The sequence below is a fragment of the Marinobacter santoriniensis NKSG1 genome, from assembly GCF_000347775.1.
GTDB classification, from domain to species: domain Bacteria; phylum Pseudomonadota; class Gammaproteobacteria; order Pseudomonadales; family Oleiphilaceae; genus Marinobacter; species Marinobacter santoriniensis.
Genome location: NZ_APAT01000022.1, coordinates 57,672 through 115,342, shown reverse-complemented (window position 1 = coordinate 115,342; position 57,671 = coordinate 57,672). Strand labels below are relative to the sequence as shown.

The 57,671-nt window shown below is 60.2% G+C and carries 40 protein-coding genes (2 of these 40 cut by a window edge); 28 read left to right on the top strand and 12 right to left on the bottom strand.

Annotation, left to right across the window (positions count from 1 at the left end; translation table 11 throughout):
- Positions 1–492: the final stretch of an NAD(P)/FAD-dependent oxidoreductase gene (locus tag MSNKSG1_RS14665; protein ID WP_008940071.1), read on the top strand. Its footprint begins 768 nt before the window's first position; the window shows 492 of its 1,260 coding nt (coding positions 769–1,260); its start codon lies off the left edge, out of view; its stop codon occupies positions 490–492.
- Between the two features lie 11 nt (positions 493–503).
- On the opposite strand, the gene MSNKSG1_RS14660 is transcribed toward MSNKSG1_RS14665, so the two are convergent.
- From MSNKSG1_RS14660 to MSNKSG1_RS14650, 3 genes are all read right to left on the bottom strand, one after another.
- Positions 504–2,765: an ATP-dependent DNA helicase gene (locus MSNKSG1_RS14660; protein WP_008940070.1), complete on the bottom strand. Its 2,262-nt coding sequence runs from the start codon at positions 2,763–2,765 to the stop codon at positions 504–506.
- The gene (locus MSNKSG1_RS14655) at positions 2,762–4,477 is read right to left on the bottom strand and encodes a VRR-NUC domain-containing protein (RefSeq protein ID WP_008940069.1); all 1,716 of its coding nucleotides are present in this window, start codon (positions 4,475–4,477) and stop codon (positions 2,762–2,764) included. The genes MSNKSG1_RS14660 and MSNKSG1_RS14655 overlap by 4 nt, the downstream gene beginning before the upstream one ends.
- Before the next feature lie 69 nt (positions 4,478–4,546).
- Positions 4,547–4,990 (bottom strand): DUF4864 domain-containing protein, encoded by a 444-nt coding sequence (locus tag MSNKSG1_RS14650; protein ID WP_008940068.1) that lies wholly within the window; start codon positions 4,988–4,990, stop codon positions 4,547–4,549.
- A gap of 139 nt (positions 4,991–5,129) precedes the next feature.
- Here MSNKSG1_RS14650 and recC point away from each other — a divergent pair, with 139 nt between their 5' ends.
- From recC to MSNKSG1_RS14630, 4 genes are read left to right on the top strand one after another with little or no spacing between them, the layout of a single operon-like run.
- Positions 5,130–8,717: an exodeoxyribonuclease V subunit gamma gene (gene recC / locus MSNKSG1_RS14645; RefSeq protein ID WP_008940067.1), complete on the top strand. Its 3,588-nt coding sequence runs from the start codon at positions 5,130–5,132 to the stop codon at positions 8,715–8,717.
- Positions 8,714–12,445 (top strand): exodeoxyribonuclease V subunit beta, encoded by a 3,732-nt coding sequence (gene recB / locus MSNKSG1_RS14640; protein ID WP_008940066.1) that lies wholly within the window; start codon positions 8,714–8,716, stop codon positions 12,443–12,445. The genes recC and recB overlap by 4 nt, the downstream gene beginning before the upstream one ends.
- Positions 12,442–14,694 carry an exodeoxyribonuclease V subunit alpha gene (recD, locus tag MSNKSG1_RS14635; protein WP_008940065.1) on the top strand — a complete coding sequence of 751 codons (2,253 nt, stop codon included), beginning with the start codon at positions 12,442–12,444 and terminating at the stop codon, positions 14,692–14,694. The genes recB and recD overlap by 4 nt, the downstream gene beginning before the upstream one ends.
- A 58-nt stretch (positions 14,695–14,752) precedes the next feature.
- Positions 14,753–16,117 carry a GGDEF domain-containing protein gene (locus tag MSNKSG1_RS14630; protein WP_008940064.1) on the top strand — a complete coding sequence of 455 codons (1,365 nt, stop codon included), beginning with the start codon at positions 14,753–14,755 and terminating at the stop codon, positions 16,115–16,117.
- On the opposite strand, the gene MSNKSG1_RS14625 is transcribed toward MSNKSG1_RS14630, so the two are convergent.
- Positions 16,118–17,914 carry an ABCB family ABC transporter ATP-binding protein/permease gene (locus MSNKSG1_RS14625; protein ID WP_008940063.1) on the bottom strand — a complete coding sequence of 599 codons (1,797 nt, stop codon included), beginning with the start codon at positions 17,912–17,914 and terminating at the stop codon, positions 16,118–16,120.
- A gap of 151 nt (positions 17,915–18,065) precedes the next feature.
- On the opposite strand from MSNKSG1_RS14625, the gene MSNKSG1_RS14620 reads away from it, so the two are divergent.
- From MSNKSG1_RS14620 to MSNKSG1_RS14610, 3 genes are all read left to right on the top strand, one after another.
- Positions 18,066–19,802, top strand: coding sequence for an ABC transporter transmembrane domain-containing protein (locus tag MSNKSG1_RS14620; protein ID WP_040886979.1), 1,737 nt, complete (start codon positions 18,066–18,068; stop codon positions 19,800–19,802).
- A gap of 84 nt (positions 19,803–19,886) precedes the next feature.
- Positions 19,887–21,164: a 4-aminobutyrate--2-oxoglutarate transaminase gene (gene gabT, locus MSNKSG1_RS14615; protein ID WP_008940061.1), complete on the top strand. Its 1,278-nt coding sequence runs from the start codon at positions 19,887–19,889 to the stop codon at positions 21,162–21,164.
- A gap of 159 nt (positions 21,165–21,323) precedes the next feature.
- Positions 21,324–22,097, top strand: coding sequence for a VC0807 family protein (locus MSNKSG1_RS14610; protein ID WP_008940060.1), 774 nt, complete (start codon positions 21,324–21,326; stop codon positions 22,095–22,097).
- Between the two features lie 67 nt (positions 22,098–22,164).
- On the opposite strand, the gene gyrB is transcribed toward MSNKSG1_RS14610, so the two are convergent.
- The 5 genes from gyrB to dnaA form a co-directional block, all read right to left on the bottom strand.
- On the bottom strand, positions 22,165–24,579 hold the full coding sequence (gyrB, locus tag MSNKSG1_RS14605) for a DNA topoisomerase (ATP-hydrolyzing) subunit B (protein ID WP_008940059.1): 2,415 nt from the start codon (positions 24,577–24,579) through the stop codon (positions 22,165–22,167).
- A 73-nt stretch (positions 24,580–24,652) separates the two neighbouring features.
- Positions 24,653–25,789: a DNA replication/repair protein RecF gene (recF, locus tag MSNKSG1_RS14600; RefSeq protein WP_008940058.1), complete on the bottom strand. Its 1,137-nt coding sequence runs from the start codon at positions 25,787–25,789 to the stop codon at positions 24,653–24,655.
- 116 nt (positions 25,790–25,905) lie between these two features.
- A complete protein-coding gene (locus MSNKSG1_RS14595; RefSeq protein WP_008940057.1) occupies positions 25,906–27,177 on the bottom strand; it encodes an ABC1 kinase family protein in 1,272 nt (423 codons plus the stop codon).
- 38 nt (positions 27,178–27,215) lie between these two features.
- On the bottom strand, positions 27,216–28,319 hold the full coding sequence (gene dnaN / locus MSNKSG1_RS14590) for a DNA polymerase III subunit beta (protein WP_008940056.1): 1,104 nt from the start codon (positions 28,317–28,319) through the stop codon (positions 27,216–27,218).
- Between the two features lie 61 nt (positions 28,320–28,380).
- Positions 28,381–29,835, bottom strand: a complete 1,455-nt coding sequence (gene dnaA, locus MSNKSG1_RS14585) for a chromosomal replication initiator protein DnaA (protein WP_008940055.1) — start codon at positions 29,833–29,835, stop codon at positions 28,381–28,383.
- A 646-nt stretch (positions 29,836–30,481) separates the two neighbouring features.
- Here dnaA and rpmH point away from each other — a divergent pair.
- The 8 genes from rpmH to MSNKSG1_RS14540 all read left to right on the top strand — a co-directional run bounded on the left by rpmH (position 30,482) and on the right by MSNKSG1_RS14540 (position 37,844).
- Entirely contained in the window at positions 30,482–30,616 is a 135-nt protein-coding gene (gene rpmH / locus MSNKSG1_RS14580) for a 50S ribosomal protein L34 (RefSeq protein WP_008940054.1), read from the top strand.
- Between the two features lie 14 nt (positions 30,617–30,630).
- Complete coding sequence (rnpA, locus tag MSNKSG1_RS14575) at positions 30,631–31,038, top strand: ribonuclease P protein component (RefSeq protein ID WP_008940053.1); 408 nt, start codon at positions 30,631–30,633, stop codon at positions 31,036–31,038.
- Positions 31,038–31,286, top strand: a complete 249-nt coding sequence (gene yidD / locus MSNKSG1_RS14570; RefSeq protein ID WP_008940052.1) for a membrane protein insertion efficiency factor YidD — start codon at positions 31,038–31,040, stop codon at positions 31,284–31,286. Before rnpA ends, yidD begins: the two co-directional genes overlap by 1 nt.
- A 4-nt stretch (positions 31,287–31,290) precedes the next feature.
- Positions 31,291–33,003 (top strand): membrane protein insertase YidC, encoded by a 1,713-nt coding sequence (yidC, locus tag MSNKSG1_RS14565; protein WP_008940051.1) that lies wholly within the window; start codon positions 31,291–31,293, stop codon positions 33,001–33,003.
- A gap of 77 nt (positions 33,004–33,080) precedes the next feature.
- On the top strand, positions 33,081–34,451 hold the full coding sequence (gene mnmE, locus MSNKSG1_RS14560) for a tRNA uridine-5-carboxymethylaminomethyl(34) synthesis GTPase MnmE (protein ID WP_008940050.1): 1,371 nt from the start codon (positions 33,081–33,083) through the stop codon (positions 34,449–34,451).
- 195 nt (positions 34,452–34,646) lie between these two features.
- Positions 34,647–35,393 carry a glycosyltransferase family 2 protein gene (locus tag MSNKSG1_RS14550; RefSeq protein WP_008940049.1) on the top strand — a complete coding sequence of 249 codons (747 nt, stop codon included), beginning with the start codon at positions 34,647–34,649 and terminating at the stop codon, positions 35,391–35,393.
- Position 35,394: 1 nt separating this feature from the next.
- Entirely contained in the window at positions 35,395–36,063 is a 669-nt protein-coding gene (locus tag MSNKSG1_RS14545; protein ID WP_008940048.1) for a TVP38/TMEM64 family protein, read from the top strand.
- A gap of 8 nt (positions 36,064–36,071) precedes the next feature.
- Positions 36,072–37,844, top strand: coding sequence for an ArnT family glycosyltransferase (locus tag MSNKSG1_RS14540; RefSeq protein ID WP_008940047.1), 1,773 nt, complete (start codon positions 36,072–36,074; stop codon positions 37,842–37,844).
- 62 nt (positions 37,845–37,906) lie between these two features.
- Here MSNKSG1_RS14540 and thpD read toward each other — a convergent pair whose 3' ends face one another.
- The gene (gene thpD / locus MSNKSG1_RS14535; RefSeq protein ID WP_008940046.1) at positions 37,907–38,851 is read right to left on the bottom strand and encodes an ectoine hydroxylase; all 945 of its coding nucleotides are present in this window, start codon (positions 38,849–38,851) and stop codon (positions 37,907–37,909) included.
- A 177-nt stretch (positions 38,852–39,028) separates the two neighbouring features.
- Positions 39,029–40,849, bottom strand: coding sequence for an acyl-CoA dehydrogenase C-terminal domain-containing protein (locus MSNKSG1_RS14530; protein ID WP_008940045.1), 1,821 nt, complete (start codon positions 40,847–40,849; stop codon positions 39,029–39,031).
- Positions 40,850–41,091: 242 nt separating this feature from the next.
- Here MSNKSG1_RS14530 and MSNKSG1_RS14525 point away from each other — a divergent pair, with 242 nt between their 5' ends.
- The 5 genes from MSNKSG1_RS14525 to MSNKSG1_RS14505 all read left to right on the top strand — a co-directional run bounded on the left by MSNKSG1_RS14525 (position 41,092) and on the right by MSNKSG1_RS14505 (position 49,555).
- Positions 41,092–41,661 carry a DUF3833 domain-containing protein gene (locus MSNKSG1_RS14525; RefSeq protein WP_008940044.1) on the top strand — a complete coding sequence of 190 codons (570 nt, stop codon included), beginning with the start codon at positions 41,092–41,094 and terminating at the stop codon, positions 41,659–41,661.
- Positions 41,662–41,780: 119 nt separating this feature from the next.
- The gene (locus MSNKSG1_RS18750; RefSeq protein WP_008940043.1) at positions 41,781–42,791 is read left to right on the top strand and encodes a tetratricopeptide repeat protein; all 1,011 of its coding nucleotides are present in this window, start codon (positions 41,781–41,783) and stop codon (positions 42,789–42,791) included.
- Between the two features lie 36 nt (positions 42,792–42,827).
- Positions 42,828–45,155, top strand: coding sequence for a bifunctional diguanylate cyclase/phosphodiesterase (locus tag MSNKSG1_RS14515; protein ID WP_008940042.1), 2,328 nt, complete (start codon positions 42,828–42,830; stop codon positions 45,153–45,155).
- 191 nt (positions 45,156–45,346) lie between these two features.
- Positions 45,347–46,441: an efflux RND transporter periplasmic adaptor subunit gene (locus tag MSNKSG1_RS14510; RefSeq protein ID WP_008940041.1), complete on the top strand. Its 1,095-nt coding sequence runs from the start codon at positions 45,347–45,349 to the stop codon at positions 46,439–46,441.
- Between the two features lie 3 nt (positions 46,442–46,444).
- Positions 46,445–49,555 (top strand): efflux RND transporter permease subunit, encoded by a 3,111-nt coding sequence (locus tag MSNKSG1_RS14505; protein WP_008940040.1) that lies wholly within the window; start codon positions 46,445–46,447, stop codon positions 49,553–49,555.
- Here the strand turns inward: MSNKSG1_RS14505 and MSNKSG1_RS14500 are convergent.
- Complete coding sequence (locus tag MSNKSG1_RS14500) at positions 49,533–50,810, bottom strand: EAL domain-containing protein (protein ID WP_040886962.1); 1,278 nt, start codon at positions 50,808–50,810, stop codon at positions 49,533–49,535. The two genes, MSNKSG1_RS14505 and MSNKSG1_RS14500, sit on opposite strands and share 23 nt — an antisense overlap.
- 222 nt (positions 50,811–51,032) lie before the next feature.
- Between MSNKSG1_RS14500 and MSNKSG1_RS14495 the strand changes: the two genes are divergently transcribed.
- The 7 genes from MSNKSG1_RS14495 to atpB all read left to right on the top strand — a co-directional run.
- On the top strand, positions 51,033–52,331 hold the full coding sequence (locus tag MSNKSG1_RS14495) for an MFS transporter (protein ID WP_008940038.1): 1,299 nt from the start codon (positions 51,033–51,035) through the stop codon (positions 52,329–52,331).
- Between the two features lie 339 nt (positions 52,332–52,670).
- Complete coding sequence (gene mnmG / locus MSNKSG1_RS14490; protein ID WP_008940037.1) at positions 52,671–54,557, top strand: tRNA uridine-5-carboxymethylaminomethyl(34) synthesis enzyme MnmG; 1,887 nt, start codon at positions 52,671–52,673, stop codon at positions 54,555–54,557.
- Positions 54,558–54,566: 9 nt separating this feature from the next.
- Positions 54,567–55,211 (top strand): 16S rRNA (guanine(527)-N(7))-methyltransferase RsmG, encoded by a 645-nt coding sequence (gene rsmG / locus MSNKSG1_RS14485; protein ID WP_008940036.1) that lies wholly within the window; start codon positions 54,567–54,569, stop codon positions 55,209–55,211.
- Between the two features lie 20 nt (positions 55,212–55,231).
- Positions 55,232–56,026 carry a ParA family protein gene (locus MSNKSG1_RS14480; protein WP_008940035.1) on the top strand — a complete coding sequence of 265 codons (795 nt, stop codon included), beginning with the start codon at positions 55,232–55,234 and terminating at the stop codon, positions 56,024–56,026.
- Between the two features lie 59 nt (positions 56,027–56,085).
- The gene (locus MSNKSG1_RS14475) at positions 56,086–56,961 is read left to right on the top strand and encodes a ParB/RepB/Spo0J family partition protein (protein WP_008940034.1); all 876 of its coding nucleotides are present in this window, start codon (positions 56,086–56,088) and stop codon (positions 56,959–56,961) included.
- A 123-nt stretch (positions 56,962–57,084) separates the two neighbouring features.
- Complete coding sequence (locus MSNKSG1_RS14470; protein ID WP_008940033.1) at positions 57,085–57,507, top strand: ATP synthase subunit I; 423 nt, start codon at positions 57,085–57,087, stop codon at positions 57,505–57,507.
- 9 nt (positions 57,508–57,516) lie between these two features.
- Positions 57,517–57,671, top strand: the 5' end (the start) of a protein-coding gene (atpB, locus tag MSNKSG1_RS14465; RefSeq protein ID WP_008940032.1) for a F0F1 ATP synthase subunit A. Its footprint extends 772 nt past the window's final position; only the first 155 of its 927 coding nucleotides appear in the window; its start codon is at positions 57,517–57,519; the stop codon falls past the right edge of the window.

Below are 57,671 nucleotides of genomic sequence, written 5' to 3'. Positions count from 1 at the left end.
CGTGAAGTCGACTTTGACATGCTCCACGCTGTGCCACCCCAGCGCGCCCCGGAATTTATCCGGGAATCATCGCTGGCCAATGAGGGTGGCTGGCTGGATGTGGCGGATGACACATTGCAGCACAAGCGTTTCGACAATGTATTCGGGGCGGGCGATGTGAACGGAACGGGCAATGCGAAGACCGCCGCCGCGGTGCGCAAGCAGGTGCCCGTCGTGGCCGAGAACCTGATCAGCGCGCTTCGCGGACAACCGCTGGAAGCCGCCTACCTTGGCTACGGCTCCTGTCCGCTGACAGTGGAAAACGGGCGCATTGTGCTGGCGGAGTTCGGTTACGGGGGACAGCTGCAACCCAGCTTCCCGAAATGGCTCAACGACGGCACCAAAGCAACCCGGGCCGCCTGGTGGCTGAAAGCCAAGCAATTGCCCGGGCTGTACTGGCACGGCATGCTCAAAGGCCACGAATGGCTGGCCAAGCCGGCGCCCAGGCAGTGATGGCACCGGGTTCACCCTGACCCGGAACCGGGCGGGGCGAACCACCAGCGGGGGAGCAGGTTCTGTATCTGCGCCCCCATGAATCGGTCGTCGATCAGCCAGATCACACCCCGGTCATCCGGGGTGCGAATCACCCGCCCCGCCGCCTGGGCTACCTTCTGGATGCCCGGAATCAGGTAAGTGTACTCATACCCCGCACCAAACCGTTGCTGCAGGCGCTGTTTCAGGATGTCGTGCCAGGCATCAAACGGTGGCAACCCCAGTGTCGCGACAAAGGCGCCAATCAACTGGTCCCCGGGCAGGTCGATGCCCTCACTGAACACACCCCCCAACACCGCAAACGCCACCGAAGGCTCCGGTTGCCGGAATTCCGCCAGGAACCCCTCGCGGGCCCCCTGACTCATACCGGGTGTCTGGCATCGTTGAGGGATATCCGGCGCCCGGCTGGCAAGCGCTTCGCTGAAAGCCTGCAGGTACTGGAAGCTGCTGAAAAACGCCAGATAGTGGCCGGGGCGCTCCCGGAACTGACGGGCGATGACCTCTGCAATCGGCACCAGGGATGCCTCCCGATGAACCTGGCGAGTGCTGATCCGGGGGGTGAAATGAACCTGCAGCTGATCGGCACTGAACGGACTGGGCAGCGAGGTGAAGGCGGCGGTCTCCGGCAGGCCGAGCAAGTCCCGGTAGTAGACGCCCGGGCTCAGGGTTGCGGAAAACAACAGGACCGACTCCGCCGCGGCAAACCGGTCTTTCAGGAAATCCGCCGGAATCAGGTTCTGGATGGTGAGCCTGGCCCGGCCGCGACCGGAGCGACGGAACTCACACAGGGAGTGATCGCCAAAGGTGTCGGCCAGCTTCATGAAACTCACACTCTCGAACAGCAGCTCCTGCAACGCCAGATCCGGAGGGTGATCCGCCAGATAATCGGTGAGCGCCGATACCAGCCCCTGCAGGCTGCCGATCAGCCCCGGGGGCAGGGCATCGAGGAACACGGGGCCATCCGGATCCTGTTCCCGGACCAAGCCCTGCCAGGCACGGGCCGTCCGGTCGAGGGCCTTCTTCAGCGGCGCCGGTGCCGTTTTTTTCACCCGTAACAACCGCTGCTGGTCCAGCTCAACGGAATACATCCCCCGGGCCCGGTCCACCAGGTTGTGGGCTTCATCCACCAGCACACTGGCCCGCCACTGATTCTGGCGGATCAGGCCGTGCAGCAGGGCGGACTGGTCGAACAACCGGTTCACATCCCCGACCACCACATCACTCCACCGGGCCATTTCCTGGGCCAGGAAATAGGGACACACCTCATGGCCGGCGGCAATGCGGGCGAGTTCCTCCCGGGTCAGGGTGCCGGCCCCCACGGCCTCGGCGCGGGCATCCGGCAGGCGATCGAAAAAGCCGCGGGCCAGGGGACAGGATTCGCCATGGCAGGCCTTGTCCGGATGTTCACAGGCATCGTCTTTCGCCACCAGTTCCAGCACCCGCAGTGGCCAGGACCCCGTTTTCGGCTGAGCTTTCTTCAGCCGGTCAACCGCATCGAGCGCCAGCTGCCGTGCGGTGTTACGGCAGGTCAGGTAGAACAGCCGGTCCTGGTCGGAACGGCCCACAGCCATCAGGGCCGGAAATAGGGTGCCCAGCGTTTTGCCCAGGCCTGTCGGCGCCTCCAGCAACAACGTCCCGGCGGTCATGGCATTCTTGTACACGGTTTCGGCCAGTTCCCGCTGTCGCGGCCGGAATCGGGGAAACGGGAAGGACAGGCTGGTCAGGCGCTCATTGCGTTGCTCCCGGTGGTGATCTTCCTGTTCGGCCCACAACCGGAATTGCTGGCACAAGCCTTCCAGTTCCTGCCAGAGTTCATCGGCCGTTGCAGACTCGGTCACCGGGGTCTCCCGATCCCGGCCAACGTCGTAATACACCAGCACCAGTTCGACCACCGGGAGGCTTTCCTGCCGGCACAACAGTGCCCCATAGGCGCGGAGCTGGGCCCGATGCAGGGCCCGCTGATGATCGCGGATGCGCGACAGATCACCCCGGTGGGTCTTGATCTCCTCCAGCCGGCGCCGGCCCGGATGGTAACCATCCACCCGCCCGGAAATCTTTATTCCCAGGCACTCTCCGGTCAGTAAATACTCGCTTCTGTAATCGCTCGTCCGCCGGGACTGGATCAGCTGGTGGCCGGCAATACCTTCGGCGGCCGAGGGCGCCGGGGTATACCGGAAATCCAGATCGCCGGTCCGGGCGGCGAATTCGCACAGGGTCCGAACCGCAACCTTCATGGCACCTCCTCCTGCCCGGACTCGTCCTGCCAGCGCACATAGAGTACACTGGCCGGAATCCCCTCACTGGCAAAGAACGCCAGCCATCGGCGCTGGTGATCCTGCAGCCGGTCGCCCGGGCCTTTGACCTCCACCATCTCGTAGCGGCGTGCCTCGTCGGCTTCCCCGGGGAAGAACCGGATCAGGTCCGGAAAACCGCTGCGATGCTCCCGGATGTTGTGAAGCAGGCGCCTGAACAGGGATTTCAGGTGCCGCGCGGGAATGCAGTCCAGGGCCAGTTCGATCAGCTCGACCGACAGAGCCGGCCAGATCACGAAGGGGTTGGCCAGGCCCTGTTTGGCCTGCCAGGTGTCCAGGATCCGCGCCCGGTAGCTGCCGTTGTCCAGACTCGCGAAACAGGCCTCAAAATCCGAACGACGACGCTCCGTGAAATCCTCCCGGGTCAGGTCTGCCGGACCCACATGAAAGGGATGGAAAAACGCACCCGGCACCGGTTTGAAGATCACCGGCCAGCACAGCAGACCGAACAGGCCGTTGATCAGGGTGTTCTCCACGTAAATCGCCGGTGCGTCGGACCGGTCCAGGTACGCAGCCGCAGCCCCTTCCACGGATCCCGACAAGGGGCGGGGCAGGAGCACCGACCGCTCGGCAATTTGCGGAGCGGGAATCGGCGTCGGCCGGGGCTCACCCACTTTCGGGGCCAATCGCTTCAGAATGCGCTCCAGCCCCTGTTGTTCGGCATCCCCCAGGTCTGTTTCCTGCCAACGTCGGGCGATTTCCCAGGCCTCCCGGAACCGCTTCATCCGCTCCAGCAGCCGTAACTGTTTCAGTCGTGCCTCGCGATGGCCGCTCTGTGCCCACACCGCCAGTGCCAGTTCCCGATCACCCTGCCGGTCGGCTTGGCGGCCCAGTTCCAGCAGCAGCCTGTCCCGCCGGCTGGCCAGCCAGGGATTGTCCACCGGACCCGGAACCCTGGGCCAAACCTCCGCGGCAGGCCAACCCTCTTCCAGCGCGTCACGACAGGCCTGCATCAGGAGATAGCAATCGACCTGGTCACGCCGGGAAAAGGCCCGGGATTCGGCGCTGAAAGGCACCTGTTCGTACTGTTGATAGCCCAACTCCACCAGAACGAAATCGGACCAGGTTTGCCGGAGATTGCCGAAGAACATCAGCCGAACCCGGTCAAACAGCGCCATATAGCGCAAACGCACCACCCCGGCGCTAGTGTCAGGCAGCCAGTCCGACACCGGCCTCGGTTCGTCATGCACGTCCGCGAGTGCCAGTCGCATCGCCGCCTTGGACAGTGTGCGGGGCACGCCAAGCCGTTCCAGGGTGGGGGCGAAAACCGGCCGCAGTTCGGCGAGGGTAAACAGACGGAAAAGGTCGTCGAGATCCAGCTCGGGCGCCGGATCCAGCCAGTCGTCTGCGTTCAGCCGGGCCAGGGCGTCGGGCACCGGCGCCCCAAGCTCGGGGTAGGCCAGCTTGTCAGCACGGAAGAGCTCGCCGGTACGCATGATCAGCCGGGTCAGCAGGGCCCGCTCCGGTATGGCGAGGTCCATAAAGGCCTCCAACCGCCGTGTCTCGACCTTGTCCAGCAGATCCCGGTGGTGGCTGAGTACCCAGCGCACGACGGTTTCCATGTTTTCAAGGTAATACAATGGGTTGGAGAGATCCGCACTGGACGGTTGCTCAGGAAACTGCGCTCGGGCCATCTGAGATAGGTACTACCTGAAGGCGTTTGGATGAGGAAACCCTCACTTTACGATGAAGCCCTCTGTCACTCAAATGCCCATATCGGCCGGCTGCATGACCACGCCGGAGACCTTCCACTCACCATCGATCCGGACCATGCGATAGTAGGCGTCCCAGCGTTTGCCTTCCGGGCCGGACAGGTGCACCACCTGGATGTCGAAATCACCATGAGGCACCCGTTCGGCAAACTCGATACTGCTGGCGCGATACACCGCCGGATAGGTCTGGCGGACCATGTCGACGAACAGGTCCGGTGAACCGAACCGTCGCCGGACACCGTCGGAGGCATATTGCCAGGCGGCGGCCTCATCGTCGTTTGCAAACGCCTCAATCTGTCCGAGAATGGTGTTGTGTATGGCCCGGTCGTTATCTTCAGACTCCGCACCGGGCACCGGCGACACCATCAGAAGCAGCGTGATGCCCAGGACCAGCAACATCAGCCCGAGCCGGACTTCAGTTCGTTTTATACGCATTCCTCGACCCTCCGTTTCGGGGCGATATGGTCAATGTACGGACAAAGCCCGCGCGCGGACTCCCGGGTCCGGTCATTTGCGGTCTTGATTGCAGGCCCCTGTCGGGTCAGGATTGGAACGATCAGCAACAAGGAGCCCCATGGCCAACGCCATCCAACCCGGTTTTCACGCCATCCACGCCAACCACCTGGAAGATCTTCGGCGCGCAGTGGTTTTCCTGTGCCGGGAAAACCCGCTGCCACCGCTGGAGAGCGAAACTTTCCTGGTACAGAGCAACGGCATCGCCCAGTGGCTGAAGCTGGCCCTGGCAGAAAAACGCTCAGACGACGGAACCGGGGGTGGCCTGGGGATTGCCGCTGGCATGGACTTCCTGTTTCCGGCACGGTTTATCTGGCAGGCCTACCGGGCCGTGCTGCCGGACGGCGAGGTGCCTGAACAGTCTCCGTTCGACAAACGCCGGCTGGTCTGGCGGTTGTACCGGCTGTTGCCCGACCTGGTGGGCCAGGACGACGCCTTCGCCCCGCTTGCCCGGTTTCTCGAGGGCCCCGATACCGATCTGCGCAATTTCCAGTTGGCCGAGAAAGTGGCCGACCTGTTCGACCAGTACCAGGTATTCCGGGCGGACTGGCTGAGCGCCTGGGAGCAGGGCAGCGATGTGCTGATCACCGCCCGTGGTGAGGAAAAGCCCGTCAGCGCGGAAACCCTCTGGCAGCCGCTGCTCTGGCGCAGACTGGTGGCGGATGTCGGCTCCGGGGCCCACACCAGCCGGTCGCGGATCCACACCCGGTTCAAGGAGGAGGGCCAGCGCCTGGCCGCCCCTTCAAACCCGGCCCGGTTACCCCGGCGCATCGTGGTGTTTGGCGTCTCATCACTGCCCCGCCAGGCTCTGGAAGCCCTGTATGTACTCAGCCGGTTCAGCCAGGTGGTACTCTGCGTCCACAACCCCTGCCAGTACTACTGGGCCGACATCGTCAGTGACCGCGACCTGTTGCGGGCCGAACGCAAGCGGGGTGTGGCCCATCCGGCGCTGTCGAAGATCGCCGATCCGGACCAGCTTCACCAGCACGCCAATCCCTTGCTGGCGGCCTGGGGAAAACAGGGCCGCGACTACATTCGCCTGCTCGATGAGTTCGACAATCCGGAGCAATACCGGGGCCACTTCGACACACCCGACCAGAAGATCGACATCTTTGCCCCACACGGTGACCCCGGGGCACCGGCCCTGCTCCACCAGCTGCAGAACGACATCTACAACCTGACCCCACTGCAGGAAATCCGTGGGGAAAACCGGCAGCTGGATCTGGCCCGTGATCGTTCCATTGCCTTCCACGACGCCCACAGTCCGCAACGGGAAGTAGAGATCCTGCACGACCAGTTACTGGCCGCCTTCAATGCCGATCCGGACCTGCGTCCGCGGGACGTCATGGTGATGGTGCCGGACATCAACGTCTACGCACCCCATATTCAGGCGGTCTTCGGACGCTACCAGCCCGGGCGCAAACGCCACATTCCGTTCACCATCTCCGATCAGGGCCAGCGTCATCATGAACCGGTGGTCATAGCCCTGGAAACGCTGATGTCCCTGCCCAGGAGCCGGTTCGGTGTCAGTGAGATCCTGAGCCTGCTGGAGGTCCCGGGTATCCGGGACCGGTTCGGTATTCAGGAAGCGGAAATTCCCCTGGCACGGCGCTGGGTAGAAGGCGCCAACATCCGCTGGGGTCTGCACGGGCAGCACCGGGAAAGCCTGGCCCTGCCGGCTGACCTCGAGCGCAATACCTGGCAAGCCGGGCTTCGGGCCATGCTCCTCGGCTACGGTATGGGGGAGGATGATCCCTGGGCCGGTGTCGAACCCTACGGAGAGATTGGAGGCCTGCAGGCGAGCCTGGCCGGTCGCCTGGCCGACTTCATCCAACGCCTGGAAGCGCTTTGGCACGACCTGCGCACACCCCGGACGCCGGCGGACTGGGAAGCCCTGTTTTCCGACATGCTGTCCCGGTTTTTTCACAACGTCGAAGGCCACGACCTTTTGTTGCTCAACCGGTTCCGGCGCCAGCTCGAGCAGTGGCTCGACGATGCCCTGGCCGCCGGCCTGGAGACCCGACCTCTGCCCCTGAACATTGTCCGGGACGTGTTGCTGGCCGGGTTGGACGAAGGAGGATTGAATCAGCGCTTCCTGGCGGGCAAGGTCAATTTCGCCACCCTCATGCCCATGCGCGCCATCCCCTTTCGAATGGTCTGCCTGCTGGGCATGAACGATGGCGATTACCCCCGATCCCGCCCCCCGGTGGATTTCGACCTGATGGCCAACGACTACCGGCCGGGGGACCGTTCCCGCCGGGAGGACGATCGTTACCTGTTCCTCGAGGCACTGCTGTCAGCAAGGGAGCAGCTCTACATCAGCTGGGTCGGCCGGAGCATACGGGACGATTCGGAACGGCCGGCCTCGGTTCTGGTGGCGCAACTACAGGATCACCTCAACAGCTTCTGGTCGCTGCCGGGCACCCCGGATTATCCGGTCACCCACGCACTGACCACCCGCCACCCCCTGCAACCGTTCAGCCGCGATTACTTCCCTGCAGGCAACGCCCGGGACACCGGCGAGGACAGCCCGCCAAAATTGGTGTCGGAGGTTCTGCAGGCACGCGGCCTGTTCACCTACGAACGGGAGTGGCGCAGTGCCCACAACACTGACATGGAAGCCCGTGAGCGGGAATCCCTGCCGTACCAGACACCGGAGGAACCCATCAGCCTCAACGATCTGGCCAACTTCCTGAAACGGCCCATCGACACCTTTTTCCAGCGCCGTCTGCAGGTGTATTTCGAGGCTGTGGAGGACGAAGACACAGACAACGAGAACTTCGACCTGGACGGCCTGGATCGCTGGCGACTGGACAATGAGCTGATCCGGGAAGCCGTGGTGAAAGCCGGGTCCGAGGCGGAACTGCACGAACGGATGGCAATCACCCTCGACCGGATGGCCCGTCGGGGTGATCTGGGCATGGGCGTCACCGAACATCGCCTGCGGGATGAGCTGGCCGGTCGTTTACCGGACCTGTTCGAACGCTACCGGAGCGCGCTCGCGGACTGGCCCGAACCCCTCGCCGAGCCAGTGGCCTTCGAGTACCGGTTCGGAAACAGAACGGGATCCGTGGAGGTTGCGGATCTCATCGACCAGCTGCGGGTCAATGCCGACGGCCGCCGCTGTCGGCTGGTCGTGGCCAGTTCGGGCCTGCTGAGCGGTGGCGGTTCCGGCCGGAAAGTGCGCTACGCCAACCTGATGCGCGACTGGGTGATTCACCTCGCCGGCCAGCTCACGGATCAGCCCTTCGAGACCCTGATTCTTGCCAAGGAGGAGAAGCGCACGTTTACCTTCTCAGGGATACCAGCGGATCAGGCCCGACACCACCTGGAGGCCATCCTGGCTGCCTGGATGAATGCTACCACCCGGGCACTTCCGATCCACTGCGAGGCGGGATTTGCCTGGCTTACCAGTTACTACCAGAGCAAGAAATACCATGGCGATCAGGCGCGGGCACTCAGCGAAGCGGAACAGGCCTACACCACCGCTCTGGAGCGCGACACCGGCTATCTGCGAGGTGCCTTCGACAGCCCCGAAGCTCTGCTGGCCAGCGATGAATTCGAATCCTTACTGCATAAATTGTATGTGCCGCTCTGGGAAGCCGAGCAGGATAAATGCGCCGCAGAACAGATTGAGGGAGAGGCATGAATACAGGCAATCCCCACCGTACGCCCAACCTTGATCCTTTGACCCTGCCACTGAACGGCAGCACCCTGATCGAGGCCAGCGCCGGCACCGGCAAAACCTTCACCATCGCCATTCTCTACGTGCGTCTGGTTCTCGGCCACGGGCAGCCCGAGGGCTGCCCACTAGCCCAGGGGCTCCTGCCGCCGAACCTGCTGGTGGTGACCTTTACCGACGCCGCTACCAAGGAACTCCGGGACCGGATTCGCACCCGGCTGACCCAGGCCGCCGAGGTGTTCTCCGAGGACGAGGACGATCCACAACCTCCGGCGGAAACCCGGCTGCTGTATGAACTCCGTGACGCCCACTATCCGGATCCCGCGACCTGGCCGGAGTGCCGGAAAAAACTGCTGCTGGCCGCCGAGTGGATGGATGAGGCCGCGGTATCGACCATCCACGGCTGGTGCAACCGGATGCTCAGCGAGCACGCCTTCGACAGCGGCAGTCTGTTCCGGCTTACTCTGGAGACCGACCAGAGTGACTTGCTGGATAACGTGGTCCGGGATTACTGGCGCACCTTTATCTATCCGCTCCCACCGGCACTGATGGACGAGGCCCTGAGCCACTGGAACACCCCGGATGCCCTGCGCCAGGCCATCCGGAACCTGCTGCCGGATGCCGGCCGCCTGGGCGCATCCGACGGGGACGTGTACCAGGCCATAAACCAGGTCGTCAGTCAGCGCCTGGCCCGCTCCCGCGAACTGAAGGCCAACCCCTGGCGCGACTGGCAAGGGGAAGTGACCGACCTGCTCAACAGCCTGAACAAAAGCAAACGCCTGCATGGCGCCAGCAAGAACGCCATGGTCAAGGTCTGGGACGATCTGGTCGCCTGGGCAGACTCCGACCAACTGCTGCCGGAGAACCTCGATAAGGCCGGCTTCCGGAACCAGACACCCGATGGCCTCGCTGCCATCCTGAAAGGCGAGGGCGATCCGCCGGATCATCCCGCCTTCGACGCCATCGGGGCACTGATGGCGTTCAGCCAGAATCAGCCCGGCGCCCGCGCCGACATTCTGCGACACGCCAGCCGGTGGGTGGCAGAACGCCTGGAAGCCGAAAAGCAGCAACGCTCGGAAATGGGCTTTGATGACCTGCTCACCCGTCTGGACGAAGCCCTCGATGGGCCTCGGGGTGATCAGCTGGCGTCGACTATCCGGCGCCAGTTCCCGGCAGCGCTGATCGACGAGTTCCAGGATACCGACCCGGTCCAGTACCGGATCTTCAACCGGATCTACCGGGTCGCGGACAACGACCCTGCGACCTGTCTGCTGATGATCGGCGATCCGAAACAGGCTATCTACGGCTTTCGCGGGGCGGACATTCATACCTACCTGGAAGCCCGCCAGGACGTCCACGACCGAACCTGGACCCTGGGCCGGAATTTCCGCTCATCAGCCACCATGGTCGACGCCGTGAACCGGGTGTTCGAGCACGCCGACCGGAACAGCCGGGAGGGCGCCTTCCTGTTTGGCAAGGGCGACTCGACGCCGCTGCCGTTCCAGGGGGTCGCCGCCAACGGCACCAGGCGCGAATGGCGGATCAACGGCACCCCGCAACCCAGCCTTTGCTTCTGGACCCTGGACAACCAGCAACCCGACGCAGCCGAGAAGACTGCCGCCCTGGCCAAGGGCGCGGCGACGACCCAGGTCGCCGAAACCTGTGCCAGTGAGGTTGCCCGGTTGCTGGCGCTGGGGCAGGCCGGCCAAGCCGGCTTTGTGCTGCCGGACGAACCGAAGGACATGGAGACGGTCAGCCCCGGGGACATTGCCATCCTCGTCAACAACCGTAACGAGGCCGCCGCTGTCCGTGAAGCTCTCGGCCGCCGGCGTATCAAGAGTGTGTATCTTTCCGATCGGGACTCGGTCCTTACGTCGACCGAAGCGATGGAGATCCTGACCTGGCTGCGCGCCTTCGCCGAGCCGCGGCAGCTGGCCCTGATCCGGGCCGCCCTGGCCACGCCTACCCTGGGCCAGTCCTGGCAGAGCCTTGATCGTCTGCTCACCGATGAAATGGCCCTGGAACGGGAAATCGACCGGTTCATGGACTATCACAACCGGTGGCGGACCCAGGGTGTACTGCCCATGCTGCGCGCCTTCCTGATGGACTTTGAGGTGCCGGCACGCCTGCTACAGAGAGCCGATGGCGAACGCCGGCTCACGGACATCCTGCACATCGCCGAACTGCTGCAACAGGACAGCCTGCAGCTGGACGGCGAGCACGCCCTGGTGCATCACTTCACGCAGATCCTGCGGTCGGCGGATGAGGAAGACGAACACCGGACCCTGCGCCTGGAAAGCGACGCCGGCCTGGTCAAGGTGATCACCGTGCATAAATCCAAGGGTCTGGAATACCCGCTGGTGTTCCTGCCGTTTGGAACCGCCTTCCGGGCCCAGAGCGACAAACAGGCCTATGTCCGTTACCACGATGAGAGCGGGACGCTCAAAACCGTGTTCGACCCGGAGCCGGAGGATGTGGCCCGGGCCGATCAGGAACGGTTGGGGGAAGACATCCGCAAGTTGTACGTCGCCCTGACCCGGGCACGCTATGCCACCTGGGTGGGTGTTGCCGCCATCACTGACTGGCACCGCAGCGGCCTTGGCTACCTGCTGGGCGGCGAAGAGCTTGACGGGATGTCCGCCGTCGACAGTCTCCGGCCCCTGTTGGAAGGAACCGGGGCCATCACGGCGTCGGCACTGCCGGAGCCAGACGATACCCTGTATAGCGAACCGTCTCCCGAAGCCCTGGGGCCGGCACTGGAAGCCCGGCGCGAGGCTCGGGAAGACTGGTGGATTGCCAGTTATTCCTCCATCGAATACACCGGGCTGGCGGGCACCGGCATCGTCTTTTCAGGGGAAGTCGAAGACGCAGAGATCCAGAACCTTCTGGAGGAATCCGCCCAGGCTGCCGATGCGGATGAGGCAAAGTCCGGACCGGGTCACTCCCTGCACGACTTTCCGAAGGGGGCCAGCCCCGGGACCTTCCTTCACGAACTGCTTGAATGGTGTACCCGGGAGGGTTTCAGCCGCATCGCCGAGCACCCGGAGCTTCTGCGGGAACACCTTACCCGCCGTTGCACCGTACGGGGCTGGACGGAGTGGGCGGATACCCTGGAACACTGGCTGCTGGCGCTGATCAGCACGCCCCTGACACTGGACCGCAAGGGCGAGTTTCGGGCACCCCTGATGGCGCTGAACACCGTTCGCCCGGAACTGGAGTTCTGGTTCGAAAGCTGCAATGTCTCCACCCGTAGCCTGGACGCCCTGGTACAGGAGCATACCCTCGAGGGCGCCGACCGGAGCCAGGTGGACGACCGACGGTTCAACGGCATGCTCAAGGGCTTTATCGACCTGGTGTTCGAGCACGAAGGTCGTTACTACGTTCTGGACTACAAATCCAACAGCCTTGGTGACGACGACAGCGCCTACACCGACCAGGCCATGGGTCAGGCGATTCTCGACAAACGGTACGACCTTCAATACATCCTGTACCTGCTGGCGCTGCACCGGCTGCTGAAAGCCCGGCTCCCCGGGTACGATTACGACCGACACATCGGTGGCGCCGTCTATCTCTTTTTGCGCGGTATCCACGCCCCGGGGGCCGGAGCCTTTACCGACAAACCACCCCGTCAGCTCATTGAACAGCTCGACGCCCTGTTCGACGGCCACCGGATGACAGGGGAGGATGCCGCATGAGCCGGACCCGCCATTCCGACAACCAGTTTGATCTCGACCTCGGGGAAGACCCTGGAAATCCCGGGCAACCGTCATCGGCGCCGGAAATGGCCGCGGTAATGACCGACGGCGACCGCATGGAGAGGTTGCTCGAACGATGGCAGGACGCCGGCTGGATCCGCGCCCTGGACGTTGCGTTTGCCCGGCTGATCCGCGATCTGTGCCTGGAGCAAGGGGAATCCCCCGCACCACTGTTGCTGCTGCTCGCTGCAATGACTTCCCACCAGGTCGGTCGGGGGCACGTCTGTATCGACCTGGTGTCGCTGCTGGACAATGCCGGCCAGACCCTGGCATTGCCTCCGGAGGAGGCACCGATGCCCGGATACCCGGAGCAGAGGGACTCCCTCCCAACGCCGTCCGATATTCTGTCTCAGGTCACATTGTCAGAGTGCACAACGGCCCTTGGCAAGACTTCAGCCGTAAGTCATGGCTCACATACAACACCGCTTGTGCAGGTCGATACCCGGCTTTACCTGCGCCGGCTCTGGCGATACGAACGGCGGATTGCCGAGGGTATCCGGAGCCGCCTTTCGCCATCGCCGGTTCTGGCGGATGCCACCTCACCATCGGCGACGACACTCCGGCGGGCCCTGGATGCCCTGTTCCCTGACCGGGACGATGTGGACTACCAGAAGCTCGCCTGTGCCCTGGCAGCCCGCAATCGCTTTGCGATCATCACCGGCGGCCCCGGCACTGGCAAGACCACAACCGTGGTCAATCTCCTCGCCGCGCTGCAGGCGACGGCCGGTTGCGATTCCGGGCGGGATGGACGCAAGTTCCGGATCCGTCTGGCTGCGCCCACCGGCAAGGCGGCGGCCCGCCTGAACGAATCCATCGGCAACGCCGTCAATCGTCTACCGCTTGATCAGTTACCCGGCAACGTGGACCTCGCGGATATTCCCACCCGGGTAACCACCCTGCATCGGCTGCTGGGTAGCCGTCCGGACAGCCGAAAATTCCGGCATCACCGGGACAATCCCCTGCTGGTGGATATCCTGGTAATCGATGAGGCCTCCATGGTGGACGTGGACCTGATGGCCTCGGTGTTCGATGCCCTGCCGGACCATGCGCAGCTGATCCTGCTGGGCGACAAGGACCAGCTGGCCTCGGTGGACGCGGGCGCGGTGCTCGGTGAACTCTGCCAGCGTGCCAGCGAGAGCCACTACCGGCCTGCAACGGCCACCTGGCTGGCGGCGGTCTCCGGTGAACAGGTCCCGCAGACGCTGGTGGACGATAACGGCGAACCGCTGGATCAGGCCGTTGCCATGCTTCGCAAGAGTTACCGCTTTACCGAAGACAGCGGCATCCGCCAGCTCGCCGAAGCCGTCAATACCAACCAGCTGGACCGGCTCACGCTGGAGCGTTGCCGTGACGCCGCGTTCGACGATGTCATCTGGCTGAATGGCGGCGATCGATCCCCGGATCCCGACGCCACGCTGGAGGGCATCTGCCGTCATGCCATCTCCGGCTCTCCGGAGGCGTTCCGGAACCGGGGCGTGGGCCGACACACCCACCACGGTGAGCTGGCGCCGCCGGTGGGATACCAACACTACCTCACACTCATGAACCATCATGGCCTCGATGCGGACAGTCCGCCCGAGGCCTGGGACGATCTGGCACGGCAGGTGCTGGAGGCCTTCGGGGATTTCCAGGTCCTGTGTGCCCTGCGCAAGGGCCCCTGGGGCGTGGAGGGCCTGAATGACCGTATTGCCCGACGTCTGCTGGAAGCCAGGCTGATTCCCCGCGCCGAGGGCTGGTATGCCGGTCGGCCGATTCTGATCACCGGTAACGATTACAATCTGGGCCTGATGAATGGCGATATCGGCATCACCTTCAGCCTGCCCGGGAACCGGACGGACGACGGCGAGCCTGGCACCACGCTGCGGGTCGCCTTCCCCAGCGGCGATGGGACGGATGGCATCCGCTGGATTTCCCCCAGCCGGCTGCAGCAGCTGGAAACGGTGTATGCCATGACGGTCCACAAATCCCAGGGATCCGAATTCAATCATACCTGTCTGGTCTTACCGGATCGGATGAGCCCGGTGCTCACCCGTGAGCTGATCTACACAGGGATTACGCGTGCCCGAAACTGGTTCAGCCTGGTCACCGGACATCCGGATGTACTGACGGCGGGCAGCCGACTGCGTATCCAGCGCGCCTCGGGCCTGGCGGAGGCACTGAGGTCATCTGTCCCGGTGAACGAATCGTAAATGAACGGTAGTTCAACTATAGTCAGAAAAGACCCCGTCACTCAGAGTACGCGACTGAATGAACGACGCATCCGGGCCAGCAGACAACGCCTATCTCGGTCAGGGCGAAGCCGCCCGACTGAGGACCATTCTGGAGGGCACCCGGGCAGGCACCTGGGAATGGAATGTCCAGACCGGCGATGCCCTGTTCAATGAACGCTGGGCGGGGATCATCGGTTATACCCTGGACGAACTCCAACCCCTCTCCTTCGAGACCTGGCTGACCCACACCCATCCCGACGACCTGGTGGTCTCGGAAAAGCTCCTGCAATCGCATTTCCGGGGAGACACAGACTATTACGAATGCGAAGCCCGCATGCGGCACAAGGACGGGCACTGGGTGTGGGTTCGGGCCTATGGCCGACTGGTGAGCCGGACCCCCGATGGCAAGCCGGAATGGGTGAGCGGCACCCACATCGATATATCGGCCAGCAAGGCCTACCAGGAAAAACTCGAGGCACTCCAGACAGAACAGCAGCGGACCATTGAGCGGCTGGAAAAAATGGCGTCACGAATTCCGGGCCTGGTGTATCAGTTCGAGATGGGTCCGGACGGCACCATCCGCTTTCCCTATGCCAGTGCCGGTATCGAGCGCATCTACAATGTCACCCCCGATCAGGTGCGGGAGGACGCCACCCGGATTTTCGACGCCATTCACCCGGACGACCATGCCCCGGTCCGTGAAGCAGTGGAGGCCTCCCGGGTCAGCGGCGAGGACTGGATCTGCGAATACCGGGTGATTGTGGATGGCGAGATTCGCTGGGTATTCGGCCGGGCCCGGCCGGATTATCGAAAGGATGGAAGAACCGTCTGGTACGGCAGTATTCTCGATATCACCGCCCAGAAGGAACTGGAAGAAAAGCTACGCCGGATCGCGGTGACCGACGAACTGACCGGCTCGGCCAACCGGCGCCAGTTCATGAAGCTCCTGTCCCGGGAATTTCTGCGTTACCAGCGCAATGGCCCCGACTATGCCGTGATCCTGTTCGATTTCGACTGGTTCAAGCGGGTCAACGACCGGTTCGGACACAACGCCGGCGACCTGGTACTCAAGGAAACCACAAGGATTCTCCAGGGCGAGCTGCGGGCCAGTGATACGCTTGGACGAGTGGGGGGAGAGGAGTTTGCCATTCTCCTTCCGGACAGCGATCTGGACAGTGCCCGACAACTGGCCGAACGACTGCGCCAGACCATTGCCCAGCACCGGTTCAAGGGTATGGAAGAAACCCTGCACGGCACCATCACCTGCGGGGTGGCCGTATCCGATCCGGAGGACGACCAGTCCAACACCATTATGCTCCGAGCCGACAAGGCACTGTATCGCGGCAAATCCGCGGGCAGGAACCGGGTCGAGACCTTTCACTCCGGCGATAACGCCCGGTAATCACTCCGCAGGCCGGCTCTGGTGTTGTTGCTGCCAGAGGCGGGCATAGTGACCATCGCGGGCCAGCAGGTCGTCATGATGTCCGCTTTCAACAATCACTCCGCCATCCATAACCAGGATGGTGTCGGCGTCCCGGATGGTAGACAACCGGTGAGCGATCACCAGGGTGGTTCGCTGGCGACTGATCTCCTTCAGGGCACTCAGGATCGATTGCTCGGACAGCGAGTCCAGCGACGACGTGGCTTCATCGAGGATCAGCAGAGGCGGGTTCTTGAGGATGACGCGGGCAATGGCGACCCGTTGCTTTTCCCCTCCGGACAGCTTGAGCCCCCGTTCACCGACCCGGGTGTCGTAACCATCGGGGAGGCTGTGGATGAAATCTTCCAGATGGGCCATCCGGGCCGCCCGGTGCACCTCTTCCTCGGTGGCGTCCGGCCGGCCATAGGCCAGGTTCCGGTACAGGGTGTCGTTGAACAGCACCGTATCCTGGGGCACGACGCCAATGGCCGATCGCAGGCTGTCCTGGGTGACCTCGCGAATGTCCTGGCCGTCGATACAGATCCGTCCCTCGTCCACATCGAAGAAACGGAACAGCAACCGGGCCAGGGTGGATTTTCCGGCCCCGCTGGCGCCGACCACGGCCATGGTCTGTCCGGCCGGAATGGTAAAGTTGACGTCCCGGAGGATGGGCCGGTCCGGACGATAGGCGAAGCGGACCTGCTCAAAGCGGATTTCACCCCGCTGCACGGACAGGGCGGGCGCATCCGGTTTGTCCACAATCGCCGGTTTGTCCCCGAGCAGTTTGAACAGCCGCTCGACATTGACCAGAGCCTGCCGGATTTCCCGGTACACGAACCCCAGGGCATTGAGTGGGATGAACAGCTGGATCAGGTAGGCATTGATCATGGTGAAATCCCCCAGGGTAATCTCGCCACTCGCCACCTCACGCACCGCCATGGCCATGATTACAATCAGCGCCACGCCAATGATCAGGGCCTGTCCGGCGTTCAGGGTGGCCAGGGACAGACGGTTCCTGAGCCGGGCCTGTTCCCAGTCCTCCAGGTCCCGGTCATAACACTCGGCTTCGTAGCGTTCATTGTTGAAATATTTGACCGTCTCGTAATTCAGCAGACTGTCCACAGCCCGGGAATTCGACTGATTGTCGCGGGCGTTGGCCTCGCGCACGAACCGGGTCCGCCATTCGGTCACCCGGATGGAAAAAACCACATAGACCACGACCGCCACAGCAATGGCCAGCACATAGGTGATGTTGAAGATCACCAGGAGAATGCCCGATACCATCAGGATTTCCAGTGCCGTCGGCACGATATTGAACAGGGTGAACCGCAGCAGGAAACTGATGCCGTTGGTCCCGCGCTCGATATCCCGGGCCAGGCCACCGGTTTTGCGGTCCAGGTGGAATGCCAGTTCCCGCTGGTGCAGGTGACGGAATACCCTCAGGGAGACCCGGCGCATGGCCCGCTCCGCCACCCGGGCGAACACGGCGTCGCGCAATTCGTTGAAAAGGGTGCTGCCGAACCGGAGCGTTCCGTAGGCCACCACCAGCCAGACCGGAATCCACAACACAATGTCCGCGCCCCGGTTCTGGTCGAGGTAATCCACGATGTATTTCAGGGCAATGGGAGTAGCCACCGTCGCCAGCTTTGCCAGGACCAGCAGGGAAAGGGCGAAGATCACCCGCCCGCGGAACTCGGTCAGGTAGGGCCAAAGCCCGGCAATCACCTTCCAGTCCGGTTTGTGGTCAGCGGGGTAGTCGTTATCGGCGTAGGCTCTCAATGGCGTTTCCTTGACGATCGGAGATGACGGGGCACGGATTCCGGCAAGCGGTTATGATAGGTCTTGCTGGCAAAACTCGACGTATAGCTGCCAGAGTCTACCGTACCGCGTACCCAGGAGGCACACCATCCAACCCCGTCACCGCAAGGCCCTGAAACTCGTTGTCGAATTCATCCGGCCCTATCGGCGGGCCGTGGCGGGTGCCCTGGTGGCATTGGTCATCACCGCCGGCATTACCCTGAGCCTGGGGCAGGGCCTTCGCATCCTGGTGGATCAGGGGCTGGCCACCGAGTCTCCGGCCAACCTGGCAAAGGCCATCGGCCTGTTCTTCGTGCTGGTGCTGGGCCTGGCGTTTGGCTCGTTTGCACGCTTCTACCTGGTCTCCTGGATCGGTGAGCGGGTGGTCGCGGATATCCGGAAAAAAGTGTTCAACCACTTGATCGATCTTCATCCGGGCTTCTTCGAGCAGAACCGGGCACTGGAAATCCAGTCCCGATTCACCGCGGACACCACGGTCCTGCAATCGGTCATCGGCTCCACGGTGTCCATCGCCCTGCGCAACGCCCTGATGCTGGTGGGCGGGCTGGCTCTGCTGTTTGTTACCAACGCCAAGCTGGCCAGCGTCATCATGCTCGGTTTCCCGCTGGTGATTGCCCCGATTCTGTTCTTCGGTCGACGGGTGCGCGCTCTGTCGCGGCTGAGCCAGGACCGTGTGGCCGATGTCGGCAGCTATGTCGGGGAGAGCCTGACCCAGATAAAAACCGTGCAGGCGTTCAATCATCAGCCCCATGACCGGTCCTTCTTTGCGAACGTTTCCGAACAGGCCTTCGACGTGGCCCGGCAACGTATTCGACAGCGGGCCTGGCTGACGACGCTGGCCATTTCCCTGGTGATGGGGGCGGTCGGTATCGTCATCTGGATTGGTGGCCTGGACGTCATCCACGGTCGCATCAGCGCGGGCGAGCTGGCCGCATTCGTTTTCTACAGCCTGTTGGTCGGTGTTGCCGCCGGGGCCATTACCGAGGTCATCGGTGAGTTGCAGAGGGCGGCCGGCTCTGCCGCACGGCTGTTTGAACTGCTGGAAACCCGCTCCGACTTCGAAAGGCCCTCCGGGACAGTAACAGGCCAGCTGCCGACACCGATCCGGGGTCGGCTCGACCTCGAAGACCTGCATTTTGCCTATCCGACCCGGCCGGAGAAGGCCGCCATCGACGGGCTGTCCCTCACCGTAGAACCGGGCGAAACCCTGGCACTGGTGGGGCCGTCCGGCGCCGGAAAATCCACGCTGTTCGATCTGCTCCTGCATTTTCACTCACCTCTGGGCGGACACATCCGGATCGACGGCGTGGACATTGCCACCCTGGATTTAACGTCCCTGCGGCGGTGTTTCGCACTGGTTCCCCAGAATCCGGCCCTGTTTCATGGCACCGTGGCCGACAACATCCGCTACGCCAGACCCGATGCGACGGCCGAAGCCGTCGAGGAAGTCGCCCGGATCGCCCACGCCCACGAATTTATCCGGGGTCTGCCACAAGGCTATCAAACCCCTCTGGGCGACAATGGCACCGGCCTGTCCGGAGGACAGAAACAACGACTGGCGATTGCTCGCGCGCTTCTCTCCGACGCACCAATCCTCCTGCTGGACGAGGCTACCAGTGCGCTGGATGCCGAAAGCGAGCATCTGATTCAGGAGGCCATGCCGGCGCTCACCGACAATCGGACCACCCTGGTGATCGCCCATCGCCTGGCCACGGTACGCGACGCTGACCGCATCGCCGTGATGGATCAGGGCAGGCTGCTCGCGGTTGGTAGCCACGAGGAACTGATGGCGGGCAACGCCCTGTATCAACGGCTTGCACGGCTTCAATTTCGGGATTCCACAACCTGATTCCGCGTGGTCGGTTTGTGGCTTGCGCCCGTACTGCTTACACTGGTAGTTAAACCTACTGACTCCAACCAGGAGGATCGCAAAGTGAGCAATCAAGAATTGCAGGCACTGAAAGAACGTTACGTTGCAGCCGGCGCGGCAAGTCCCAATGAACAATTTGCCGATCACGCCCTCAATGCGGAGCTGTGGGACGCAGATGGCAGACGCATGATCGATTTTGCCGGCGGTATCGGCGTTCTGAATATCGGTCATCGGCATCCGAAAGTGGTGGAAGCGGTGAAGGCACAGCTGGACAAGGTCATGCATACCTGCCAGACCGTCATGCCGTATGAAGGCTACGTCAAGGTGGCGCAAAAGCTGAGCGAAGTGGCGCCCGTTCGCGGCCACGCCAAGGTCATGCTCGCCAACTCCGGTGCCGAGGCGCTGGAAAACGCCATGAAGATTGCCCGGGCCGCCACCGGCAAGACCAACGTCATCTGTTTCGACGGGGGTTATCACGGCCGTACCTTCTACACCATGGCCATGAATGGTAAAGCTGCCCCGTATCAGACCGACTTCGGGCCCATGCCCGGGACCGTCTACCGTGCTCCCTATCCGGTGCCCTATCACGGGGTCAGTGAAGACGAAGCCCTGCGTGGCCTGAAAATGGCCATGAAGGCGGACTCGCCCGCGAACAACACAGCCGCCATCGTCATTGAACCGGTACTGGGTGAGGGCGGTTTCTACGCGGCGCCAACCAGTTTCCTCAAGGAAATCCGCAAAATCTGTGACGAAAACAACATCCTGATGGTGGTGGATGAGGTCCAGAGCGGGTTTGGTCGGACCGGCAAAATGTTCGCCATTGAACACAGTGGTGTGGAGCCGGACCTGATGACCATGGCCAAGAGTATGGCCGATGGCATGCCGATTTCTGCCATTGTCGGAACGGACAAGCATATGGACGCGTCCGGGCCGAACTCACTGGGTGGCACCTATACCGGCAGCCCGACCGCCTGTGCAGCAGCCCTGGCGGTGTTCGATGTGTTCAAGGAAGAAGATATCCTGGGCAAGAGTCAGCGTCTTGGAGAAAAGCTGAGGGCGCGCTTCGACCAGTGGCAGGAGCAGTTCGAGCATGTGGATAACGTGCGGAACCTGGGCCCCATGGCGGCCTTTGAACTGGTGGAAAGCAAAGACAGCCACACACCCAAACCGGAACTCGCTGCAGCGATCACCAAAAAGGCAAAGGAGAAGGGCCTGATCCTGCTCAGTTGCGGAATGTACGGCAATACGCTTCGCTTCCTGATGCCAGTCACCATTGAGGACGATATCCTCGAAGAGGGGCTGGCCATTGTCGAGGAAAGCCTCAAGGAGGCAGGGGCCTGATCGTTCCAGCCCGACCTTGACCTGATCAGGAACAGCAACGCCGGGGCCGGCGATCTGCCGCCCCGGCGTTCCATCTTCGATTGATACCGGATTCGTCGTATACTGCCAGACCTTGGTATTGGAAATGCCCTTCCGTTTACTCACCAATCAGGTAGCTGCATGACTCCGGAACCCTCCTCCTCGGTCCCCGACCACAAACCCCGCCCCTGGGTGGACCTGCTTGTCAGTATCGTCATTCCCTCCGTCATCCTGATGAAGCTCAGTGGCGACGACTATCTGGGTAGTGTCAATGCGCTGATCATCGGTCTGGCCTTTCCGCTGGGCTGGGGCCTGTTTGAACTGGTCCGGTACCACAAGAAGAACTTCATCGCGTTGCTGGGCCTGATCAGTGTGGGCCTGACCGGAGGCATCGGGCTGCTGGAACTCAATGCCCAGTGGCTCGCCGTCAAAGAAGCCGCCGTGCCCGCGATTATCGGGCTGGCCGTTTTGCTTTCCACCAGAACGAAATATCCGCTGGTCCGCTCGCTGCTCTACAACCCCAGTGTCCTGGACGTAGACAAGATTCAGCACACCCTGCGCGAACGGGGCAGTGAGGACGAGTTCGAAGCCCGGCTGCTCAAAGCCAGCTACATGTTTTCCGGAACCTTTCTGTTCTCTTCGATCATGAACTACGTTCTGGCCCGCTGGATCGTGACCAGTCCGTCCGGAACCCAGGCCTTCAATGAAGAATTGGGCCGGATGACCCTGGTCAGCTATCCGATGATCGCCATTCCGTCGATGATCATGATGATGCTGATCTTCTACTACCTGTGGCGGACCATCCGACGGCTGACCGACTACACGCTGGAAGAAGTGATGGCGCCGCATCTTATTGAAAAAGAAAGAGAAAAAGAAGCCGCGAAACAACGGAAACAGGAATCTGACCGGTCATAAAAGCAGCGCAAAAAAAAGGGCGGCGGAAACCTGGTTCCACCGCCCTTTTTTTGTGCCCCGGAAAACCTCAGACGTCGAGGTTGGTAACCTCCAGGGCATTGGTCTGGATGAACGCCCGACGGGGTTCAACGTCATCGCCCATCAGGGTAGTGAAGATCTGGTCCGCAGCAATGGCGTCCTCGATCGTGACCTTCATCATCCGCCGGGTTTCCGGATCCATGGTGGTTTCCCACAGCTGCTCCGGGTTCATCTCACCCAACCCCTTGTAGCGCTGAATGTTGAGCCCTCGCTGAGCTTCTTTCATCAGCCACTCCAGGGCGCCCTCAAACGACAGGACGGCCTGCTTGCGCTCGCCCCGCTGGATATAGGCGCCTTCCTCAATGAGACCATCGAGCGTCTCACCCATGCGGGCAATCGCCGCGTAGGACGAGGAGTCGAAGAAGTCGTGACTGAACACATGCTCGTGGGGAATACCATGCACATAGATGGTGACCTTGGGCAGAAACAGATCCCGTTCCTCATCCCGGGCAACGGAGAAGGTGTACTTGGTACCCGTCCGGGTGTCCAGATCCAGCCCTTCGCCTAGCCGGCCAACCCACCGGGCAACAGCCGCTTCGTCTTTCAGGTCGGCGGATTTCAGGGTGGTGTTCTGCAACATCTGCTCCAGAACCTTGGCGGGGTAGGCGCGAGACAGCCGGTCAATCATCGCCATAATCGCCTGGTAGTCCTTCACCATGGTCTCCAGCGCGGAATCCTTGATGGCCGGAGCCTCCGGGTTCACATACAACTGGGCGCCTTCCAGCGCACTCTGGGTGAGATAGGCTTCCTTCGCTTTCTCATCCTTGATGTATTGCTCCTGCTTGCCACGCTTGACCTTGTACAACGGCGGCATGGCAATGAACACGTGGCCCCGTTCGATGATTTCGCGCATTTGCCGGAACAGGAACGTGAGCAGCAGTGTGCGGATGTGCGAACCATCCACGTCGGCATCGGTCATGATGATGATCGAGTGATAACGCAATTTGTCGGGATTGAACTCCTCCCGACCGATACCGCAGCCCAGTGCCGTGATCAGGGTACCGACCTCGGCCGAAGACAGCATCTTGTCGAAGCGGGCTTTTTCAACGTTCAGGATCTTGCCCTTGAGCGGCAGGATGGCCTGGGTTTTCCGGTCACGACCCTGCTTGGCCGATCCACCCGCAGAATCACCCTCCACAATGAACAGTTCTGAAAGGGCCGGGTCCTTTTCCTGACAGTCGGCGAGCTTGCCGGGGAGTCCGGCAATGTCCAGGGCGCCTTTCCGACGGGTCATGTCCCGTGCCTTCCGGGCGGCTTCCCGGGCCCTGGCGGCCTCGATCATCTTGTTGACGATCAGTTTGGCTTCGTTGGGCTGCTCCTGCAGGAAGTCACTGAAGGCCTGATACAGTTCCTGCTCGACAGCGGTCTTCACCTCGGAGGAAACCAGCTTGTCCTTGGTCTGGGACGAAAATTTCGGATCCGGCACCTTGACGCTGATGATGGCGGTCAGGCCTTCCCGCGCATCATCCCCGGAGGTGGCCACTTTGGCTTTCTTACCAAGGCCTTCGTGATCGATGTAGTTGTTCAGAGAGCGGGTCAGGGCAGCGCGGAAACCCGCCAGGTGGGTACCACCATCCCGCTGGGGAATATTGTTGGTGAAGCAGTAGATGTTCTCCTGGAACGCATCGTTCCATTGCATCGCCACTTCCACGGCAATGCCGTCTTCCCGTTCCCGGGTAAAGTGGAAAACCCGATTGATCGGGGTTTTGCTGGTATTCAGATGCTCCACGAAAGCCCGAAGACCGCCTTCGTATTCGAAGACTTCTTCCTTGCCGGAGCGCTCGTCCGTAAGTCGAATACGGACACCGCTGTTCAGGAACGCCAGCTCACGCAGACGCTTGGCAAGAATGTCGTAATGGAATTTGATGTTGGAGAAGGTTTCTTCAGAGGGAATGAAGTGAACCTTGGTACCGGACGCATCAGTATCACCGACCACGGCGAGCGGTGAGTTGGGCACACCGTGGGAATAGGTTTGCTCCCAGACCTTGCCATCGCGACGGATGGTCAGTGTCAAGACAGAGGAGAGGGCGTTGACCACGGACACACCCACACCGTGCAGACCACCGGACACCTTATAGGTGTTGTCGTCGAATTTGCCGCCGGCATGCAGGACAGTCATGATGACCTCTGCCGCTGAGACACCTTCTTCTTCGTGGAGGTCTGTGGGGATTCCTCGACCATTATCCCTGACGGAAACCGACTCATCCGGATGAATGACCACTCCGATTTCGGAACAATAGCCTGCGAGGGCTTCGTCGATAGAGTTATCTACCAGCTCGAAAACCATGTGATGAAGGCCGGTGCCATCATCGGTATCACCGATGTACATGCCGGGCCGCTTACGCACCGCATCCAGGCCCTTGAGAACCTTGATACTGGAGGAGTTGTAGTTCTGTTCACTCATTCGGTGACTCCTGAAGGGTAGTGACCGGTAGGCGCCCTGGATCCTGACATTGTCAGGCCTGGCCGTAGCCGGTTTATTCTTCCGTCAATTTGCCATGTTCCACGTGGAACATTCTGTGTTCCGGTACGTCGCTCGTTCCCCAGAGGGACTCGGGCGCCGGGTGCTCAATCGAGGTAATGAAAACCTGACTGCCGAGCGACCGAAGTTTTTGCGCCAACATGGCCCGATGGCCCATGTCCAGTTCGGCGTTGATATCATCCAGCAAAAACGTCACCTGCCGACCCAATCGACTCAGAACCATGCCCTGGGCGATTTTCATCAGGATCACCAGCGTTTTCTGCTGGCCTCGGGAAAACGTTTCGGCGACGGGACGTCCCTGAAACTTCAGGCGAATATCCGCTCTGTTGGGACCATACAACGTATGCCCCATTTTCATTTCCTGTTCGCGATGGTTCCTCAGAATCTCAGACAGCGACTGTGATCGATCCCAGCCCGGAAAAAATTCCAGCTTCAGACCCCGGGTCCACGGAACGTCGACTTCCTCTACCAGGCGCTCAAACGCTTCAGAGAACTGGTCAAAGGTAGCTTGCCGATGCTCACTCAACTGCTCACTGAGCAGCGCGTATTGGCTGTCCCAAACGCGTAACAGGGATTCGTCCAGTCTACCATTTCTCAGCGTTTGATTCCGCTGTGACGTTACTCTCTGGCACTGTTGCCAGATCGAGGCAAAAGAAGGTTCCACGTGGAACACTGCCCAATCGAGAAATTGTCGCCGCTTCCCGGGACCACCTGCCACAATATCGAAAACGCCAGGATCGATCACGGACACCGGCAGATGTTTCGCCAGCCGGGAAAGGCTCCGTACGTTTTCGCCGTCGACCCTCAGGATCGTCTCTTTCAACGTAACATCGCGGGCAATCCCCAATCGGTGGCTCAGCCCCCCGCTGTTTCCTGGACGGTAGTCTCCCCCGTCATCAGTGCCACGATCCAATCCGCCGAATACGGTAAACCGCGTCTGCCCGTGCCGAACGACGGCCTTGTGCCGACTTACCCGAAAGGAGCGACCGAGACCGAGATAACCGATTGCCTCCAGAATACTGGTTTTGCCACTTCCGTTGGCACCGTACAGCAGATTAAACGACGACGAGAATGACACCGGCTCCGGCGACAAATTTCGGAAATCTTCAGTCTGGAGTCTTACAAGAGCCATACAGAAATTGGCATTCCAGGGGGAGGGGCAACGGACAGAACCAAAAACAGCGCCGGGGTCACTTCCCCGGCGCTGTCTTAGTGTACAAAACCTGTGCGTCTAAGGCGACCGAATCCTCAGTGCAACATGTTCAGCCGCTCGTCCATGAACACATCCATTTCCGGCGCCAGAATGTGGACGTAGCGGTCAAAATACAGGAATTGTTTCAGTAAGAGCGCAAACTCTCTTGGAAAGTGCAGGCCGTGGCTTTCGCCGACTTTTACCATGTCCATCAGGATATTGTTTACATCATCCTCGGCCTGTTCCGCCTCGTAGGGCACCTGGTCGGGAACCATTTTATCCATCTGCTGGTAGAGCCGCCGCAAATCACCGGCAAGGTCGCCAATCCTCACTGTCTGCCGCGTCACTCCAATCCGGATCATGGCATCGGCCATTCCTTCGAAGTTTCCAACCATGATGGCAGAAATGAAATCGCTGACCGCCTGCCAGGTATCCGGTTTGATTCTGCCCACAATGCCGAAGTCGATAAAACCGACCCGGCCGTCCTTGAGCACCATCAGGTTTCCTGCGTGTACGTCCGCGTGGAAAAATTCACACTGCGTCAGGCTGGCGAACCAGGTATTCATTGCGGTGATCAGAGTATGTTCCGGATCGCGTGCATAGCCCCGGATACTTTCCAGGTCCGTCAACGGAACCCCGTGAAAGCGTTCCATGGTCAGAATCCGTCGCGTACTGCAGTGTTCGTAGACCCGGGGGCAGGTCGCCTCTTCATTATGGGTGTTGTGGAGAAACGCCCGGAAAACCTTGAGGTTGTTCGCTTCCTTGATGAAATCACACTCTTCCATCATGGTTCGCTGAATTTCCTCAACAATGCCGGACAACGAAGTCCAGGACAGTTTCGGAGCCAGCGTTTCCAGAATTCGGGAGGACAGGTACAGGAAGTTCAGGTCGGTCAGCAGAATGTTTTCCACACCCGGTTTCTGAACCTTGATCACCACTTCTTCTCCGGTGACCAGCCGGGCCGCGTGCACCTGAGCAATCGAGGCGGATGCCAACGCGACCGGGTCAATCTCGGAGAACACCGACTCGATCGGTCGACCGAGTTCGTCCCGGATGATTTTCTTGATCACGCCGTATGGCAGGCTAGGGGTTCTGTCCAGACAATACTGGAATTCTTCCACGTATTCCTTGGGGAAAAAGGTGGGAGAACTGGCAATGAACTGACCCAACTTGATGTAGGTGGCGCCGAGCGATTCAAACGTCTGCCGCAGCAAACGCGGGGCAGGGGGACGATCACCCCGAACCCAGTTCAGCCCTGTGCGCCCGAGGACCGACAACGTCTGGCCGATCCGGAACGCCCCTTTGATTCCATTCGTCACAGTACCCATGGTGTTCTCTCTCCCGTATCCGGTCCCTGACAGATCGGCTACAGCCGCATCGGCATGACCACGTACAGACACCGGTTATCGTTTTCCGACTCGATCAACGCGCTGCTGTTCGGGTTGGACAGCGTCAGTTTCACCTGGTCATCATCCAGCGCGTTCATCACATCCACCAGGTAGCCTACATTAAACCCGATCTGCAGTGATTCGCCCTGATACTCCACCGGGAGCGCGTCTTCGGCCTGTTCCTGGTCCGGGTTGTTGGCGAACACTTCCAGCTGGTTAGGCGACAGGTTCAGCCGTACACCCCGGATATTTTCGTGCGACAGAATGCCCGCACGCTGCAGGGTATTCTTCAGCGTTGCCCGGTCTGCCAGGACGATTTTGTCGCCACCGCGCGGGATGACCCGGTTGTAGTCCGGGAATTTGCCTTCGATCAGCTTCGACGTGAAGGTGTAGGCGCCAACCGTCGCGCGGAGATGGTTGTCTCCGATCACCAGCGTCACCGGCGTTTCGACATCATCCAGCAAACGGGCAAGCTCCAGGACACCTTTCCGGGGCACAATTACCTGCCGAAGCTCGGGACAATTGGTTGCCAGTTCCAGGTGCGCCATCGCCAGACGGTGACCGTCTGTAGCCACGGTGCGAACATGATCGGAAGACACTTCCAGAAGCAGACCGTTCAGATAATAACGGACATCCTGCTGGGCCATCGCAAAGGCCGTGGCATCGAGCATCCGGCCCAATTCCTTTTGTGGCAACTCAAGACGGAAACTCTCGTCCTCGTCTTCCACATTGGGAAAATGTTCGGCGGGCAGCGTGGACAGGGTGAAATGACTGTTCCCGGACCGAAGATGCATCCGGTCGCCCTCCACGGAGAGTTCAATCGGCGCCTCGTCACCCAGGGCCCGACAGATATCCGAAAGCTTTCTGGCGGGAACGGTAATGCGCCCCGGTTGATCCACATGGACCGGGGTGACCCGACCAACCAGTTCAACCTCCATGTTGGTTCCGGTCATGGTCAGCGTATTGTCTTCGGCCACCAACAGTACGTTGGACAGCACGGGCATTGTCTGTTTCTTCTCAACCACCCCGGCAATACTTTGCAGAGGCGTGAGCAGGGATTCACGGCTGATCGTCAGTTTCATGGCACTCAGCTTTCTTCTATCTGTGGATTGGAAGGATGAATGTAGCAGCCAACGCCCCGCATCAGGTGGTCAGCAGTCTCATAAAATTCTGATAATCCTCTCGGATACCCGGATCCGTCTCCTGCAGCTCCAGTATCTTCTTGCACGCATGCAGGACCGTCGTATGATCCCGGCCGCCAAAGGCGTCGCCGATTTCCGGCAGGCTGTGATTGGTCAATTCCTTGGACAACGACATGGCAACCTGTCTCGGTCGGGTAACGGTGCGTGTCCGGCGTTTGGACAGCAGATCGGCAACCTTGATCTTGTAATACTCCGCCACGGTTCTCTGAATGTTGTCGATGCTCACCTGCTTTTCGTGAAGGGCCAGGAGATCCTTGAGGCTTTCCCGAATAAAAGAAGGCGTAATTTCGGAACCGGTGAAGTGAGCATTCGCTATCACCAGACGAAGCGCCCCTTCAAGCTCACGGACATTGGACCGGATTTTCTGGGCAATAAAGAACGCCGCTTCACTGCTGAGCTTCACATTCGCCTGTTCGGCCTTTTTCATGAGGATGGCAACCCGGGTTTCCAGCTCCGGCGGTTCAACCATCACCGTCAGTCCCCAACCAAAACGGGACTTGAGCCGTTCCTCCATGTCCGAAATCTCTTTCGGGAACCGGTCGCAGGTTACGATGACCTGTTGACCACCCTCCAGCAGAGCGTTGAAGGTGTGGAAAAATTCTTCCTGGGACCGTTCCTTCCGGGCAAAGAACTGGATGTCATCGATCAACAACGCATCCACCGACCGGTAGTACCGCTTGAACTCATTGATCGCGTTCAGTTGCAGCGCCTTGACCATATCCGCCACGAACCGCTCGGATCGCAGGTACGCCACCTTGGCCCGGGGATTGCGCCGGACGATTTCATTGCCGATTGCATGCATGAGGTGTGTCTTACCCAGACCAACACCACCATAGAGAAACAGAGGGTTGTAGGCCCCACCGGGATTTTCCGCCACCTGCATGGACGCTGCCCGCGCCAGCTGGTTCGATTTACCCTCGACGAACGTCTCAAAGGTGAAGCCTTCGTTCAGGAAGCTCTGATGCTTGATATCCCCCTCAACCTGAACTTCCCGACGATCGCCTCCGTTTTTGGGACGAACCGTTGAGTTGCCCGCCACCGTTGCGGCAACGCCTTTTTCCTCTTCCGTGACCTGGCCACCGGTCTCGTCCCGAAGGTTTCCGGCCGATGGCCGGGGATCCCGCGAACGACTCACCGGTGCTTCTTCCCGGGGTGCGGACCCAACCTTCATATTGACCCGCGGGGCCTGCCCCCCGTTCAGATCTTTCAGTACTTCCTCGATCCGTCTCAGGTATTTCTCGTTGACCCAATCCATGACAAACCGGTTTGGGGCAAACAATACCAGCTGGCCGTCCCGGTGATCCGACTGCAAGGGACGCAACCAGGTATTGAACTGCTGTGCGGGAAACTCGTCCCGGAGTACGTCAAGACATTGATGCCACACGCTGTTCGGCACGACCGCCCACTCCCGAATTCACTGAAAAGTCTTAGTACCGGACAACGAGCCTCCGGCAGCAAGAGAAGACCTCGAATTCTACCCCGAGCTGGCCCGGCAGTGAAAGCCCAAATCCGGAGTCATGAACAGCCTGTGGAAATTTATTTATTTTAAAACCAATCTGTTACAGACTTACTGACAGCCTTGTGTACAGCAAATTCTTTCCCGTTGAGTTACACACAGCCCTGTGTGTATAGCCTGCCCTCAAGCCTGTGTGAAACCCCGGGACGGATCCGTGGACAACTCCGGTTTCAAAACCCTTCGCCACTTTCCCACATTTCATAAGGCGTTCGTCCACAGACCTCAGACCGTCTTGTCACAACCCTTGTCAACGGACCAATCTTTTGATTATTCAGACTAAAAACCGGTTATCCACAGAAAACGTCGAGCCTAATAACAGTAATAATAAATCCTTAAAGAATTCATAAAAGACTTACTGAATTTGTTAGTGTCGAACGATTCGCCCCACCCGCCACAAAATCCGTTGCGTCACTGGCAATAACCATTGAATTTTCCCCGCCAGTTGCATAGAATGCCGCTCCTGTTTTGGCTGTACATTTTCCAGCCAGTTACTGAATTCCAAACTTTGAATTGTGAGATCGTCACCATGAAAAGAACGTTTCAACCGAGCGTCCTGAAGCGTAAGCGCGTACACGGTTTCCGTGCCCGTATGGCCACTGCCAACGGTCGCAAGGTGCTGTCCCGTCGCCGTGCCAAGGGTCGCGCACGTCTGTCCGCGTAAGCCCTGATCGCCTGATGAAGGCTTTGGGTTTTCCGAAATCACACCGTCTGTTACGGCCTGCGGATTACAGCAAAGTCTTCGACGACGTTAAGCTGAAGGTTCCGCACCGGAACTTTCTGATCCTGGCTACACCGAATGATCTCGGTCATGCCAGGGTCGGTTTGGTGTTTTCCAAACGGAACCTCAAGCTCGCGGTCCAGAGAAACCGGGTCAAACGCCAGGTCAGGGAAACGTTCAGACACCAGAACGACCTGCCCGGCGTGGATATCGTGCTCCTTGGCAGGCAGGGACTGGCCTCTCTCGATAATCCGACCCTTCAGAGCATCCTGAACGATCTCTGGCGCCGCCTGAAAAAGAAATACCACCAGTCATCGCCATCCCGTGCAGCTGAGTCACAGCCTGCCGGTAGAGGAACAGGGTAATGCGCAAACTATTGCTTCTGCCCATTCGCTTCTATCAGTACGCAATCAGTCCCATGATGGCGAGTCACTGCCGCCATTATCCCACCTGCTCGCAATACGCCGTTGAGGCCATCAGTCATCATGGAGCGCTGAAAGGCTCCTATCTGACCATGAAACGTCTGGGCAGGTGTCATCCCTGGAGTGAAGGCGGCTACGATCCGGTTCCAGGCACTGAGCGTTTCACTCAAACCCCCCAGACCAGACAGTAATCCTATGGATATTAAACGCATTGTATTGTTTGCCGGCCTGGCGATTGTCAGTTATCTGATGGTGCTGGCCTGGAACGAGGATTATCACCAGGCACCCAAACCGACCGAAACGGCACAGGTGTCCCAGGCGGAAGGGTCTTCTTCCCACAGTGGTACTGACGGCATGCAGCTCCCCGGAGAGAACCCGGGCACAGCCACCGGCGAAGAGCTGACCACCCCGGAAACCCATCAATCCAATGCGCCGGTCGCGACTGATGGCAACCAGGTTGAAAATCGCTACATCACGGTCCGCACTGACGTCTATAATCTGAAAATCGATCGTGTCAGTGGCAACCTGGTTCAGGCCTCCCTGCTTAATTACTCCAAGTCCCTGAACAGCAAGGAATCCCTGAACCTGCTGAACAATACCCGGGACCGTACCTACGTTCTGGAAAGTGGACTCATTGGCAAGGACGGACCGGACAGCCAGCGTAATGGCGATGCACCGGTCTACCAGAGTCGGGCCACCAGCTACCAGCTGGAGGACGGTGCCGATCAACTGACCGTCGACCTGACGTTCGTTGCCGACAATGGCGTCAAAATCACCAAGCGCTATCAGTTCCAGCGGGACAGCTATGAGATCGGTGTTCGTTACCTGATCGACAACACCTCGAACCAACCCTGGAAAGCGAACTTCACCGGCAAGATTGTTCGCGATCAGTCTCCGGATCCCACTGCGCAGACCAGCATGGGCATTCGCTCGTTTTTGGGACTGGTGCTCAGTTCACCGGAAGATCCCTATGAGAAGCACAGCCTGGATGACCTCAAGGACACCAAGATCAACCGCACGGTCAATGGTGGCTGGATGGCGTTTCTCCAGCATTACTTCCTGAGTGCCTGGATTCCCACGAAAGACGTTCCGGCCCAGTTCCAGAGTACCCATCGCGGCAATCTCAATGTCATGGGATTCGTCTATCCGGCAACTGAAGTTGCGCCCGGAGAAACCGCCGAGGTCGGCGGCAATATCTATGTCGGCCCCAAGATCATTGACCGTCTTGAAACCGTTGCGCCGAATCTCGACCGCACCGTCGATTTCGGCTGGCTGTTCTTTATCTCCCTGCCGCTGTTCTACGTGCTCCAGTGGTTCCACGGACTGCTTGGCAACTGGGGTGTATCGATCATTCTGTTGACGGTCTGTGTCAAGGCGCTGTTTTTCCATCTGTCCGCCACCAGCTACCGGTCAATGGCGAAGATGCGGGCGGTGGCACCTCAGCTTACTCGCCTGAAGGAGCTCTACGGGGACGACCGTCAACGAATGTCGCAGGAGATGATGGGGCTATACAAGCGGGAGAAAATCAATCCGCTGGGCGGCTGTCTGCCAATCCTGGTTCAGATGCCGGTCTTCATCTCGCTGTACTGGGTTCTGTTTGAGAGTGTGCAGTTGCGGCATGCACCGTTCATCCTGTGGATCCACGATCTGTCACAGATGGACCCGTATTTCATACTGCCGATTCTGATGGGCGCCAGCATGTTCCTGCAGACCCATCTGAACCCGACACCACCGGATCCGATGCAGGCCAAGATCATGAAGCTGATGCCTCTGGTCTTCACCGTCTTCTTCCTGTGGTTCCCGGCGGGTCTGGTTCTGTACTGGCTGACCAACAACATCCTGTCGATCACCCAGCAGTACTACATTACCCGCAAGATCGAGGCGGAAACGGCAGCCAAGAAGAGCTGACCCGGCTAATGTCTTGATGCTGATCCGACAGAGGCTCCTTCCGGGAGCCTCTGTTATTTCGAAGGAAAGCCACTGCCATGCAGCACACCACCGATACCATTGCCGCAATTGCCACCGCCCCCGGCCAGGCCGGCGTCGGTATCGTTCGTGTTTCCGGTCCGAAAGCCCGGGCAATTGCTGAAACCATGCTTGGCTTCCGGCCCCGTCCCCGCTACGCTCACTACGGTCCCTTCCAGGATTCCCGGGGCGCACTGATTGACGAGGGCATCGGACTGTTTTTCCCGAACCCGCACTCCTTTACCGGCGAGGACGTGTTCGAGTTACAGGGCCATGGTGGCACCGTCATTCTTGACCTCCTGCTTCGGGAGGTATGCAGCCTGGGTGCCCGACTTGCCCGGCCCGGGGAGTTTTCCGAGCGGGCGTTCCTGAACGACAAACTGGACCTGGCGCAAGCCGAGGCCATTGCCGATCTGATCGAGAGCAGTTCCGAGCAGGCAGCCCGGTGTGCGGTACGATCGATGCAGGGTGTGTTTTCCCGGCGCATTGATGCGTTGGTGGAGGCCGTTACGCATCTTCGAATCTACGTCGAAGCGGCTATCGATTTTCCCGAGGAAGAAATCGATTTTCTCGCCGATGGCAAAGTGGCGGCGGACCTGAACGATCTCATCGAACAGGTTGGTGCGATCCTGCAGGAAGCCCAGCAGGGAACCATTCTTCGGGACGGTATGAAAGTGGTGATCGCGGGCCGGCCCAATGCCGGAAAATCCAGTCTTCTCAATGCTCTGGCAGGTCGGGAGGCCGCCATTGTCACTGCCATCGAGGGCACCACCCGTGACGTCCTCAGGGAACATATCCACATTGATGGCATGCCGCTGCACATCATCGACACCGCGGGTCTGCGGGACAGTCCCGATGAGGTGGAGCAGATCGGTATTGCCCGGGCCTGGGAAGAAATCCGCGGTGCCGACCGTATTCTCCTGATGGTGGATGCGACCACGACGGACAAGACGGAACCCCGCGATATCTGGCCGGATTTCATCGACCGTCTGCCAGCGGGCGCGCCCATTACCGTTATTCGAAACAAGGTCGATCTGTCCGGTGAACCGGTGGGCATTGCTTCCGAGCCCCATCAGGCTGCGCCCGTGATTCGCCTGGCGGCTAAATCGGCCGAGGGTCTGGAGGTTCTCCGGGATCACCTGAAACAGTGCATGGGATTTGTCACCACTACCGAAGGCGGCTTCCTGGCCCGGCGGCGTCACCTGGATGCGCTGGAACGGGCGCAGGATTCACTGCGTCAGGGACAATCGCAACTGGAGGGATTCGGAGCCGGGGAATTACTGGCAGAGGACCTCCGCAGTGCCCAGGACGCAATGGGTGAAATCACCGGTCACCTGACACCGGATGAACTGCTTGGTAAAATTTTCTCCAGTTTCTGTATCGGTAAATAATATGACCGGTCCCTCGGATGCCCGGTTCTGTCTCGTCGTATTGCTGTCGCTGATGATGGCCCTCGTGACCGCTTTGGAAGCGGAACGGGGGATTATGAGCTACCTTAAGTCTCTCTTAAGTTTTCCGGGCGATACTTTTTCAACCTGGCCGGCCTCTGCGCCGGCCAAGAATCTTCAAGGCTAGGTCACATCACAATGGGCTCAGGTAAATCCTTTTCCGTCGTCATCCCCGTCATGAACGAATCGGACAGCATTGGCAAGCTGATCACCGAAATTCATGCGGCACTGAAGGACTATCCCGGATTCGAGATTGTGGTCGTGGACGATGGCAGCAGCGATCAGACCCTGGACGTGGCCATGTCGACCGCCCGGTCGCTGGAGTGCCCGCTGCAAGCGGTCCGGCACGCCCAGAACCGGGGACAGAGCGCGGCGGTTAAAACCGGTGTCCAATATGCCCGTGGCGAACTCATTGTGACCATCGATGGCGATGGCCAGAACGACCCGGCCGACATTCCCGCCATGCTGGCCAGGGCGGAAACCATTGAAGCCCGTGACTACGTGGTCGCGGGCTATCGGAAAAACCGCAAGGACACGCCCTGGAAGCGGTTCCAGTCACGGGTCGCCAACAGGGTACGGGATGCCCTGCTCCACGACGGCGTCCCGGATACCGGTTGCGGACTGAAACTCCTGCCGCGGGAGACCTTCCTGACGTTTCCCTGGTTCAACCATGGCCATCGGTTCATTCCTGCGCTGGTTCGGGCACTGGGTGGCACGGTGGAGGTTGTGGAAGTCAATCACCGGCCCCGGGAACAGGGTGTCTCCAAATACAACGCCTGGAACCGCGCATGGGTCGGCCTTGTGGATCTGCTGGGTGTGATGTGGCTGGTTCGCCGGACGCCGGTCATCCGCATCAGCGAACATCAGGAAACCGGGCTCTCGTGATATGAAACGTTGGGTGAAGCCCGTTCTCTTTCTCCTGGTGGCGGGCGTGGGAGCGTTTGCCATCAGTCAGGGCTGGCTGGATGTTCTGGCAGACCAGCAGCAGCTTTCCCGGTACCTCAATGAACACGGGGTAACCGGATATCTGTTGATTGCCCTGGCCGGGGGCGTTTACACCGCCCTGGGCGCCCCCCGCCAGTTGCTGGCCTTTGTCTGTGGGTTTGCGATGGGGGTTTCCCTGGGAACCGTGTTTTCCACCCTGGCGACCACGTTGGGCGCCGCTGTGTGTTTCTATACCGCTCGCCTTCTGCTGCGGCCGACCCTTACTCGCCGTTTTGGCCGCCGAATGGCTGCCTTTGATCGGGCGGTCATTGAAGATCCCCTGTTGAAGATCATGCTCATCCGCCTCTTACCGGTGGGCAGTAACCTGCTGACCAATCTGGTGGGCGGAGCCTCCGGCATCCGTGCCTTCCCGTTTCTGGCCGGCAGTGCGCTGGGGTATATTCCCCAGATGCTGGTGTTTGCCCTGGCCGGGGCTGGCTTCGGAAATGCCAATCATTACCCGGTGTTGCTGGGGGCGGCCGGTTTTGTGGTTGCCTCCGCCATCGGAGCCATGCTGTACCGGAATCGCCGTATCCGTAATCTATCCGCCACCGTGTCTGACGAGTTCTAACGAGTCCTATGCCCGTTTCCAGATTGCTTGACGATGTCGTAACCCGAATCGGCCGGTTGTCCGAACGGCAGCTGTTTGTGCTGTTGATGGTCTTTTCCGCCGTAATCATTTTCACCGGTGTCGGGCTTCGTTCGCCCTGGCCGCCCGATGGTCCGCGCTTTGTGGAAGTGGCCCGTGAAATGGTGGATTCCGGCCAGTGGCTGATTCCCATGCGTGGCAGCGAGTATTATCCCGACAAGCCGCCGGTGTTCATGTGGTCCATCGCGTTTTTCTACTGGCTGACGGGTAACCTGAAGTTTGCGTTTCTCCTGCCCAATGCGTTGTGTGGGCTGCTGACAACAGGCCTGGTCTACGATCTGGGCCGGCGCCTCTGGAATCCCCGTACCGGTGCCATTGCGGCCGGTCTGCTGCTGGTCACGGTGCAGTTTGTCACCCAGGCCAAGAATGCCCAGATCGATGGCATGGTTGCCGCCTGGATCACCGTCGCCTGCTACGGCCTGATGCGGCATTTTTTCGATCGGCCGTCCTGGGGCTGGTTCTTTGCCGCCTGGGCGTTCATGGGCCTGGGGATCATCACCAAGGGCGTGGGCTTTTTGCCCATCTTCCTGTTTGTTCCGATCCTGATCCTGAAATTCCGTGACCGCAGTCGCTTTGCCGGTTCCCTGACCTGGCTCTGCGCCGCCGGACCCCTGCTGATGCTCCTGGTGGCGGCGCTCTGGCTGGTGCCCATGATTCTTTATGTCGATCATGTAGGCACCGAGGCCGCCTTTGCCTACCGTGACAATATTCTGCTCAAGCAGACCGCCGAGCGTTATGCGCATTCCTGGGGCCATATCCAGCCCTGGTGGTACTTTGTCGGAAACGTGATCCCGTCCCTCTGGTTCCCGCTGCCCTTCCTGCTGATTGCCGCCTGGCGACCGGTTTACCAGCGTCTGCGGGAGGATCCGAAACTGATCGTGCTGTTTTCCTGGGTGGCCCTGGTGGTCCTGTTCTTCAGTATCAGTCCGGGCAAGCGCGGCGTCTATGTCCTGCCGGCACTGCCCATGTTCGCGCTCGGTCTGGCCTCGGTGCTGGGCCAGTTGCGCAGCCTTCGGGATGGGGTGGCACGCTGGTTCCCGATTCTGGTGACGGGGCTGCATCTGCTTCTGACCGTTGCGCTGATCACCATTGGGATTCTGGCGCTGAACGATTTTCCGCGCCTGGTGGAGAAAGCGAGCGCTTACACCAATGATCCTGGACGCCTGCACATGGCCGGTGGTTTCTTCCTGTCGGTGGGCGTGATCTGGCTCGCTGCATTGCTGGTGTTCTGGCGCAGTCACGCCCTTTATCGTTGGTTCGTATCGCTGATGGTGACCTGGTTGCTGTTCTGCACCGTGGCCTTCCAGATCATGGAGCCGTTGCGCACACCCAGGAACGTGCTTGCCCACGCCGAGCAGTTATTGCCGGACGACGCCCAGCTGGGGCTGTTGAATTTCAGTGAACAACTGATTCTGTTCTCCAATCTGGATATGACCCAGTTCAGCTATTACAACAGCCAGCGGGAGCAGGAACGAAACGCCTGGATCTGGATGAACGAACGGAAAGACCGCTACATGTTGGTTGAGTCCGACCTCAAACTGGAATGTTTCACCTACGAAGGTGCACAATTCCTCGGTACGGCGCATCGCGAAGACTATGTCCTGCTCGGGCCGGAGCAGCAAACCGCCGACTGTGCACCGCCGGAGAAGCAGATACGGTTCGTGACGCCCACTCCCTGTAAGGGAACCGGCTTTTGCCAATAATGGCCTCCGGGAAAAATAAAAAGGGGACGCCTGACACGGCGTCCCCTTTTTGCATGTGCATCCTACCCCGTTGACCCGGTCCGCTGGAATTCATCCCTCTCGATGGGGGTGAGTGCCTCGGTATTGGTCCGGTTGCCCAGGAATTCCGGCCGTGGCTTGTTGCCACAGAACGGCGACTCCAGCTGGTTTTCCACACTGTTGTAAACAAAGAACAGATTGCTTCGGGGCCAGGGCGACATGTTGGCGTTGGACGCGTGCAGGGTGTTGCATTCAAAAATGATCAGGGAACCGGCTGGCCCGGTGGGAGCCTTGATACCGTGATCGTCCGCCAGGTAGGCCAGATCCTGGTCATTCGGTACACCCAGTTCCTGTTTTTTCAGGGACGACTGGTAGTTGTCCTCCGGCGTACGGCCGACACAGGGCACAAAACGCTTGTGGGAGCCAGGGATCAGCATCAGCGGGCCATTGAACGGCGTATTGTCGGTCAGTGCGATGGAGAAGCTCACCGCGCGCATCCTGGGCATGCCGTCTTCTGCGTGCCAGGTTTCGAAATCGGAGTGCCAGTCAAAGCCCTTGCCGTGAAACCCGGGTTTGAAATTGATCCGCGACTGGTGGATGTAGGCATCGCTGCCGAGCAGCTGGCGTACCATGGCGAGGATCTTCGGATCGCGGGTGAGCCGGTCGAACCGGTCCGAGAGTTCATGAATCCCGAAAATCGAGCGGATTTCCTGTTTGCCCGGTTCCGTGATGGTGCCTTCTGAGCGGAGGATGCTGTCGTCTTCTTCGTAGGCACTCAGGTCGTTTCTGAATTTCCGGACGGTGGCCGGATCCAGGAAATTGTTGAATACCAGAAAACCGTCGCGTTCGTATTGTTCCAGTTCGGGTTCGCTGAGCGGTCCTTCCCGGCGATCCTCGCCAGTACTGTGAACCACCGGGTCCTTGCGTTCGAAGCTCGGCGTCGGGCGTTCCAGGCGGGTCGGATAAAAGTCGTCAGTACGAGTTTCCATATTCGGACCTCCTTCTTTTATGTTCCGTATCGTGGTTTCTTATCTCTGTATTTTCCTTTCACCTCAGTGGGTTAATGATTTCAGACTGGAAAGGCACTGTGACTATGGGGTTGCCCGGGGTAATTTCAAGGAAAGATCCCCGGAGGAGAATCCTCCGGGGCAAAACTCACCGTCGGGTCAGTCGGTGAAGGCCATCTGGTCCGGCTCGATCTGCATCAGGTTTTTCGCCGGGCTGAGCATGCTGGTGGCGTGGGTCTGGGCCCTGGGCAACAGGCGTTCGAAGTAGAACTCCGCGGTGGCCAGCTTGGCCCGGTAGAAGGCTTCGGATTGTTCGCCGCCATTGTCCAGTTTATCCACAGCCACGGCGGACTGGCGCAACCACATGAAGGCCATGGTGACGTAGCCGCTGTACATCAGGAAGTCGTTGGCCGCAGCACTGACCAGGTCCCGGTCCTTGCGGGCGGCCAGCATCAGGCGCATGGTCAGAACGTTCCATTGCGCCGTGAGCTTGAGCAGTTCCACCGAGTACGAGCGCAAACGCTTGTCCGCGACGTGCTTACGGGCGAAATTGGCAATCTTCAGGGTAAAGTCACGCACCGCGCCACCCTGGGTCATCAGCAATACTTTCCGGCCCAGAAGGTCCAGCGCCTGGATACCGGTGGTGCCCTCATAGAGGGTGGCGATGCGGGTATCCCGGACAATCTGTTCCATACCGTGTTCGCGGATATAACCGTGGCCGCCGAACACCTGCATGCCCAGATTCGTGCACTCGTAGCCGAGCTCCGTCAGGAAGCCCTTGAGAATAGGCGTCAGGAAACCGAGTTTGTCATCGTATTTCTCGACCTTTTTCTCGTCACCCTGGGTGTGTCCTTCAACCATGTGGTCGGCCAGCCGGGCGGCGTAATACAGCATGGCGCGGCCACCTTCGGCGACGGCCTTCTGGGTCAGCAGCATCCGGCGGACATCGGCGTGGTGGAGGATGGAATCGGCCACCTGATCGGGATCTTTCTTGCCTGACAGCGCCCTCATGGAGCGCCGTTCACGGGCATAGTCCAGGGCCCATTGATAGGACAGTTCCGCCGGACCAACACCCTGGATCGCGGTGCCGATCCGGGCGGTGTTCATGAAGGTGAACATGCACTCCAGCCCCTGGTTTTCCGGGCCGATCAGGAAGCCTTTGGCATCGTCAAAGTTCATCACGCAGGTGGCTGAGGCCTTGATGCCCATCTTTTTCTCGAGGCTGCCACAGGTCACGCCATTGCGCTCACCGACACCGCCCTCTTCGTTGGGCAGGAATTTGGGCACGATAAACAGGCTGATACCCCGGGTCCCCTTGGGGGCATCCGGAAGCCGGGCCAGCACGATGTGGACAATGTTCTCGGTGAGGTCATGCTCACCGGAGGAGATGAAAATCTTGGTGCCGGTGACCCGGTAGCTGCCATCGGCCTGGGGTTCCGCCTTCGTTTTCACCTGGCCCAGGTCGGTGCCGCACTGAGGTTCTGTGAGGCACATGGTGCCGCCCCACCGGCCTTCGGTCAGAGGGACCAGATAGGTCTGTTTCTGGTCTTCACTGCCGTGGAGGTAAATCGTGTTCATCGCCCCCAGGGACAGGCCCGGATACATGGAGAACGGCCAGTTGGCGGTGCCCATCATCTCCTGCTTGAACAGGCCCATGGACGCCGGCAGGCCCTGGCCACCGTATTCTTCCGGGGCCGACAGACCCTGCCAGCCACCCATCATGTACTGGTTGTAGGCGTCCTTGTATCCGGCCGGGGTGGTGACTTCGCCGTTCTCGAGTTTGCAGCCTTCCTCGTCGCCGGACTGGTACAGCGGGCTGAGCACTTCTTCGCAGAACCGGCCGCACTCGGAGAGGATGGCATCGACAATGTCCGGCGTGGCATTCGCGCCGCTCTCCATGGCCGCGTAATGTCCCGGGTAATCGAACACTTCATTGAGCAGAAATTTCATGTCGCGCAGCGGCGCCTTGTAAACCGGCATAACGAATCCTCGGTAACTGTTATCTGAGATGAATTCCGGGGGAGGTGGTCCTCCAATGCTTTTTGTTTTACGCCAATCCCCACGGCCTGCCATTGACGAAAAGCACCGGTCGGCCTGTCATCAAAGACAATTGGCCCAAATGACGGCGAGCGATACCGATGACCGGACGGTCCTGATCGAAGCGTCAGAGCCCAGCGTATGTTCTGGCAAGCCTGTTCCGACCAATACGACAATCCGGGAGTATGAAAGTGAGACAAACGCCTGCCGTTCGAACATGGAAAACCGATCTGAAGACGCCGTTGTGGCTCTGTTTTGCTGTGGTGTTGCTCAGTGGATGTGCGTCCCCGTCCCTGGACGATTATCAGGGGCGTACGCCGACGCTGGTGCCCCAGCAGTTCTTCCAGGGCAGCCTGTCTGCCCGCGGTGTGGTGAAAAATTTCTCGGGGGAAGTCATCCGGACGTTTGACGCCGACATTGAGGCGTCCTGGGACGATGACGGAGTGGGTACCCTGAACGAGGTGTTCCGGTTCAATGATGGTGAGGTCCAGAAGCGGGTCTGGACCCTGACGCCTACCGACGACGGATATTATGCCAACGCCGGAGATGTGGTGGAACCGGGAACCATGCGCTGGCAGGGCAATGCCATCAATATGAATTATGTCCTCAGGGTGGCCTACGGCGATGGCACCATCGATCTGCGCATGGACGACTGGATGTATCTGGTGGCCCCGGGAACGGTCATCAACCAGACAACCATGAGCAAATGGGGCGTCGACGTGGGAGAACTGGTGCTGGTGATCCAGAAGCAGTAACGGTCCGGCAGGGAACGCTGGCAGCGGGGAGTGTGAGATCAGCGGCACCTGCAAAAAGTGGCCTTGAGGTTATACTGGCTTATCTGAAACAATGAGGGTTGAATCGTTGGGCGCCGGCCATGCCGGAAGCCGCAGAACAGACGACGTTGCAGGGAGAGAATCAGTTACGAGGCGATGGTGTCGGCGATTGGTTGGCCGCGGATCTCAGGGCTGCGCAGGATGCACGGGGAGAGATTACCGGTGCGAACAGGGCCGATGATCTTCTGGCAATAAATCCGGCAGTGTTTGCATTGGTAACCTACACCATGGCCTCAGGCTCTGATCACCGCAAAGTCCACCAACATCCGACCGGCCTGATCGTGGCGCTGGTGTTGCTGCTGTCAGGTTGTGCCGCCATTCAGCCGCCCGCAACTCCCGGGCCGTCGTCGGAGCCAACGGGTCGGAGCGCCGGCACGGATGAAACGACGATTTCCCTCCAGGCGGAACGGGACGCCCTGTTCAACCAGCCTTACATCGATCCTCTGACGGATTACCTTCACACCCATGAGGGCGATAGCGCGCGGGCGCCACTGATCACGGACGTCAGACAGGAGCGGACAAGACGTTGCGAGGCTGTTGCCCGGAAATACGCCCATAAACCACTGACCGAAGCGTCGCTGGAGAGCTACCGGGCCGGTTATCAGTACTCCTGTCCGCAGGAAGTCCATGCCTTTGCCCAACGCGTCCAGGAGCGGAGGGCGAAGGCGCAGCAGAACCGCAATGATTCGAAGCTTGCACCCAGTGAGCTCAGTAACTGTTATCTGCTCACCAGCATCCGGAATTTCACAGAGGCGAAAGAAGCCTGTCTGGAACCGGCTGCACAGGGTGATGTCAGGGCACAGGCCAACCTGGCCATCATCTCGCGCGCGTTCGAGCAGTATCCGGAGGCCGTGGCCTGGGCAAAGAAAGCGGCGCCAGAATCGGCAGATGCCTGTTTTGTTCTGGGCCGGCTCTACGAGTCGGGGCTGGGTGTTGAAGCAGACACTGCACTGGCTGCGCACTGGTATCAAAAAGCCGTCGAACTCGGTGATCCGGACGCTCGCGCTGCCCTCCAGAACCTCTCCTCCAAAACTGCGCAGGCCGAGAACTGAGCAGAGACCGGGTAAACCGGCCCAAGGGACCAGGTAATGCCATTTCGATTTTTGAGGGCTCCGACACTAAGGCACGTTATCCTGTGGCTCCTGGCCAGTCTGATCGTCGTTTTCCTCGCCGGTCTTCTTCTGCTGTCCCACCTTAATCTCAGTTATTCCCGGGATGCCCTCTCCGAGTTACGTCGCCAGCAAATCCGGGAGGTCGTCTCGGCCGGACTGGCGAGGATTGATGCCCGGCAGAAAGCCCTGGCCAGTTACACGGTCACCCTTGCCAACATCGGAGAGAGTTTTTACCGGTTGTCGGCCAGCCGACCCGCATCGGACGACGCCACGCTTCGGGCCGACATCGAAAATGCGCTGCAGGAACACCTCGAGGATTTCGAGGGGGTTTCGGCGGCCGGTCTGTGGTTTGAACCCGGTGTGCTGGGCGAGGCGGATCGTAGCTATATGCCCTATTACACGCTGTCACCGGATAACCCGAAACCGGTTCGCCAGAACACGGAAGGCCGCTACACCGATTACCATGAAGCTCCCTGGTATTCCCACACCCTGGGCAAGGAGCTGACACTCGACCAGGTCAGTGCCGGTCATGTCTACTGGTCGCCGGTGTATTTTGACCTCAGCACCGAGCGGGCCGTGCTGGCCCTTGCCAGTCCGATGTTTGACCGGAACGGTCGCCTGCTGGGTGTGGCCACCACCGAGTGGAATGCAGACAGCATCATCGATCTGGTCAGCCAGGTAACGGTAACCCCCAACAGTTTTGCGTTTCTGAATGACCAGAACAATCGCAACCTCTCGAGCCTCAGTCAGGGCGAGGACAGTCGACAGGAGCAGGCCCTGATCGATGCCATTCTGGCCAGGAATCTGGGTGACTCGCTGACCGGTCCGTTCAGTGATGGGGCATCGAGTCTCGCTGTTCAATCGTTGGATGTCTCCGGTATCGGGTATGAACTCTACTACGCCGGCACCGCCGGTGGCATGGTCTACGGTGCTGGGGTGCCGGAGGCTGAGATCATGGCGGTATTGCGGCCCATGGAGCAGACCAATCAACAGATTCTTCTGGCCACCGTGAGCGCTCTGTTGTTGATCAGTGGTTTTCTGGTTTACCGCATCGTGGTGCTGATTCGGGAACTTCAGGCGTCTTACACCGATGAACTCACCGGGCTGCCGAACCGGGCGCGACTGTTAAGGGATCTGAAAACCCGTCAGGGCGCCGCCCTGCTGTTGCTGAATCTGGACCGGTTCAACCAGATCAACAGCCTGTTCGGAACACTCTGCGGTGATCATGTGTTGACGTCGATCGCCACGCGGTTCGCGGCGTTGAAGCGTTACAAATCCGTCCGATCCATCTATCGTCTTCCGGGGGATGAGTTCGCGGTGCTGTTGGAAGCCTCCTCACAGCAGGAGGTGCAGACGATGGCGGATGTCATGAGAGATCTGGTGGCCGAACAGCGGGTGCAGTGGAAAAAACAGCCGCTGACACTGGACGCCAGTGTCGGGATGGCCATTCGTGAGAAACCGCAGGCGGGTGCTCCGGCGGATCAGCTGGTCAGTCAGGCCAAAACGGCGGTGTTGCGGGCCCGTGAACAGGGGCAGTACAAATTTCTCCACGATCCGGACAGTGGCATAGAAGAGTCCTACGAGCACAATCTGTTCTGGGCGAACCGACTGAAGGAGGCCATTGCCGACAATTGCCTGGTGCCCTGGTTTCAGCCGATTCATGACAACCGCCTGGGGGGCATCACCAAATACGAATGCCTGGTCCGGATCAGCGAGCCCGACGGCGATATCGTCAGTGCCGGCCGATTCGTTGATATTGCCTACAAACTCCGGCTCAACCGGACCATCACCGCACTGATGGTAGAACAGTGCTTTCGGATCTTTCGGGACAGGGATGAAGAGTTCTCGATCAATCTGTCCTATGGCGATATCGCGGATCCCGCCACAGTGGACCGGATTCTGACCATTCTGAAGGCCTCGGGTATGGGCCACCGGGTCATTTTCGAGATTCTGGAGTCCGACGGTATCGAAAACTACGCCGAGATCCACTCTTTCATTGAGCGGGTGCGTCCTTACGGGAGCCGCATCGCCATTGATGATTTCGGGACCGGTTACTCCAATTTCAGTCACATCCTGAGTATGGAGGTCGATTTCATCAAGATCGACGGAAGCCTGATCCGCCATATTCATGAGGATGAGACCGCACTTCTGGTCACCCGGGGTATTGTCCAGTTTGCCCGGAGCCTGAACATTCAGACCGTGGCCGAGTTTGTCCACAACGAACAGGTGCAGGCCCGGGTTGAAGAACTGGGCATCGATTTCTCCCAGGGAGAGTTTTTCGGTATGGCCCGACCGGAACTCTGATCGCAGGGCCCCTGCCTGACGTATCTACTACCAGTCCACACCCGAATGCCATTGCGGGATTGCAAGTGTAAAAGTCGTGCAAAGCGGCTCGCCCGGGCTGTGGAAGCAGGGAGCGGTTCCTATAATGTCGATGGCGCCGGTCATCCACGGCAATCACCTGAAAAACCGAATAGAGAAAGTCTGGAAAGCCTATGTGGAAACAGTGGTTGGTCGCACTGGGTCTGGTTGCAGTCGCCGTTACCGGCGCCGTTGTCTATCAGAATCTGAGTGGAGAAGGCGCCGCCCAGGCGGGCAGGGAGCGCCCACCCAGTGCCGTGCATACCGTCCTGCCCCACGAAGAACGGGTACGGGATGTGGTGAATGCCGTCGGTAATCTGAAAGCGTCGGATGCGGTCGAGCTGACCACCGAGGTCAGTGGCCGGGTCGTGGAGATACATCTGAAAGCCGGTGTCCGGGTCCGTCAGGGCGAGCTGCTGCTGCGCCTGGATGATCGTCAGGCCCGGGCCGATATCGCGGAAATCGAGGCCCGGTTGGCGGACGCCCGCCGTCAGCTCGAACGCGCTTCCCGGTTGCGCTCCAACAACAGCATTTCCCAGTCCCAGGTGGACGAACTGAAGACCGCCGTCGACGTCGCCCGGGCGCAACGTCAGGCAGCACAGGTCAGCCTTGAGAACCATCTTATCCGGGCACCGTTCGAGGGCGTGGTCGGGCTTTCGGATGTCTCCATTGGCGCCTACATCACGGCCGGCACCCGTATCACCACGCTGGATTCCACCGAACAGATGGAACTGAACTTCTCGGTACCCGAGCGATTCCTGGGACATGTTCGCGTCGGCCAGGAAGTCCGGGGCCGTTCCCCGGCCTATCCGGAAGAAACCTTCGAGGGTGAACTGGTGGAACTGGGCACCCGGGTGGCCGAGCTGAGCCGGACGCTGCCGGTCCGGGCCAGGATCGACAACCCCGAAGGCCGGTTGCGCCCGGGACAGTTCATGTCCGCCACCCTGACCCTGCAGCAGCGCCAGGCCCTGGTCATTCCGGAACAGGCCATCCTGATCCGGGGCGATGAAACCTTCGTGTTCGTGGCCCGCGATGGCGTCGCCCGACGAACCTCGGTGACTCTCGGCTCCCGCAAGCCGGGTCTGGTCGAAGTGGTTTCGGGGCTGAAAACGGACGATGCGGTGATTGTTACCGGTCAGGACCGGCTCAGTTCCGGAGACCGGGTTCGTGTCCTCGAAGGGGACAATGCGATACCGCCGAACCGGTTTGACCCCGCGCGGGAGTCCTGATCCGTGATCCTCTCCGACGTCTCCATCAAGCGACCGGTCTTTGCCACGGTCCTCAGCCTTCTGATCGTTGTCTTCGGCCTGTCCGCCCTGATGGGACTGCCAGTCCGGGAGTACCCGGATATCGATCCGCCGGTGGTGTCCATTTCCACCGACTACACAGGGGCCGCCGCGGAGGTGGTGGACACCCAGATTACCCAGGTGATCGAGGGGGCCATCAGCGGCATCGAGGGCATCCGCTCCATCGAATCGTCCACCGAGCAGGGCGAATCCCGCACCAGCATCGAGTTCAACCTCTCACGGGATGTGGACATCGCCGCGAACGATGTCCGTGATGCGGTGTCCAGGGTGGCCAACCAGCTGCCCGACGAGGCCGATGCACCGGTGGTACGCAAGGCCGATTCCGATGCCCGTCCGATGATGTGGATCACCCTGCGAAGTTCGGTCTGGGACAGCGCAGAGCTGAGCGACTACGCCGACCGGGTTCTGGCGGATCGTCTGTCGGTGCTGGATGGTGTGGCGGATGTGCGGATTGGTGGCGAACGGCGCTATGCCATCCGGATCTGGCTGGACCGGGAGCGCCTCGCGGCACGGGATATTACCGTCGCCGAGGTGGAACAGGCGCTACGGGCGAACAACGTGGAACTGCCCGCGGGTTCGGTGGATTCCGCGACGCGCAATTTCACCGTCCGGGCCGAAGGCCGGCTGTCCACCGTGGAGCAATTCAGGAATTTGGTGATCCGGCGGGATGGCAATGACCTGTTGCGCCTGGACGACGTTGCCAACGTCCAGATGGGCGTCGAGTCGGATGTCAGCCGTCTTCGGGCCAATGGTCAGACCGCCATCGGCATGGGCATTATCCGGCAATCCAAGGCCAACACCGTGGCGGTCTCCGACGCGGTACGGGCGGAGCTCGACCGGATCCGGGACACATTGCCCCCGGAAGTGTCCATTGCCGAAAGCTACGACGAGTCCATTTTTATCCGGGCATCGATCAAGGAAGTGATGACTACGCTGGCGATTGCCGTCTCCCTGGTCATTCTGGTGATCTTTCTGTTCCTGCGCTCCTGGCGTGCCACCCTGATACCGGCGGTGACCATCCCGGTGGCGGTCATTGGTGCTTTTATCGGGCTGGGATTCCTCGGCTTTTCCATCAACGTCCTCACCCTGTTGGCGGTGATCCTGGCCATCGGCCTCGTGGTGGACGACGCGATCGTGATGCTGGAGAACATCCAGCGCCGCATCGACAATGGCGAGCCACCGCTGCTGGCCGCCTACCGGGGGGCGAAGCAGGTGGCCTTTGCGGTGATTGCCACCACCCTGACCCTGGTGGCCGTGTTCGTGCCGATCTCCTTTATGGGAGGCAATATCGGAAGGCTGTTTGCCGAATTCGGTTTTACCCTGGCGGCGGCGGTGGTGTTTTCCAGCGTGGTGGCGCTGACCCTGGCGCCCATGCTCTGCTCGAAATGGCTCCGGCACAGTCCGGAGACGGCGGAGGGGCACCGGTTGTGGGCTGCCAGTGAGAAGGTTCTGAACGGATTGACCCAGGGTTATGCCCGCCTGTTGCGGTTCTCCCTCGCCCGGCCGGGACTGTTGATTGGTCTGGGGCTGGCCGGGCTGATTGCCGCTGTGGCGATTTTCCCGCGACTGCCCCAGGAGCTGGCCCCGACCGAGGACCGGGGTGTGATTATCATGCCGACCAAGGCACCCCGGGGCTCCACCGTAGAGTTCACCGATTTCTATGTGCGCAAGGCGGAAGAAAAACTCCTGCCCTATCTGGACGACGGCATTGCCAACCGTCTGCTGTCCATCGTCGGTTTTCGCGATGAGGAAGACAATGCGTTCATGATCATGGGCCTGGAGCCCTGGGAGCAACGAGACGTCAAACAGCAGCAGGTCACCAACGAGATCCGCCGCAAACTCGGGGATATTTCCGGCGTTCGGACCGTGGCCATCAATCCGCCCGGCCTGGGTCAGCGAGGGTTCAGTCAGCCGGTGGAGTTCGTGGTCGCCGGGCCGGACTACGAATCGGTCCAGCGCTGGAGCCAGGAGATCGTTGAACGGGCAAAGGACAATCCCCGGCTGCTGAATGTGGAGACTGATTTTGAACTGACCCGACCGGAGTTACGGGTCAACATCGACCGGGAACGGGCGGCGGACCTGGACATCACCGTGCAGGATGTGGGACTGACCCTGCAGACGATGCTCGCCTCCCGGCAGGTGACCACCTATCTGGATCGGGGCCGGGAGTATGATGTTATTGTCCAGGCGGCCGACAGTGACCGGGCCACACCGGAAGACCTGGGCCAGATTTTCCTGCGGCCCCGGGACGGTGGTCGTCTGATCCCCCTGCAATCCCTGGTGTCGGTCAGGGAAATCGGCGCCAACCCGGACCTGCGGCGGATTGACCGGCTGCCCGCGGTGGTCATCAGTGCGTCCCTGGCGGAGGGTTACGATCTGGGGTCGGCGCTTACCTACCTGAACAACCTGGCTGTGGATAACCTGCCACCCGAGGCCCGGGTGAGTTACCAGGGTCTTTCCCGGGAGTTCCAGGAATCCTCCAACGCCATCTACATCACCTTCGGCCTTGCGTTCATCATTGTCTTCCTGGTGCTGGCGGCGCAGTTCGAGAGCTGGATCCATCCGCTGATCATCATGCTTACTGTCCCCCTGGCCGTCACCGGGGCTTTGTTTGCGCTGCTCTGGTCGGGCATCAGTCTGAACATCTACAGCCAGATCGGCATCATCATGTTGCTGGGACTCATGGCGAAGAACGGCATCCTCATCGTTGAGTTCGCCAATCAGCTGAGGGACAAGGGCTACGAGGTCCGCGAAGCGATCCTCGAGGGGGCGGTTCTTCGGTTCCGCCCGGTGCTGATGACCACCATCTCCACGATTTTCGGCGCAGTGCCGCTGGTGATTGCCACGGGTGCGGGTGCCGAAAGCCGGGCCGCGATCGGTATGGTCATTCTCGGTGGTCTGGTGTTTGCCACCACGCTGACCCTGTTCCTGATTCCCGTGCTGTACAACCTTCTGGCCCGGTTCGCCAAATCCGCCAACGCGGTGGAACGGGAGCTGGAACACCAGGCCTCGGTTACAGAGTATCGGGAAAGGTAAGCTGGCCTCCGAAGACCGCGTCGGGGTGAATGTCCACACACAGCACCTCGTGCTGGTAAGCCGACGGCAGGGTTGTGGATAAGGTGACCGTGCGTCTGGCATCCGGCAGGCCGACATAGGGACGGGAGCAGGTAACCTGTTGCGGCCGTTCCCGGGCGTTGATGAAGTACTCCCGGTGGGCCCAGCAGGCACCGGCGGATTCGTACAGGGGGTTGAACCGGGCCCGTTGGAGATCCGGGTTGGCCCGGGCGAGGTTGCCCAGCTGGATGCCGTTCCGGTCCAGCACAAAACAGCGTTTGACACCGTCGAGCTGGAGCAGGCGCTGGCAGGCCGTGGCAAACGGTACGTCTCGGACGATCAGGTGGCAGGCCTCCAGGACTTCAAAACGCAGCAGCTGAAGATAGGTCTGATGATCCCGGCTGTCCTTGAGCGACCATTCGCTGGACTGGGACACCACCGTTTTCAGCCGGGACTCGGTCTCCTTCGACGTGGTTTCGGATATTCCGCCCGGCCGGGCGAAGAGGAAACCCTGCAACAGGTCCGAATCGGTGGACAGTGCGATGCGGGCCTGCTGGGGCGTCTCGATACCCTCCAGCAACACCAGACTGCCGCTTTCCCGGATCATATGAACCAGGCTATCGAGCAGCAGCCGCGCGCGGTTGTTGTGCTCCGCATTTACCAGCAAACTGCGATCCAGCTTCACGATCAGTGGATTGATCTGCCAGAGACGTTCGAAATTCGAATCGCCCATGCCAAAATCATCGATCGCAATCTGGAAACCCTGCTCCCGGGCCCTGTGGATGAACCGGAGCAGGGCTCCGGGATTTTCCGACGCGGTTTCCACCAGTTCCAGAACGATCCGGTCGGGGGCAATTCCGAAATCCTGACACTGGTCTGCCAGATGGTCCAGGGAGGTTTCCGGATGGGTACAGGAATGCGGGTTGATGTTCAGAAACAGCCAGGCTGACTGATCCTCCGCCGGAAAATTGCCCAGGTGGAGGTTGAGAAGGTGTCGGTCCAGGGTTGCCGTCTGGTTCCTGTGGTGGGCCTGATCAAACAGGTCGGGCGGTGATACCGGCGTGCCATCCTGTTGCCGGATTCGGACCAGGGCTTCGTAGCCCACCAGTTTCTGGTGCGTCGGGCTGAGGATGGGCTGGTAGACCGACTGGAAATCGTGGCTTTGGACAAGATCCGGCACGACGGCAGTTCGTCCGCGCCGGTCCTTACGCCGTGAGAGTCTGACGACACTGCTCATGGTCAGGAACCTGTAGGCTGTTAATGTTTGGCGAGCCGTCCTGGCCACACAATTCAATTCATGGAACTCTATGCACAGGCGAATTCCGTGCCAGACAGTGACAAGGGCCCGCATCGGCGAGCCCGCGCAACCGTCGTGAGATTGCCGGACCCGACACCTTGCACCGGAATGGTGCGAGTCGGACGGGTTACTACCCAGGAATGCACCAGGACAGGAATACCCATGCCTCCCAACAATCAGTTTCGTCTGTTTGGTCAACGCCGGTTTCTGCCGTTCTACCTCACCCAGTTCTCGGGCGCGTTCAACGACAACCTCTACAAGAATGCCCTGTTGTTGCTGATCACCTACAGCGCGGGCAGCGTCATGGGGCTGTCGGTGAACCTGGTGGTCAATCTGGCGGCGTTCCTGTTCATTTTGCCGTTTTTCCTGTTCTCCGGAATCGCCGGCCAGATTGCGGATCGTTATGAAATGTCGCGGATTATCCGGTTGGTGAAACTGGCGGAGATCGGAATCATGGGCCTTGCAGCGATCGGCCTGTGGTTTGGCTGGTACGGCTGGCTGCTGGTGCTGCTGTTCCTGATGGGGACTCAGTCGACGTTTTTCGGCCCGGTCAAATACGCCATTCTTCCGAGGGTGCTGGCGGATGACGAACTGGTGGGTGGTAACGGCCTGGTTGGTATGGGCACGTTTGTCGCCATTCTGCTCGGCACCATCGCCGCCGGCCTGATCATGGGGTTCGAGATGGCGGCGCAGCTGACGGCCATCGGCGTCATTGCCATGGCAATACTGGGTTACCTGGCGGCCTGCCAGGTTCCCTACACGGGCGAGGACAACCGGCAGCTGCGCATCCGCTTCCGGCCGATGGCAGAAACCTGGCATCTGATGGTGGTTGCCGCGGAACGTCGCCCGGTATTGCTGGCCATCCTGGCGATTTCCTGGTTCTGGTTTCTGGGTGCGGCCTACCTGACGCAGTTCCCGAACTTTGCCAAGACCGACCTGGCGGGCGACGAGACCGTGGTCACTCTGCTGCTGGCGCTTTTCACCGTGGGGATCTCGATTGGTTCGGTACTCTGTGAGCGTCTGACCAAGCATCGGATCACTCTCGTGCCAGTGCCGTGGGGCGCGCTGGGACTGACCCTGTTCGGTGTCGATGTGTTTTTTGCCGTGCCCATGACCCCCGTGGCATCGTCCTGGCAGACATTTTTCCTGGACGCGGACTATTTCAGGGTACTGGTGGATCTGGTGGGCATCGGCGTTTGCGGTGGCCTGTTTATCGTGCCGCTCTATGCCTTCATCCAGCATGAGACCCCGGCCCCGAAGCGGGCGCGGATCATTGCCGCGCTGAACGTGATCAATGCGCTGTTCATGGTCGCCAGCGCCCTGGCGGGAATGGTGATGCTCGGTGGGCTGGGCCGGTCGATTCCCGAGTTCTTTCTGATCCTGTCTGTTACCAACGCTGTGGTACTGCTGGTGGTTTGGCGACTCCGGCGCAGATCCGGCGCTCATCCTGTGGACAAATAATGGAACAACCTTCGGATAAACTCTGAAACGATTAATGAATATTCAATAAAAACAATAATATAATGAGTTATAAGTGGTGTTTTTCGGGCCCCTTTTCCTGTGGAAAACTTTTTGAAAACTTTTCTGAGAAGATGCCGACAAGCAACTGAAAAACCGCAAATTTCGGATATTACCTACGCCCTCAAGCCGTTTTAGAGTCGGTTTTCAACAGCACGGGGTTGGCCGGCCCTTTGAAGGCTTGCCGTATCTGGTTAAAATTTGCGCATTCCGACTGCAATTTGCCGGGTGAGGCGTTATACTCGCCTCCCTGTTTTTATCCCCCGATTTCCGAGGTGAAGAGTGGAGTTTCCGACCCGTTTCGATGTCATTGTCATTGGTGGTGGCCATGCCGGTACCGAGGCCGCGCTGGCGGCCGCGCGCATGGGTTCGCAAACCCTGCTGCTGACCCATAACATTGAGACCCTGGGACAGATGTCCTGCAATCCGGCGATTGGCGGGATCGGCAAGAGCCACCTGGTCAAGGAAATTGATGCACTGGGCGGCGCCATGGCCCGTGCCACGGATCGCGCGGGCATTCAGTTCCGTGTCCTCAACAGCCGCAAGGGGCCGGCAGTGCGTGCCACCCGCGCCCAGGCCGACCGGGTACTGTACAAGGCCGCCATTCGCCACATGCTCGAGAATCAGCCGAACCTGACGCTGTTCCAGCAGGCGGCGGACGATCTGGTTGTGGAAAACGATCGGGTGGTGGGTGTCGTGACCCAGACCGGTATCCGGTTCAATGCGCAGACCGTGGTGCTGACCACCGGGACCTTCCTGGGCGGCGTTATCCACATCGGCATGCAGCATCATTCCGGCGGCCGCGCCGGTGACGCACCGGCCAACGCGCTGGCCAAACGTCTGCGGGAATTGCCGTTCAATGTCGGGCGTCTGAAAACCGGGACCCCGCCGCGGATTGACGCCCGGTCCGTCGACTTTTCGGTGATGGACGAGCAATGGGGTGACAACCCGCTTCCGGTTATGTCGTTCATCGGCAACCGGTCGGAGCATCCGGAGCAGATCTGCTGTTATGTCACCCGGACCACCGAGCAGACCCACGACATCATTCGCAGCGGCTTTGACCGCTCGCCGATGTTCGCCGGCAATATCGAAGGCGTTGGCCCCCGTTACTGTCCGTCTATTGAAGACAAGGTGAACCGCTTTGCCGACAAGGACTCGCACCAGATTTTCGTGGAGCCCGAGGGCCTGACCACCAACGAACTGTACCCGAACGGTATTTCCACGAGCCTGCCATTCGATATCCAGCTGGCGGCCGTGCGCTCGATTCCGGGGTTCGAGAATGCTCACATCACACGCCCGGGCTACGCCATCGAATACGATTACCTGAACCCGCAGGACCTGCGCCACACCCTCGAAACCAAGTTTATCCAGGGCCTGTACTTTGCCGGCCAGATCAATGGCACCACCGGTTATGAAGAAGCCGGTGCCCAGGGCCTGCTGGCGGGCATCAACGCGTCCCTGCGGGCCCAGGAAAAAGACGAATGGTACCCGCGCCGGGACGAAGCCTACCTCGGTGTTCTGGTGGACGACCTGATCACCAGGGGCACCAACGAGCCGTACCGGATGTTCACCAGCCGCGCGGAATACCGCCTGATCCTGCGGGAAGACAACGCCGATCTGCGCCTGACCGAGACCGGTCGCAACCTTGGCCTGGTGGATGACGAGCGCTGGCAGAAATTCAACGACAAGCGTGAAGGTATCGCCCGGGAACGCAGCCGGCTCGAATCCACCCGGGTTCATCCCAACACCGAGGCGGGTGAACGGGCCAATGGCTTCCTCAAGCAGCCCATGAACCGGGATCATTCCCTGGCCGAACTGCTGCGCCGGCCGGAGATTGCCTACGACCAGATTGCCGACATCGGCGGCGAGCGGGCCGAGGATCCGAACGTGTCGGATCAGGTGGAAATCGAGATCAAGTACGAGGGTTACATCTCCCGTCAGGCGGACGAGATCGAACGCCTGCGCAAGAATGAGAACACGTCGCTTCCCATTGATCTGGATTACGATGTGATCGGCGGCCTGTCCAACGAGATCAAGCAGAAGCTCAAGGATGTCCGGCCCGAGACGGTCGCCCAGGCCTCACGGATTCAGGGCGTGACACCCGCGGCGGTGAGCCAGATTCTGGTGTACCTGAAGAAGCGGGACCTGCTGCGCAAGCAGAGTGCCTGATCTCCGCCCATGAACCATTCTCTCTGGCAGGGTCAGCTCCGTGACGGACTGGCCCGAATGCAGCTTTCCCTTACCGAAGGCCAGCAACAACAGTTGTTGGCCTTCCTGGCGTTGCTTAACAAGTGGAACAAGGCGTATAACCTCACCGCGGTGAGGGACGAGCGTCAGATGGTGTCGCGGCAATTGCTCGACAGCCTGAGTATTCTCCCGTGGGTGACCACCGACCACCTGCTGGATGTGGGTGCCGGTGGCGGTCTGCCGGGCATTCCGCTGGCCATTGCGCTGCCGGAGACGAAATTCACTCTGCTTGACAGTAACGGCAAGAAAACCCGGTTCCTCAATCAGTGCGTGCTGGAACTGGGGCTGGAAAATGTGGACGTGATCCACGGCCGGGCCGAGGATTGCCAGCCGTCCGAACCCTTTGCCCAGATCAGCAGCCGGGCGTTCACCGCGCTGGAAAACCTGGTCGCCTGGTGCGGCCCCTTGCTGGCAACTGAGGGAGAGTTCCTTGCCATGAAAGGTCAGTTTCCGGATGATGAGGTGGCTGCCCTTCCGGCCGGCTGGCAGGTAAAATCCAGCCACTCACTGGAGGTACCCGGGGCCGATGGCGAGCGACATTTGCTGCTCGTGGCCCGGGCCGAGCATTCCCGGTAATCCGCAACAGGAGGTAAAACATGGCGCGCGTGATTGCAGTGACCAATCAGAAAGGCGGTGTGGGCAAGACCACCACCTGCGTCAATCTGGCTGCCTCCCTGTCTGCCACCAAACGTCGGGTGCTACTGGTGGATATGGATCCCCAGGGCAATGCCACGATGGGCAGCGGTGTCGACAAGAATGCCCTGGAACTCTCTGGCTACGATGTATTGACCAAGCGGGCCGAAGTCGCCGATGTCGCCATTACCGTCGAAACGGCCGGGTTTGATCTGCTGCCCGGGAACGGCGATCTCACCGCCGCGGAAGTGGAGCTGATGAACGAGATCGGTCGTGAACACCGCCTGCGTCTGGCATTGAACAAGGTCCGGGACAACTACGACTATATCCTGATCGACTGCCCGCCCTCGCTGAACCTGCTGACCGTCAATGCGCTTTCCGCGGCCGATTCCGTGCTGATTCCCATGCAGTGCGAATACTACGCGCTGGAGGGGCTGGCCGCCCTGATGAACACCGTTGAACAGATCCAGGAAACGGTGAATCCGAATCTCCAGATCGAAGGCCTGCTTCGTACCATGTACGATCCCCGGAACAGCCTGACCCTCGATGTGTCCGCGCAGCTGGCCGAGTATTTTGGCGACAAGGTGTACCGTGCGGTGATTCCGCGTAACGTCCGTCTGGCGGAAGCGCCAAGTTACGGCCTGCCGGCGCTCAAATACGATCGTGCTTCCAAGGGCGCCGTGGCCTACCTGGCGCTGGCCGGCGAAATGGTGCGTCGCCATGGCACAAAAAAGACATCCGCGCCGGTTGCGGTGTAACATAGGCCGCCTTCGGAACAGCATCGATAACGATTTCAACGGGAAGAATGACAGACACCATGGCGGCGAAGAAACGAGGACTGGGTGAACGCGGGCTGGGCGCCCTGCTTCAGGGCTCCAGGGTGAACCTGAACCAGGAAGTGAAGGATCACGACGGTGAACTTCGCGACGTTCCCATTGATCTGATCCAGCGTGGCCGCTACCAGCCACGCCGGGATATGGATCCCGCCGCGCTCCAGGAGCTGGCCGATTCGATCCGTCAGCAGGGGGTCATGCAGCCGGTCGTCGTCCGCCCGATTGATGAGGGGCGTTACGAACTGATTGCTGGCGAGCGCCGGTGGCGCGCCTCCCAGATGGCGGAGCTCGACCATATTCCTGCGATCATCCGCGACGTTCCGGACGACGCCGCCATTGCCATGGCGCTGATCGAGAACATCCAGCGGGAAAACCTCAATCCTATTGAAGAAGCCTTTGCGCTCCAGCGTCTGCAGGACGAATTCGGCCTGACCCAGGCGCAGGTGGCCGAGGCCGTTGGCAAGTCCCGCACCACGATTACCAACCTGCTACGCCTGATCGGCCTGACGGAAGACGTCCGGCTGATGCTGGAACATGGTGATCTGGAGATGGGCCACGGTCGTGCCATGCTCACCTTGCCCCCGGAATTGCAGATGCAGGTGGCTCGCCAGGTCGTGGGCAAATCCCTCTCGGTTCGTCAGACCGAAGCGCTGGTCCGCAGGGTCCAGCAGGAAACCCCCAAAAAGTCGAATAACCATTCCCAGGACACCGATCCGAACATCCGTCGCCTGCAGGATGACCTCGCTGAGCGACTGGGTGCCCGTGTTGCCATCAGCCACGGCGCCAGGGGCAAGGGAAAGCTGGTGATCGAATACAGCAGTCTCGACGAACTTGATGGCATTCTGGGCCATATCAAATAAGCGGATTTTTCGTGTTCGATTAACAAGAGTTCATATTGAACCTGCCTCGGTTAACACATATAATCCCGCCCCGTTGACATGAAAGCCAGAAAGTGGCCGGCAACCCGACAGGTGGCCAGGACGATGCAGATTTTACGCAGAAAACCGGGACAGAAAACGGACAGAATGCGTCCCCCGGTCCATCGCCTGGTATTGGTGCAGTTGGGGTTGACCCTGGCCATGGCCATCGCAGGGTATCTGATGGCCGGATTGGTCATGGCTTATTCGGCGTTACTGGGCGGGCTGACGTACACCCTCCCCAACGCCTTGTTTACACAACAGGTTTTTCGCTATCGGCCGGCACGGGCGATAGGCAGTATTGTAAAAGCATTTTATCGGGGTGAGGTTGTCAAGTTAGTGCTCACGGCTCTTTGTTTCGCGGCCGTTTTCAAGTGGGCAGACCCCCTGGACGCAAGGATGTTCTTCATAACGTTCATCCTCGTGTTGCTGACGAATTCATTGGCCCCGGCGCTTTGGGGGTCTAAATCTTTGAAACTTAGGGCTTGAGAGACTGACATGGCAGGAGAAAGCGAGACCTTAACTGCGGGCAGTTATATCGATCACCACCTTACGAACCTGACGTTTGGGCAGCTGCCGGCCGGCACCCGTCCTGGTCAGGATCAGGCGGTATGGACGTTGGCACAGAGTGGTCACGAAGCCAGCCAGATGGG

Bases quoted from the DNA above. Each gene is read 5' to 3' on its own strand.
- MSNKSG1_RS14540 (WP_008940047.1), top strand. From the start codon at position 36,072: ATGCCCGTTTCCAGATTGCTTGACGATGTCGTAACCCGAATCGGCCGG.
- MSNKSG1_RS14510 (WP_008940041.1), top strand. From the start codon at position 45,347: ATGTGGAAACAGTGGTTGGTCGCACTGGGTCTGGTTGCAGTCGCCGTT.
- recF (WP_008940058.1), bottom strand. From the start codon at position 25,789: ATGGCTCTTGTAAGACTCCAGACTGAAGATTTCCGAAATTTGTCGCCG.
- recC (WP_008940067.1), top strand. From the start codon at position 5,130: ATGGCCAACGCCATCCAACCCGGTTTTCACGCCATCCACGCCAACCAC.
- MSNKSG1_RS14480 (WP_008940035.1), top strand. From the start codon at position 55,232: ATGGCGCGCGTGATTGCAGTGACCAATCAGAAAGGCGGTGTGGGCAAG.
- MSNKSG1_RS14545 (WP_008940048.1), top strand. From the start codon at position 35,395: ATGAAACGTTGGGTGAAGCCCGTTCTCTTTCTCCTGGTGGCGGGCGTG.
- mnmE (WP_008940050.1), top strand. From the start codon at position 33,081: ATGCAGCACACCACCGATACCATTGCCGCAATTGCCACCGCCCCCGGC.
- MSNKSG1_RS14650 (WP_008940068.1), bottom strand. From the start codon at position 4,990: ATGCGTATAAAACGAACTGAAGTCCGGCTCGGGCTGATGTTGCTGGTC.
- MSNKSG1_RS14475 (WP_008940034.1), top strand. From the start codon at position 56,086: ATGGCGGCGAAGAAACGAGGACTGGGTGAACGCGGGCTGGGCGCCCTG.
- rnpA (WP_008940053.1), top strand. From the start codon at position 30,631: ATGAAGGCTTTGGGTTTTCCGAAATCACACCGTCTGTTACGGCCTGCG.
- MSNKSG1_RS14530 (WP_008940045.1), bottom strand. From the start codon at position 40,849: ATGCCGGTTTACAAGGCGCCGCTGCGCGACATGAAATTTCTGCTCAAT.
- MSNKSG1_RS14595 (WP_008940057.1), bottom strand. From the start codon at position 27,177: ATGGGTACTGTGACGAATGGAATCAAAGGGGCGTTCCGGATCGGCCAG.
- yidD (WP_008940052.1), top strand. From the start codon at position 31,038: ATGCGCAAACTATTGCTTCTGCCCATTCGCTTCTATCAGTACGCAATC.
- recD (WP_008940065.1), top strand. From the start codon at position 12,442: ATGAGCCGGACCCGCCATTCCGACAACCAGTTTGATCTCGACCTCGGG.
- rpmH (WP_008940054.1), top strand. From the start codon at position 30,482: ATGAAAAGAACGTTTCAACCGAGCGTCCTGAAGCGTAAGCGCGTACAC.
- dnaN (WP_008940056.1), bottom strand. From the start codon at position 28,319: ATGAAACTGACGATCAGCCGTGAATCCCTGCTCACGCCTCTGCAAAGT.
- MSNKSG1_RS14550 (WP_008940049.1), top strand. From the start codon at position 34,647: ATGGGCTCAGGTAAATCCTTTTCCGTCGTCATCCCCGTCATGAACGAA.
- yidC (WP_008940051.1), top strand. From the start codon at position 31,291: ATGGATATTAAACGCATTGTATTGTTTGCCGGCCTGGCGATTGTCAGT.
- MSNKSG1_RS14655 (WP_008940069.1), bottom strand. From the start codon at position 4,477: ATGGCCCGAGCGCAGTTTCCTGAGCAACCGTCCAGTGCGGATCTCTCC.
- MSNKSG1_RS14495 (WP_008940038.1), top strand. From the start codon at position 51,033: ATGCCTCCCAACAATCAGTTTCGTCTGTTTGGTCAACGCCGGTTTCTG.
- recB (WP_008940066.1), top strand. From the start codon at position 8,714: ATGAATACAGGCAATCCCCACCGTACGCCCAACCTTGATCCTTTGACC.
- MSNKSG1_RS14470 (WP_008940033.1), top strand. From the start codon at position 57,085: ATGCAGATTTTACGCAGAAAACCGGGACAGAAAACGGACAGAATGCGT.
- rsmG (WP_008940036.1), top strand. From the start codon at position 54,567: ATGAACCATTCTCTCTGGCAGGGTCAGCTCCGTGACGGACTGGCCCGA.
- MSNKSG1_RS14660 (WP_008940070.1), bottom strand. From the start codon at position 2,765: ATGAAGGTTGCGGTTCGGACCCTGTGCGAATTCGCCGCCCGGACCGGC.
- gyrB (WP_008940059.1), bottom strand. From the start codon at position 24,579: ATGAGTGAACAGAACTACAACTCCTCCAGTATCAAGGTTCTCAAGGGC.
- MSNKSG1_RS14630 (WP_008940064.1), top strand. From the start codon at position 14,753: ATGAACGACGCATCCGGGCCAGCAGACAACGCCTATCTCGGTCAGGGC.
- thpD (WP_008940046.1), bottom strand. From the start codon at position 38,851: ATGGAAACTCGTACTGACGACTTTTATCCGACCCGCCTGGAACGCCCG.
- MSNKSG1_RS14525 (WP_008940044.1), top strand. From the start codon at position 41,092: ATGAAAGTGAGACAAACGCCTGCCGTTCGAACATGGAAAACCGATCTG.
- MSNKSG1_RS14500 (WP_040886962.1), bottom strand. From the start codon at position 50,810: ATGAGCAGTGTCGTCAGACTCTCACGGCGTAAGGACCGGCGCGGACGA.
- MSNKSG1_RS14610 (WP_008940060.1), top strand. From the start codon at position 21,324: ATGACTCCGGAACCCTCCTCCTCGGTCCCCGACCACAAACCCCGCCCC.
- MSNKSG1_RS14515 (WP_008940042.1), top strand. From the start codon at position 42,828: ATGCCATTTCGATTTTTGAGGGCTCCGACACTAAGGCACGTTATCCTG.
- MSNKSG1_RS18750 (WP_008940043.1), top strand. From the start codon at position 41,781: ATGCCGGAAGCCGCAGAACAGACGACGTTGCAGGGAGAGAATCAGTTA.